53 protein-coding genes and 2 pseudogenes (1 of these 55 cut by a window edge) are annotated in these 54,856 nt (G+C 72.2%); 29 read left to right on the plus strand and 26 right to left on the minus strand.

Annotation, left to right across the window (positions count from 1 at the left end; translation table 11 throughout):
• Positions 1-600 (minus strand): hypothetical protein (locus IF17_RS01000000136685; RefSeq protein WP_032772625.1); only part of this gene is annotated, 600 nt, incomplete at its 3' end.
• Between the two features lie 107 nt (positions 601-707).
• Between IF17_RS01000000136685 and IF17_RS0125960 the strand changes: the two genes are divergently transcribed.
• Positions 708-1,217, plus strand: coding sequence for a hypothetical protein (locus IF17_RS0125960; protein ID WP_030570459.1), 510 nt, complete (start codon positions 708-710; stop codon positions 1,215-1,217).
• A 152-nt stretch (positions 1,218-1,369) separates the two neighbouring features.
• Here IF17_RS0125960 and katG read toward each other — a convergent pair whose 3' ends face one another.
• Positions 1,370-3,625, minus strand: a complete 2,256-nt coding sequence (gene katG, locus IF17_RS0125965; RefSeq protein WP_030570463.1) for a catalase/peroxidase HPI — start codon at positions 3,623-3,625, stop codon at positions 1,370-1,372.
• 384 nt (positions 3,626-4,009) lie between these two features.
• Between katG and IF17_RS0125970 the strand changes: the two genes are divergently transcribed.
• Positions 4,010-4,420, plus strand: coding sequence for a Fur family transcriptional regulator (locus IF17_RS0125970; protein ID WP_030570466.1), 411 nt, complete (start codon positions 4,010-4,012; stop codon positions 4,418-4,420).
• Between the two features lie 4 nt (positions 4,421-4,424).
• Here the strand turns inward: IF17_RS0125970 and IF17_RS0125975 are convergent, their stop codons facing one another.
• On the minus strand, positions 4,425-5,009 hold the full coding sequence (locus IF17_RS0125975; protein WP_030570469.1) for a TetR/AcrR family transcriptional regulator: 585 nt from the start codon (positions 5,007-5,009) through the stop codon (positions 4,425-4,427).
• A gap of 84 nt (positions 5,010-5,093) precedes the next feature.
• Here IF17_RS0125975 and IF17_RS0125980 point away from each other — a divergent pair, with 84 nt between their 5' ends.
• The 5 genes from IF17_RS0125980 (at position 5,094) to IF17_RS0126000 (ending at position 11,327) form a co-directional block, all read left to right on the plus strand.
• Positions 5,094-6,296: an FAD-dependent monooxygenase gene (locus IF17_RS0125980; RefSeq protein ID WP_030570472.1), complete on the plus strand. Its 1,203-nt coding sequence runs from the start codon at positions 5,094-5,096 to the stop codon at positions 6,294-6,296.
• Between the two features lie 108 nt (positions 6,297-6,404).
• The gene (locus IF17_RS0125985) at positions 6,405-7,673 is read left to right on the plus strand and encodes a pyroglutamyl-peptidase I (protein ID WP_030570477.1); all 1,269 of its coding nucleotides are present in this window, start codon (positions 6,405-6,407) and stop codon (positions 7,671-7,673) included.
• Positions 7,674-7,795: 122 nt separating this feature from the next.
• Positions 7,796-8,422 carry a class I SAM-dependent methyltransferase gene (locus IF17_RS0125990; RefSeq protein ID WP_030570480.1) on the plus strand — a complete coding sequence of 209 codons (627 nt, stop codon included), beginning with the start codon at positions 7,796-7,798 and terminating at the stop codon, positions 8,420-8,422.
• Between the two features lie 30 nt (positions 8,423-8,452).
• Positions 8,453-9,325 (plus strand): alpha/beta fold hydrolase, encoded by an 873-nt coding sequence (locus IF17_RS0125995; protein WP_030570483.1) that lies wholly within the window; start codon positions 8,453-8,455, stop codon positions 9,323-9,325.
• 40 nt (positions 9,326-9,365) lie between these two features.
• The gene (locus IF17_RS0126000; RefSeq protein ID WP_030570486.1) at positions 9,366-11,327 is read left to right on the plus strand and encodes an acyl-CoA dehydrogenase family protein; all 1,962 of its coding nucleotides are present in this window, start codon (positions 9,366-9,368) and stop codon (positions 11,325-11,327) included.
• An 86-nt stretch (positions 11,328-11,413) separates the two neighbouring features.
• Here IF17_RS0126000 and IF17_RS1000000139335 read toward each other — a convergent pair whose 3' ends face one another.
• The 3 genes from IF17_RS1000000139335 to IF17_RS0126015 all read right to left on the minus strand — a co-directional run bounded on the left by IF17_RS1000000139335 (position 11,414) and on the right by IF17_RS0126015 (position 13,595).
• Positions 11,414-11,560: an MFS transporter small subunit gene (locus IF17_RS1000000139335; protein WP_167344531.1), complete on the minus strand. Its 147-nt coding sequence runs from the start codon at positions 11,558-11,560 to the stop codon at positions 11,414-11,416.
• Positions 11,526-12,890, minus strand: coding sequence for an L-lactate MFS transporter (locus IF17_RS0126010; RefSeq protein ID WP_030570488.1), 1,365 nt, complete (start codon positions 12,888-12,890; stop codon positions 11,526-11,528). Before IF17_RS0126010 ends, IF17_RS1000000139335 begins: the two co-directional genes overlap by 35 nt.
• Positions 12,891-12,980: 90 nt before the next feature.
• Positions 12,981-13,595: a TetR/AcrR family transcriptional regulator gene (locus tag IF17_RS0126015; RefSeq protein WP_030570491.1), complete on the minus strand. Its 615-nt coding sequence runs from the start codon at positions 13,593-13,595 to the stop codon at positions 12,981-12,983.
• Between the two features lie 92 nt (positions 13,596-13,687).
• On the opposite strand from IF17_RS0126015, the gene IF17_RS0126020 reads away from it, so the two are divergent.
• The gene (locus IF17_RS0126020; protein WP_030570494.1) at positions 13,688-14,674 is read left to right on the plus strand and encodes an oxygenase MpaB family protein; all 987 of its coding nucleotides are present in this window, start codon (positions 13,688-13,690) and stop codon (positions 14,672-14,674) included.
• 43 nt (positions 14,675-14,717) lie between these two features.
• On the opposite strand, the gene IF17_RS0126025 is transcribed toward IF17_RS0126020, so the two are convergent.
• Both IF17_RS0126025 and IF17_RS0126030 read right to left on the minus strand, forming a co-directional pair.
• Positions 14,718-16,490: a siderophore-interacting protein gene (locus tag IF17_RS0126025; protein WP_030570497.1), complete on the minus strand. Its 1,773-nt coding sequence runs from the start codon at positions 16,488-16,490 to the stop codon at positions 14,718-14,720.
• Entirely contained in the window at positions 16,490-17,476 is a 987-nt protein-coding gene (locus tag IF17_RS0126030; protein WP_030570500.1) for an ABC transporter substrate-binding protein, read from the minus strand. The genes IF17_RS0126025 and IF17_RS0126030 overlap by 1 nt, the downstream gene beginning before the upstream one ends.
• A gap of 139 nt (positions 17,477-17,615) precedes the next feature.
• Between IF17_RS0126030 and IF17_RS0126035 the strand changes: the two genes are divergently transcribed.
• The 3 genes from IF17_RS0126035 to IF17_RS0126045 all read left to right on the plus strand — a co-directional run bounded on the left by IF17_RS0126035 (position 17,616) and on the right by IF17_RS0126045 (position 20,533).
• A complete protein-coding gene (locus tag IF17_RS0126035) occupies positions 17,616-18,356 on the plus strand; it encodes a helix-turn-helix domain-containing protein (protein WP_030570503.1) in 741 nt (246 codons plus the stop codon).
• Between the two features lie 84 nt (positions 18,357-18,440).
• Positions 18,441-19,502: an iron chelate uptake ABC transporter family permease subunit gene (locus IF17_RS0126040; RefSeq protein WP_030570506.1), complete on the plus strand. Its 1,062-nt coding sequence runs from the start codon at positions 18,441-18,443 to the stop codon at positions 19,500-19,502.
• A complete protein-coding gene (locus tag IF17_RS0126045) occupies positions 19,499-20,533 on the plus strand; it encodes a FecCD family ABC transporter permease (protein WP_030570509.1) in 1,035 nt (344 codons plus the stop codon). The genes IF17_RS0126040 and IF17_RS0126045 overlap by 4 nt, the downstream gene beginning before the upstream one ends.
• Positions 20,534-20,552: 19 nt before the next feature.
• Here the strand turns inward: IF17_RS0126045 and IF17_RS0126050 are convergent, their stop codons facing one another.
• Positions 20,553-20,975 carry a hypothetical protein gene (locus tag IF17_RS0126050; protein ID WP_244890550.1) on the minus strand — a complete coding sequence of 141 codons (423 nt, stop codon included), beginning with the start codon at positions 20,973-20,975 and terminating at the stop codon, positions 20,553-20,555.
• A gap of 299 nt (positions 20,976-21,274) precedes the next feature.
• Here IF17_RS0126050 and IF17_RS0126055 point away from each other — a divergent pair, with 299 nt between their 5' ends.
• Positions 21,275-23,764 (plus strand): ATP-dependent Clp protease ATP-binding subunit, encoded by a 2,490-nt coding sequence (locus tag IF17_RS0126055; protein WP_030570516.1) that lies wholly within the window; start codon positions 21,275-21,277, stop codon positions 23,762-23,764.
• A gap of 3 nt (positions 23,765-23,767) precedes the next feature.
• The gene (locus tag IF17_RS1000000139340; RefSeq protein ID WP_167344532.1) at positions 23,768-23,935 is read left to right on the plus strand and encodes a hypothetical protein; all 168 of its coding nucleotides are present in this window, start codon (positions 23,768-23,770) and stop codon (positions 23,933-23,935) included.
• A gap of 18 nt (positions 23,936-23,953) precedes the next feature.
• Here the strand turns inward: IF17_RS1000000139340 and IF17_RS0126065 are convergent, their stop codons facing one another.
• Complete coding sequence (locus tag IF17_RS0126065) at positions 23,954-25,066, minus strand: FAD-dependent oxidoreductase (RefSeq protein WP_030570519.1); 1,113 nt, start codon at positions 25,064-25,066, stop codon at positions 23,954-23,956.
• Between the two features lie 93 nt (positions 25,067-25,159).
• Positions 25,160-25,705: a hypothetical protein gene (locus tag IF17_RS0126070; protein WP_030570522.1), complete on the minus strand. Its 546-nt coding sequence runs from the start codon at positions 25,703-25,705 to the stop codon at positions 25,160-25,162.
• A 152-nt stretch (positions 25,706-25,857) separates the two neighbouring features.
• Here IF17_RS0126070 and IF17_RS1000000137225 point away from each other — a divergent pair, with 152 nt between their 5' ends.
• The gene (locus IF17_RS1000000137225) at positions 25,858-26,529 is read left to right on the plus strand and encodes a DUF6518 family protein (RefSeq protein ID WP_220276757.1); all 672 of its coding nucleotides are present in this window, start codon (positions 25,858-25,860) and stop codon (positions 26,527-26,529) included.
• A gap of 66 nt (positions 26,530-26,595) precedes the next feature.
• Here IF17_RS1000000137225 and IF17_RS0126080 read toward each other — a convergent pair whose 3' ends face one another.
• The 4 genes from IF17_RS0126080 to IF17_RS0126095 all read right to left on the minus strand — a co-directional run bounded on the left by IF17_RS0126080 (position 26,596) and on the right by IF17_RS0126095 (position 29,002).
• A complete protein-coding gene (locus tag IF17_RS0126080) occupies positions 26,596-26,862 on the minus strand; it encodes a DUF4235 domain-containing protein (RefSeq protein ID WP_030570527.1) in 267 nt (88 codons plus the stop codon).
• Entirely contained in the window at positions 26,859-27,392 is a 534-nt protein-coding gene (locus tag IF17_RS0126085) for a DUF3618 domain-containing protein (protein ID WP_030570529.1), read from the minus strand. Before IF17_RS0126085 ends, IF17_RS0126080 begins: the two co-directional genes overlap by 4 nt.
• A complete protein-coding gene (locus IF17_RS0126090; protein ID WP_030570532.1) occupies positions 27,389-27,802 on the minus strand; it encodes a phage holin family protein in 414 nt (137 codons plus the stop codon). Before IF17_RS0126090 ends, IF17_RS0126085 begins: the two co-directional genes overlap by 4 nt.
• Positions 27,803-27,952: 150 nt before the next feature.
• The gene (locus IF17_RS0126095) at positions 27,953-29,002 is read right to left on the minus strand and encodes a YihY/virulence factor BrkB family protein (protein WP_076968642.1); all 1,050 of its coding nucleotides are present in this window, start codon (positions 29,000-29,002) and stop codon (positions 27,953-27,955) included.
• 166 nt (positions 29,003-29,168) lie between these two features.
• On the opposite strand from IF17_RS0126095, the gene IF17_RS0126100 reads away from it, so the two are divergent.
• On the plus strand, positions 29,169-30,044 hold the full coding sequence (locus IF17_RS0126100) for an RNA polymerase sigma factor SigF (protein ID WP_030570538.1): 876 nt from the start codon (positions 29,169-29,171) through the stop codon (positions 30,042-30,044).
• 94 nt (positions 30,045-30,138) lie between these two features.
• Here IF17_RS0126100 and IF17_RS0126105 read toward each other — a convergent pair whose 3' ends face one another.
• A complete protein-coding gene (locus tag IF17_RS0126105; protein ID WP_106980239.1) occupies positions 30,139-30,621 on the minus strand; it encodes an ATP-binding protein in 483 nt (160 codons plus the stop codon).
• 279 nt (positions 30,622-30,900) lie between these two features.
• On the opposite strand from IF17_RS0126105, the gene IF17_RS0126110 reads away from it, so the two are divergent.
• From IF17_RS0126110 to IF17_RS0126120, 3 genes are all read left to right on the plus strand, one after another.
• Positions 30,901-31,770 carry a universal stress protein gene (locus IF17_RS0126110; RefSeq protein ID WP_030570545.1) on the plus strand — a complete coding sequence of 290 codons (870 nt, stop codon included), beginning with the start codon at positions 30,901-30,903 and terminating at the stop codon, positions 31,768-31,770.
• A gap of 200 nt (positions 31,771-31,970) precedes the next feature.
• The gene (locus IF17_RS0126115; protein WP_030570549.1) at positions 31,971-33,704 is read left to right on the plus strand and encodes a sensor histidine kinase; all 1,734 of its coding nucleotides are present in this window, start codon (positions 31,971-31,973) and stop codon (positions 33,702-33,704) included.
• A 108-nt stretch (positions 33,705-33,812) separates the two neighbouring features.
• Positions 33,813-34,493, plus strand: coding sequence for a response regulator (locus IF17_RS0126120; protein ID WP_030570551.1), 681 nt, complete (start codon positions 33,813-33,815; stop codon positions 34,491-34,493).
• A gap of 15 nt (positions 34,494-34,508) precedes the next feature.
• On the opposite strand, the gene IF17_RS0126125 is transcribed toward IF17_RS0126120, so the two are convergent.
• From IF17_RS0126125 to IF17_RS0126135, 3 genes are all read right to left on the minus strand, one after another.
• Complete coding sequence (locus IF17_RS0126125; protein WP_030570553.1) at positions 34,509-36,131, minus strand: phytoene desaturase family protein; 1,623 nt, start codon at positions 36,129-36,131, stop codon at positions 34,509-34,511.
• A gap of 48 nt (positions 36,132-36,179) precedes the next feature.
• Entirely contained in the window at positions 36,180-36,662 is a 483-nt protein-coding gene (locus tag IF17_RS0126130) for an SRPBCC family protein (protein WP_030570555.1), read from the minus strand.
• A 129-nt stretch (positions 36,663-36,791) separates the two neighbouring features.
• Complete coding sequence (locus tag IF17_RS0126135; RefSeq protein WP_030570557.1) at positions 36,792-37,013, minus strand: DUF6480 family protein; 222 nt, start codon at positions 37,011-37,013, stop codon at positions 36,792-36,794.
• Between the two features lie 159 nt (positions 37,014-37,172).
• On the opposite strand from IF17_RS0126135, the gene IF17_RS0126140 reads away from it, so the two are divergent.
• From IF17_RS0126140 to IF17_RS0126170, 7 genes and pseudogenes are all read left to right on the plus strand, one after another.
• A complete protein-coding gene (locus tag IF17_RS0126140) occupies positions 37,173-37,589 on the plus strand; it encodes a CBS domain-containing protein (RefSeq protein WP_030570559.1) in 417 nt (138 codons plus the stop codon).
• A gap of 308 nt (positions 37,590-37,897) precedes the next feature.
• A pseudogene (locus tag IF17_RS0126145) lies at positions 37,898-38,347 on the plus strand (NAD-dependent epimerase/dehydratase family protein); the annotation flags it as partial.
• Between the two features lie 75 nt (positions 38,348-38,422).
• Positions 38,423-39,319: pseudogene (locus IF17_RS01000000136695) on the plus strand (glycosyltransferase family 2 protein).
• A gap of 442 nt (positions 39,320-39,761) precedes the next feature.
• Positions 39,762-40,121: an ANTAR domain-containing protein gene (locus tag IF17_RS1000000139040; protein WP_051884123.1), complete on the plus strand. Its 360-nt coding sequence runs from the start codon at positions 39,762-39,764 to the stop codon at positions 40,119-40,121.
• Positions 40,122-40,258: 137 nt separating this feature from the next.
• A complete protein-coding gene (locus IF17_RS0126160; RefSeq protein ID WP_030570566.1) occupies positions 40,259-40,486 on the plus strand; it encodes a hypothetical protein in 228 nt (75 codons plus the stop codon).
• A 241-nt stretch (positions 40,487-40,727) separates the two neighbouring features.
• Entirely contained in the window at positions 40,728-41,510 is a 783-nt protein-coding gene (locus tag IF17_RS0126165) for a SigB/SigF/SigG family RNA polymerase sigma factor (RefSeq protein ID WP_030570569.1), read from the plus strand.
• A gap of 61 nt (positions 41,511-41,571) precedes the next feature.
• The gene (locus IF17_RS0126170) at positions 41,572-43,839 is read left to right on the plus strand and encodes a catalase (protein WP_030570573.1); all 2,268 of its coding nucleotides are present in this window, start codon (positions 41,572-41,574) and stop codon (positions 43,837-43,839) included.
• Positions 43,840-43,894: 55 nt separating this feature from the next.
• Here IF17_RS0126170 and IF17_RS0126175 read toward each other — a convergent pair whose 3' ends face one another.
• Positions 43,895-44,431, minus strand: a complete 537-nt coding sequence (locus IF17_RS0126175) for a cysteine hydrolase family protein (protein ID WP_030570576.1) — start codon at positions 44,429-44,431, stop codon at positions 43,895-43,897.
• A 151-nt stretch (positions 44,432-44,582) separates the two neighbouring features.
• Here IF17_RS0126175 and IF17_RS0126180 point away from each other — a divergent pair, with 151 nt between their 5' ends.
• Both IF17_RS0126180 and IF17_RS0126185 read left to right on the plus strand, forming a co-directional pair.
• The gene (locus IF17_RS0126180; protein ID WP_030570578.1) at positions 44,583-45,773 is read left to right on the plus strand and encodes a zinc-dependent alcohol dehydrogenase; all 1,191 of its coding nucleotides are present in this window, start codon (positions 44,583-44,585) and stop codon (positions 45,771-45,773) included.
• 36 nt (positions 45,774-45,809) lie between these two features.
• The gene (locus IF17_RS0126185) at positions 45,810-46,856 is read left to right on the plus strand and encodes an SDR family oxidoreductase (RefSeq protein ID WP_030570581.1); all 1,047 of its coding nucleotides are present in this window, start codon (positions 45,810-45,812) and stop codon (positions 46,854-46,856) included.
• Between the two features lie 28 nt (positions 46,857-46,884).
• On the opposite strand, the gene IF17_RS0126190 is transcribed toward IF17_RS0126185, so the two are convergent.
• The 5 genes from IF17_RS0126190 to IF17_RS0126210 form a co-directional block, all read right to left on the minus strand.
• A complete protein-coding gene (locus tag IF17_RS0126190) occupies positions 46,885-48,153 on the minus strand; it encodes a cytochrome P450 (protein WP_030570584.1) in 1,269 nt (422 codons plus the stop codon).
• Positions 48,154-48,206: 53 nt separating this feature from the next.
• Complete coding sequence (locus tag IF17_RS0126195) at positions 48,207-49,016, minus strand: SDR family oxidoreductase (protein WP_051884124.1); 810 nt, start codon at positions 49,014-49,016, stop codon at positions 48,207-48,209.
• Between the two features lie 116 nt (positions 49,017-49,132).
• Positions 49,133-50,053, minus strand: coding sequence for a polysaccharide pyruvyl transferase family protein (locus IF17_RS01000000136700; RefSeq protein ID WP_063830242.1), 921 nt, complete (start codon positions 50,051-50,053; stop codon positions 49,133-49,135).
• A gap of 83 nt (positions 50,054-50,136) precedes the next feature.
• On the minus strand, positions 50,137-51,246 hold the full coding sequence (locus IF17_RS0126205) for an FUSC family protein (protein WP_051884125.1): 1,110 nt from the start codon (positions 51,244-51,246) through the stop codon (positions 50,137-50,139).
• A complete protein-coding gene (locus IF17_RS0126210) occupies positions 51,243-52,037 on the minus strand; it encodes a SigB/SigF/SigG family RNA polymerase sigma factor (RefSeq protein WP_030570591.1) in 795 nt (264 codons plus the stop codon). Before IF17_RS0126210 ends, IF17_RS0126205 begins: the two co-directional genes overlap by 4 nt.
• A gap of 417 nt (positions 52,038-52,454) precedes the next feature.
• Here IF17_RS0126210 and IF17_RS0126215 point away from each other — a divergent pair, with 417 nt between their 5' ends.
• Both IF17_RS0126215 and IF17_RS0126220 read left to right on the plus strand, forming a co-directional pair.
• A complete protein-coding gene (locus tag IF17_RS0126215; protein WP_030570594.1) occupies positions 52,455-53,666 on the plus strand; it encodes a baeRF2 domain-containing protein in 1,212 nt (403 codons plus the stop codon).
• 66 nt (positions 53,667-53,732) lie between these two features.
• On the plus strand, positions 53,733-54,521 hold the full coding sequence (locus IF17_RS0126220; RefSeq protein WP_078616035.1) for a VOC family protein: 789 nt from the start codon (positions 53,733-53,735) through the stop codon (positions 54,519-54,521).
• A gap of 39 nt (positions 54,522-54,560) precedes the next feature.
• On the opposite strand, the gene IF17_RS0126225 is transcribed toward IF17_RS0126220, so the two are convergent.
• On the minus strand, positions 54,561-54,856 hold the 3' portion of the coding sequence (locus tag IF17_RS0126225) for an HAD family hydrolase (protein WP_030570599.1). The gene runs 373 nt beyond the window's last position; only the last 296 of its 669 coding nucleotides appear in the window; its start codon lies beyond the right edge, outside the window — the gene reads right to left on this strand; the stop codon is at positions 54,561-54,563.

Here is a 54,856-nt window from a genome sequence, read left to right on the forward strand (position 1 = left end):
CACCGAGGCGTAGAACTTCAGCGCCCGGCCACCGGTCGTGGTCTCCGGCGAACCGAACATCACGCCGATCTTCTCGCGGAGCTGGTTGATGAAGATCGCGGTCGTTCTCGTCTGACTGAGGGCGCTGGTGATCTTGCGGAGGGCCTGGCTCATCAGGCGGGCCTGGAGACCCATGTGGGAGTCGCCCATCTGGCCCTCGATCTCGGCGCGGGGCACCAGGGCCGCGACGGAGTCGATGACGATCAGGTCGATCGCGCCGGAGCGGATCAGGATGTCGGTGATCTCGAGCGCCTGCTCACCGTTGTCCGGCTGGGACAGGATGAGGTTGTCGGTGTCGACGCCGAGCTTCTTGGCGTACTCGGGGTCCAGCGCGTGCTCGGCGTCGATGAACGCCACCGAACCGCCGAGCTTCTGCGCGTTCGCCACGGCGTACAACGGACGCTTCGGAGATCCTGAAAACGAACATCCGATCGATTTTCGTGTCCAGTGAAAGGTACCAAACTGCGGGAAGCGGGACGGGGCGACGCGCATCGGGCGGCTCCGGACACCGTGCGAGCCCCCGCCGAACCACGGTGCTCTCCCGGTCGTGCGCTCCTCCATTCCGGCGAACAGTGGATGCGAGGGCGATCCGTTCCGTTCCGAAGGCCGGTTACGTGTGGGGCGCGAACGCGCCCGAGCACACGACGGACAAGGGCGTGAGGCAGGCGATGACGGACATGGATCGCAGGAGCATTCTGCAGCTGACCTCGGCGGCGACCATCGCCGGCGGGCTGGTCGCAGGGGCGGGCGGGGCCGCCCACGCGGTGCGCAAGGCCGTTGGTCAGGTCGTCCTGAGGGGCAAGCGCACGGGGGCGAATATCCCGGATGTGCTCACCGCCGGCGTCCCCTACTTCGTCCGGTACGACCTGTCGGACGAGCAGGGCCGCAGCGTGGGCACCGAGAACGCGCACTGCCTGCCGGTCGCCGTGGGGCTGGACGGATCGTTCGTCATCGCGACTCTGGTCCTGAGCCTGGACGACGGCGTGATCACGGCTGCCACCGCCTTCCAGCGGCCGCTTCCCGCGGTGACCGAGCCACCGGTCAACGCCCGGCCGTGGTCCCACGTTTTCGCGATCACCGGAGGCACCGGGACGTACGTCGGCGCCGCAGGCTCGATCACGATCGAGCACCCTACGAGGGACGAGGACGTACTCACCGTCGACCTGACCGCCCCGTGAGTCCGGGGCCGGGCGGGTCATCACGTCACGTGGACGTGCGCTGTCTGCTCCATGCGTCTTGACGAACGCGAGTCGTGAACGCGAAAGGGACCGTCCCCGCGGGCGCGGGGACGGTCCCAGGCGTCGGCGCCCCTGTGGACGCCGCCGAGGGGTCAGACCAGGTCGAAGCGGTCCAGGTTCGTGACCTTGGTCCAGGCGGCGACGAAGTCCGTCACGAACTTCTGCCGGGCGTCGTCGCTCGCGTAGACCTCGGCGAGGGCGCGGAGCTCGGAGTTGGAGCCGAAGACCAGGTCGGCGCGGGTGCCGGTCCACTTGACCTTGCCGGACGCGTCGCGGGCCTCGAACTCGTCCTGCGCCTCCGACGTCGACTTCCAGGTGAGCCCCAGGTCCAGCAGGTTCACGAAGAAGTCGTTGGTCAGCGTGCCCGGGCGGTCGGTGAGGACGCCGTGCTTCGAGCCGCCGCTGTTGGCGCCCAGCACGCGCAGACCGCCGACCAGGACGGTGGTCTCCGGGGCACTCAGCGTCAGCAGGTTGGCCCGGTCCAGGAGCAGGTACTCGGCGGGCAGGCGGGCGCCCTTGCCGACGTAGTTGCGGAAGCCGTCGTACGCGGGCTCCAGGGCGGCGAAGGACTCGACGTCCGTCTGGTCCTGCGTGGCGTCGACCCGGCCGCCGGTGAACGGCACCTCCACCTCGACGCCGGCGTCCTTGGCCGCCTGCTCGACGGCCGCGTTGCCCGCGAGGATGATCAGGTCGGCCAGCGAGACCTGCTTGCCGCCCTTGGCGTTGAAGGACTCCTGGATGCCCTCCAGGGCGCGCAGCACCTGGGCGAGCTCGTCCGGGTCGTTCGCCTCCCAGCCGCGCTGCGGCTCCAGGCGGACCCGGGCGCCGTTGGCGCCGCCGCGCTTGTCGCTGCCGCGGAAGGACGCGGCCGAGGCCCAGGCGGCCGAGACCAGCTGCGCCACCGTCAGGTCCGTGGCGAGCACCTGCTCCTTGAGCGCGGCGATCTCCGCGGCGTCCAGCAGCTCACCGGTGCGCGCGGGCAGCGGGTCCTGCCAGAGCAGCACCTCGGAGGGGACCTCGGGGCCCAGGTAGCGCTGGATCGGGCCCATGTCGCGGTGCGTCAGCTTGTACCAGGCGCGGGCGAAGGCGTCCGCGAACTCCTCCGGGTTCTCGTGGAAGCGGCGCGAGATCTGCTCGTACGCCGGATCGAAGCGCAGCGACAGGTCGGTGGTGAGCATCTGCGGCTTCTGCTTCTTCGACGCGTCGTGCGCATGCGGGATGGTCGCCTCCGCGTCCTTGGCGATCCACTGCTTCGCACCGGCCGGGGACTCGGTCAGCTCGTACTCGTACGCGAAGAGGTTGTGGAAGAACTCGTTGCCCCACTGCGTCGGCGTGCTGGTCCAGGTCACCTCCAGACCGCTGGTGATGGCGTCGCCGCCCTTGCCCGACTTGTACGAGCTGCGCCAGCCGAGGCCCTGCTCCTCCAGCGGGGCGCCCTCGGGGTCCGCGCCGACGCTCTCGGCCGGGCCCGCGCCGTGCGTCTTGCCGAAGGTGTGGCCACCGGCGATGAGGGCGACGGTCTCCTCGTCGTTCATCGCCATCCGGCGGAAGGTCTCGCGGATGTCGCGGGCGGCCGCGATCGGGTCCGGGTTGCCGTTGGGGCCCTCGGGGTTGACGTAGATCAGGCCCATCTGGACCGCGCCGAGCGGGCTCTCCAGCTCACGGTCGCCCGTGTAGCGCTCGTCGTCCAGCCAGGTGGTCTCCGGGCCCCAGTAGACGTCCTCCTCCGACTCCCAGACGTCCTCGCGGCCGCCGGCGAAGCCGAAGGTCTTGAAGCCCATGGTCTCCAGGGCGACGTTGCCGGTGAGGATCAGCAGGTCGGCCCAGGAGAGCGCCTGGCCGTACTTCTTCTTGACGGGCCACAGCAGACGGCGGGCCTTGTCCAGGTTGCCGTTGTCCGGCCAGCTGTTCAGCGGGGCGAAGCGCTGCTGACCGGCGCCCGCGCCACCGCGGCCGTCACTGATGCGGTACGTGCCGGCGCTGTGCCAGGCCATCCGGATCATCAGCGGCCCGTAGTTGCCGAAGTCGGCCGGCCACCAGTCCTGCGAGGTGGTGAGCACCTCGGCGATGTCCCGTTTCACCGCGGGCAGGTCGAGGGCCTGGAACGCGGCCGCGTAGTCGAAGTCCTCGCCGAGCGGGTTCGCCACCGCGGGGTTCTTGGCGAGGATCTTCAGGTTGAGGCGGTCCGGCCACCACTGGCGGTTCCCCCCGCCCTGGGTGGGGTGCGCCGCGCGGCCGTGGGCCACCGGGCAGCCGCCCGCCTGCGCCTCGGGCACCTCGGGAATGGCCGTCTCAGGCGAATCCGGGACGACGGGGTCGAAGACGTGCGACTCGTTGTTCTCGGTCATGGTGATCCTTCCGGCCCCGGCGGGTCGTGGGGGCGCTGTACGGGGAGGAGGATTCGGGCCGTGCAGAAGGGGCATCTGTGTAGCCGGGGTGTCGTCGCGGGTGGCCCGAACGTCGTACGGACCACCCGGCCGGACGGTCCCGGGCGGTGCGACGAGGACGGTGCTCGGACGGCGGGCGGCGATGCGCTCTCGACCGGCGGTGTCCCGTCACGTGTCTCTGCTGCCGTACCGGAGTCTTCCTGTCTCTTGGATGTCGCCTGGTTCGATCCTACGATGGACTTCGTCCAAGTCAAGAAGTGCGCTAAAACGATAACGGTGAAAGCGCGGCGTGTCGGATCCCTTCAGGGGCCGCACGCCCCGGCGGACCGGAACAGGTGGGACGGGATGAGCGACCTCCTTCAGCGGCTGCGGAGCCGTGGCTGGCGCTTGACCTCGCAGCGGCGTGTCGTCGCGGAGGTCCTCGACGGCGACCATGTGCACCTGACGGCTGACGAGGTGCATCTGCGGGCCGCCGCGCGACTGCCCGAGATCTCCCGCGCGACCGTGTACAACACGCTGGGTGAACTCGTCGCGATCGGCGAGGTGCTGGAGGTCTCCACCGTGGGGCGGGCCAAGCGCTACGACCCGAACGCGCGCCGCCCTCATCAGCACCTGATGTGCTCCGGCTGCGGAATGATCCGCGACGTCCACCCGGTCGGCAACGCGCTGGGGGATCTGCCCGAGTCGGAGCGGTTCGGGTTCGCCGTCGGGTCGGTGGAGATCACCTATCGGGGCCTGTGTCCGGCCTGCGCCTGACTGCTCAGGCGGCGAGCGCGGCGGCGAGCATCCGGCGGACGACCGGGGTCAGTTCGGTCACGTCGGGTGCCGGGCGGCTCGCGGCCGGTGCGCCCGCGAGCCGGTCGTAGAGCAGACCGTCGGTCCAGGCGACGAGCAGGTCCGCCGCCTGGGCCGGGCGGGAGGCGCCGAGCGCCGACAGCAGGGTGGTGGCCCTGGAGCGTGCGGCGAGGCCCGCGGTCTCCAGGTCGGCGCGGAGCTCCGGACGGCGGGTCGCCTCCAGGCTGAGCTCGAAGCGGGCGAGCTGGCGGTCCCGCCCCACGGTCAGCCAGTGGTGCAGCAGTACGGCCAACGCCTCCGCGGCGGAGTCCGGGTCCGTGCCCCCGTGCTCCGCTTGCCACCGGTCCACGTCGGCGACCGTCAGGTCGGCCAGGCGGAGGTAGCAGGCGCTGATCAGTGCGCTCCGCGTGCGGAAGTAGTACGACGTGCTGCCGGCGGGCAGCCCCGCGGCGGTGTCGACCGCTCGATGGGTCAGGCCGCGCAGGCCTGAGGAGGCCACGGTGCTGAGGGCGGCGTCGGCGATCAGGTCTCGGCGATCGGGGAGGGGCACCCCTGCACTCTACAGGTGTAGAGTGCAGGGCGTCGGCCTCTACAGATGTAGAGGTGGCGTCGGCGAGTGAGGGGCGTGGCCGGTATGGGTGTTCGTCATGCTGTCGTGGCCGGAGGCGGGATCGGGGGTCTCGCGGCGGCGGTGGCCCTGAACCGCCGCGGATGGGGCGTGACCGTGTGCGAACGGGCTCCCGTCCTCACCGGGATCGGCGCCGGTATCGTGCTCGCCCCCAACGCACTGCGCGCCCTGGACTCGATCGGCCTGGGCCCCGACGTGTGGGCGGGTGACGCCCTGCTCGGTCCGGTCGGCCTGCGTGCCCCCGACGGAACGTGGCTGAGCCGAACCGGCGCCGGTGCGACGTCCTCCCGCCACGGGCCTCCCGCGCGCGCCGTGCACCGCGGCTCCCTGATCGACGCCCTCGCCGCCGCCCTGCCGCCCGGAGTCGTACACCTCGGCGTAGCGGTGACCGGCGTGGACGACACGGGGAACACGGGGGACAGGGCGGACACGGTGGTCGTGCGGACGTCGGCGGGCGACCTGCGCGCCGATGTCGTCGTGGCGGCCGACGGCGTGCGCAGCGGGCTCCGTGGACGACTCTTCCCCCGGCACCCCGGCCTGCGTCACGCCGGTGAAGCCGGATGGCGGGCGGTGTTGCCCGGCTTCGGCCCGCCACCCCGGTCGGCGGCCGAGACCTGGGGCCGAGGGGAGCGGTTCGGCATCGTTCCCCTCGTCGACGGCCGGATCTATGTCTACGCCACCGCCGCCGGCCCCGGTACGAAGCCGGCCGACCACCATGCGGAACTGATCCGGCGCTTCGGCGCGTGGCACGACCCGATCCCCGCACTGCTGGACCGGCTCGGCCGGCGGAACCCCGATCCCGTCCGCGTACTGCACCATGATTTCTACGAACTGGCCTCGCCCCTGCCCCGATTCCACTCCGGCCGGGTGGCACTGCTCGGGGACGCCGCCCACGCGATGACGCCCAACATGGGCCAGGGCGGCTGCCAGGCCATCGAGGACGCGGTCGTCGTGGCGCACCTCCTCGCGGATGACGCCGACGTACCGGCCGCCCTCGCCGCCTACACCGAGGCCAGACACCGGCGCACCACCCGGATCAGCCGCCGCTCCCGGCGCATCGGTGAACTCGCCCGGCTCTCCCACCCCCTGGCCGTGTCCGCCAGGAACCTCGCCGTACGGGCCACGCCGTCAGCGGTCACGTCGAGGGCCCTGGACACGGTCCTCGGCTGGCAGCCCCCGTCCGGACCGGCCCCGACCGTCCGTGCATGAGCCCGACCGTCCGTGCATGCGTGGGGAGAGGCAATGCCCCATGGCGTCGCCTCCGGTGGTGCCGCGATACTGCGGCCAACCGTTCTGTCGAATGTCGAAAGGGCCCACGTGACGCACCAGTTCCCCGCAATCACCCGGCTCGGTCTGGGTGGGGTCGCGCTCCTGCTCGTCCTGGCGGGCTCCGCCCTGCCTGCCGTGGCGTCGCCCGCCGATACCGCCCGTAGTACCACGCCGCCCACCGTCGAGGAGCAGCGCCTGGACCGGGCCGTCCCGCAGGAGATCCTGCGGCGCAGCGGGTTCGACGCCCTCGCTCCGCGCTTCGCCCACGCCCTGGAGGGCGCCCGCGGCTACGCGCAGGCGGAGCGGGTGGTGAACCGCCACGGCTCGGCGCTGTGGCGGCGCGCCGTGGACCGCGCCCAGGGCCGTGGCGCCGCCACGGGCGACCTGAGCCGTGGCGACGACCGTCCGCTGTACTGGGCCCGGCTCGCACTCAGCCGTGAACTACGGGCGTGGACACCTCGGTTCGCGCTGGACGACCAGCGGCGCAAGGCTCTGCACACCGCTCTGGAGACCTCCTCGCGCGGCCAGCAGGACATCCGCCACCCGGGCCGTCAGGTCAAGCGTGTCCTCGTCACCGGCTTCGATCCGTTCACCCTGGACAGGGACGTCCGGATCGGCAACCCCTCGGGCGCGAGCGCGCTCGCCCTGGACGGCACCCTGGTGCGGACCGCCGAGGGGCCCGCCCGAATAGAGGCGGTCGTCTTCCCCGTGCGGTGGACGGACTTCGCCGAAGGGGCCGTCGAGCGGGCGCTCGCCCGGCAGCTGCCGCACCTGGACCTGTTCACCACCATCAGCCAGGGCCGCCAGGGCCGCTTCGACGTGGAGCGCACCAACGGCGCCTGGCGCGGCGGCTTCCCCGACAACGAGAACCTCGCCCGCACCGGGACCGTCCCCGTCACCGACCCCGCGTCGCAGCCGCAGTGGACCTCCACGACCCTCCCGTACCGTCAGCTCGCCGAAGCGGAGACGGGCCCCTTCCCCGTGTACGACAACACCCAGGTCACCGAGATCCCGGCGGGTGCCACCCAGCCCGTGACCAGGCCGGACGGGCCGACGCCGGGCTCCACCGCGCGGGCCGGGGGCGGCGGCGACTACCTCTCCAACGAGATCGCCTACCGGGCCACCCTGCTCCGCGACCGGATGGGCCTGTCGAAGCTGCCGGGCGGCCATCTGCACACGCCGGTCCTGCAGTTCGGCACGGGGAACGAGAACCCGGCGACGGGGGAGATCACCGACCCCGGCTTCGAGCGCAACCGCTCGGACATCGTGCGCCAGGTACGGGTGCTGGTGCAGACGGCGGTGAGTACGGCCCGGTGAGCCCCGCGGTGCCGGCGTTGCCCGCGCCTGCGACGATACGGGGGCACCGCATTCCCCTCGGAGATGTCCCCCGGTGGGGCTGACCCGCGGGCACGCCGACAGGGCAGGAAAGGCACACCGACATGACCGGGAAACGCGATCGCTGGGCGGAACTCACCGGCGGCCAGGCCGGAGAGGAGTACGCCCGGCGTTTCGCGCGGCTCGCCGAGGCGGGGCACGACGTCCACGGCGAGGCCACGTTCTGCGCCGCGCTGGTGGAGCCCGCCGCCCGGGTGCTCGACGCCGGCTGCGGCACCGGACGGATCGCCGTCCGCCTCGCCGAGCTGGGGCATCGCTGCACCGGGGTGGACGTCGACGCCTCGATGCTCGCCGTGGCCCGCCGCCAGGCCCCCGCACAGGAATGGCTCCTCGGGGATCTGGCCCGTACGGACGCCCTCGGCCTGCGACCCGATTTCGACCTGGTCCTGGCCGCCGGAAACGTCATCCCCCTCCTGGCCGCGGGCACCGAAGAGGCCGTCATCGGGCAGCTGGCCGCCGTGCTGCGGCCCGGTGGCCTGCTGGTCACCGGCATGGGGCTGGACGCCGCGCACCTGCCGCTGCCCGAAGCGCCCTTCGGCCTCGCGGACTTCGACGCGTGGTGCGACCGGGCCGGACTGACCCTGCGGCAGCGCTACGCCACCTGGAGCGGCGACCCCTATGTCCCGGGCTGCGGTTACGCCGTCAGCGTGCATGTCCGTCCCGACCGATGACTTTTCCGGGCGGGGACGGTCTGCCCAGGTATGAAGAAGACGCACACGCTCAAGACGGCCGGCGCCGATCTCGTTTACGACGTGCACGGGCCGCTGCCCACCGCTGACGGCCGCCCGCCGCTGTTCATGATCGGGCAGCCCATGGACGCCACCGGGTTCGCCGCGCTCGCGGCCCGTTCCGCCGAGCGCACGGTGGTCACCTATGACCCGCGCGGACTCGGCCGCAGCGTCCGCAGGGACGGGCGGGACGACCACACCCCCGAGACCCAGGCCGACGACGTGCACGCCCTGATCCAGGAGCTCGGCGCCGGTCCGGTCGAGATGTTCGCCAGCAGCGGCGGAGCGGTCACCGCGCTCGCCGTCGTGGCCCGGTACCCCGGCGATGTGACCGTCCTGGTCGCCCACGAGCCGCCGCTCATCACCCTCACCCCGGACGGCCCGGCGGCCCTGCGGGCCCGCGCCGCCGTCCGGGAGGCGTACGAGAAGCGGGGGTGGGGGGCCGGAATGGCCGCCTTCGTGGCCATGACCTCCTGGGAGGGCGAGTTCACCGAGGCGTACTTCGACCAGCCGGAGGCGGATCCGGCCGCGTTCGGGATGCCCGCCGAGGACGACGGATCGCGCGACGACCCGCTGCTGTCCGACCGGTCCTGGGCGATCAGCGACCACCGGCCGGACGTCGACGCGATCACCGCTGCCCCCACCCGCGTGGTGATCGCCGTGGGGGAGGAGTCCCGGGCCGTCCAGACCGGGCGCACCTCCGCCGCGACCGCCGAACTGCTGGGGCAGCCGCTCACCGTGTTCCCGAGCCATCACGGCGGATTCCTCGACGGCGAGTTCGGCTACCCGGGGAAGCCGGACGAGTTCGCCCGCCGTCTGCGTGAGGTACTCGACGGCGCCGCGTGACCTACCGCGTGATCGCTGCCGGCCGGGGTAGCGAAAGGTTATGAGCACCGACAGAACACCCACCGCTCCCGCCGGATATGTGCAGCCGGAACTCGACGTCCGGGCCCTCACCGAGGTCCTGGACGGCGAGTACGCCGAGGTTCGCGACCTGGTCCGCACCAACCTGGTGACGTACGCCTCGGTCCTCGAGGAGGCCGAGGAGCTCTCCATCGACGCGTACCGCGAGCGGGTGCGCGACATCGTGGTCGAGATGGCGGCGACGGGGCAGACCGGCATGGGCTTCCCGAAGCGGTACGGCGGGGGCGGTGACGTCGGGGCCTCGATCGCCGCGTTCGAGACGGCCGCCTTCGGTGATCTGTCGGTGCTGGTGAAGACCGGCGTGCAGTTCGGGCTCTTCGGCGGCGCGATCCTGCACCTGGGCACCGAACGCCACCACGACGCCTACCTGCCGGACCTGATCACCGGGAAGCTGATGGGCTGCTTCGCGATGACCGAGACCGGGCACGGCTCCAACGTGCAGGCGCTCGGCACCGTCGCGCGGTACGACGCCGCCGCCCAGGAATTCGTCATCACCACCGAGGGTGACCAGGCCCGCAAGGACTACATCGGCAACGCGGCCCGCCACGGCGAGCTGGCCGTCGTCTTCGCCCAGCTGGAGGTGGGCGGCGAATCCGAGGGCGTGCACGCGTTCGTCGTACCGATCCGGTCCGGCGGCGAGGCGGTGCCGGGCGTCGACATCGAGGACGACGGCCGCAAGATGGGCCTCAACGGCGTGGACAACGGGCGCATCCGGTTCGACGGCGTGCGGGTTCCCCGCGAGGCGCTGCTCAACCGGTTCGCCGACGTCACCCCCGAAGGCGTCTACAAGAGCACGATCGACAACCCCGACCGCCGCTTCTTCACCATGCTCGGCACCCTGGTCCAGGGCCGGGTCAGCGTCGGCGGCGCCGGGGTCAACGCCGCCAAGGTGGCCCTCGCCGTCGCCACGAAGTACGCCCTGCGGCGCCGGCAGTTCGCGACGGGCTCCCAGGGGGAGGAGCAGCTGCTCCTCGACTACGGCCTGCACCAGCGCCGTCTGCTGCCGCTCGTCGCGCAGACGTACGCGCTGCACTTCGCCCAGGACGTCCTGCGTGCGCAGCTGCACAACGTCTTCTCCGGCCTGGAGGACGACCCGCAGGCCCGGCGCCGGCTGGAGGCCCGGGCCGCCGGGACCAAGGCGCTCGGCACCTGGCACGCCACCCGGGTGATCCAGGAGTGCCGCGAGGCGTGCGGCGGCGCCGGCTATCTCGCCGTCAACCGGTTCGCCGCCCTCAAGGCCGACAGCGACATCTTCACCACCTTCGAGGGCGACAACCACGTCCTGCTGCAACTCGTCGCCAAGGGTCTGCTCACCGACTACGCGAGCGAGTTCGAGGACCTGGACCAGCTCGGCATGGTCCGCTACGTCACCGGCCTCGCCGTCGAGACGGTCATCGAGAAGACCTCGGCCCACAAGCTGCTCGAACGCGTACGTGACCTGCTGCCGGGCGGCGACGAGTGGGACCAGGAAGCAGGGCTGCTGGACTCCGAGTACCAGCTCGCCATGTTCCGCTACCGCGAGGAGCACATGCTCGCCGGAGTGGCCCGCAGGCTCAAGGCCGGGATCGACCGCAAGCGCGACCCGGGCGCCGTCTTCTCGGAGGTGCAGGACCACGTCATCGCGGTCGCCCACGCCCATGTCGAGAGGCTGGTGCTGGAGGCGTTCGTCGAGAAGATGCGTACGCTGCCCGAGGGCGGCAACAAGGTCGCGCTGGGCCTGCTCTGCGACCTGTACGCCCTGTCGACGATCGAGGCGGACCGGGCGTGGTTCATGGAGCACGGCCGGCTGACCGTCCAGCGCTCCAAGGCGATCACCCGTGAGGTGACCGACCTCTGCCGCAAGGTCCGGCCGCTCGCGGGCGATCTCGTGGACGCGTGGGGCGTCCCGGCCGCCATGTTGCGCGCCCCGGACCTGGTGGACTGAGCGGCCGCTGACGGGTACCCGCCGACGAGGCGCACCCCGGGCCGGGCCCGGGGTGCGCCTCGTCTCAGCCTCGTCTCTGCCTCAGTTCAGTCGGTGAACAGCTGGGTCGCCTTACGGAACAGCTCGTACAGCCCGTACGCGAGCGGGGTGCCCACCCACAGCCAGGTGAAGACGATCAGCGGCCGCCGGTCCTTCACCTCAGGCGGGCTCTGACTGCTGGCGTCGTCGGACATCGGGCGCTCCCTTCTCCGGTGTGACGGCGTCGAGATGGTGGGACGGGTGCACCGGGCGGACCAGCTCGTTGGCCGCGAAGCCGACGACGAGCAGGCCCATCATGATGAAGAGCGACGTCCCGTACAGCTCCGCCCCGTGCTTCCCGGCCTCCTCCTGCCGGTCCGCGATCCAGTTCACGATGAGCGGCCCCAGAACCCCGGCGGTGGACCAGGCGGTGAGGAGCCGGCCGTGGATCGCCCCGACCTGATAGGTGCCGAAAAGGTCCTTGAGGTAGGCGGGGATCGTCGCGAAGCCGCCTCCGTAGAAGGAGAGGATGACCAGCGCGCACAGCACGAACAGCGGCTTGGAGGAGCTGCCCACCAGCGCGATGAGCGCGTACATGAGGACGCCCGCACCGAGGTAGACGCGGTAGATGTTCTTGCGCCCGATCAGGTCCGAGGTGGAGGACCAGCCGATGCGGCCGGCCATGTTGGCCGCGGAGAGCAGGGCGACGAAACCGGCGGCGGCCGTCGCCGACACGGGGGTGGAGGTGTCCGCGAAGAAGTCCGTGATCATCGGCGCGGCCTTCTCCAGGATGCCGATGCCGGCGGTGACGTTCATGCAGAGCACCACCCACAGCAGCCAGAACTGCGGCGTCCGCAGAGCCTGACGTGCCGACACCTGGGGTCCGGCGGGTGTCGCGGGACGGCCGTCCGCCGCCTGCTCCATGGCCGTCGGGGCGCCGGTCGGGCGGGGCACCCGTACCAGCAGGACGCCGAGCAGCATGAAGACGGCGTAGGACAGGCCGTGGACGAGGAAGGCCAGCGCGATGCCGGAGCTGTCGCTGCCGAAGGACTCCAGCATCTGGGCCGACCAGGGCGAGGCGATCAGCGCGCCGCCGCCGAAGCCCATGATGGCGATGCCCGTGGCCATGCCGGGACGGTCGGGGAACCACTTGATCAGCGTCGAGACGGGCGAGATGTAGCCGATCCCGAGGCCGATGCCGCCGACGAAGCCGTACCCGAACACGATCAGCCAGAACTGCTCGGTCGCGGCGCCGAGGGCGGAGAGCAGGAAGCCGGAGGAGAAGCAGACGAGAGCGACCGTCATGGCCCAGCGCGGCCCTCGGCGCTCCACCAGGGTGCCGCCGAAGGCGGCGGAGAGGCCGAGCATGACGATGCCGAGCTGGAAGGGCAGTGCGCTCTGCGTGCCGCTGAGGCCGAGCGCGTCCTCCAGCGGTGGTTTGAACACGGACCAGGCGTAGGCCTGGCCGATGGAGAGGTGGATCGCGAGGGCGGCGGGGGGCACCAGCCAGCGACTCCAGCCCACGGGGGCGATGGGGGGACTCATGGGTCCCCAACCGTACTGAGTGGGAAAGTGGTTGAGAAGGTTGTTGAACGTTCTTTCACTCTGTTCGTTTTATGTGACGGTGAGGCGCCCTTACCGCCGGCCCTGGCCCTGGGACGACGTCGCCGCGAGCACCAGCTCCACGCAGTGCGCCTCCAGCCGCTCGCGCGGTACGTCGAGCGTGCCGTGCAGCCACCCCGCGAAGAGGCTCGCCAGACCGCCGACCAGGGCGTGCGCGGCCATCCGGCGGTCGACGGCGTCCCCCGTGGCGGCGATCTGGCCGCCAACGAGGCCGGTGAACACCGGCATGAGCCGGTGGCTGTGCGCGCCGAGCACCGGGTCCGCGAAGGGCTCCAGGAGCAGCAGGCGACCCTTGTGCGGCGCGTCCAGGACCAGGGCGACGAAGGCGGCGACAGCGGCCCGGGCCCGGACCTCGGGCTGAGGGTCGCTGAGCGCCACGGCCTGCTCCAGAGCCCTCCTGGCCTCGTCCGCGACCCGCTCGAAGGCGGCGAGGAGGAGGTCGTCGCGGCCGCCGAAACTCTCGTAGAAGTAGCGGTCGGTGAGGCGCGCCTGCCGGCAGACGGACCGGACCGTGACGGCCGCGCACCCCTCCTCGCCGGCCAGGCGCTCGGCGGTGTCCAGCAGGATCGTCCGACGGGCCGCGCGACGATCGGCGAGCTTGGTCCCGCCCCAGCTCCGCTCGGCCAACTCGCCTTCCTCTCCGCTCTGTTGCCCTGCGGCCCATTGACGAAAGCCGTCCTCACATTTTACCTTTCGATGTGATGACAGGTGTCCTCAGAATGGAGGCGCACATGGAACCATCAGCTCATGACCCGGCCCCGAGCGGCCCGTCCCCGAGCGGTCGGGGCCCGGCCGGCCCGAGAACCGTCGAACCCCTCGGCCCCGACTCCCTCACCTGGCGCTGGTTCGGCGACTGGAGGGGCCTCCTCCTCGCCCCCTGGGCCGGGTCGATGCAGAACATGCACCCCGAGCTGGGCGCGGGCGTCGCCGAGCACTCCCGCTTCTTCGAGGAGCGCTGGGAGCGCCTCTTCCGCTCGCTGTACCCGATCGGGGGAGTGGTGTACGACGGCCCGCTCGCCGCCCGTACGGCTCGCGAAGTGCGCGGCTACCACGCCTCGATCAGCGGGGTCGACGAGCGCGGCCGCCCGTACCACGCGCTCAACCCGGGCACGTTCTACTGGGCGCACGCCACGTTCTTCATGCTCACCGTGCAGGTGGCCGAGCGCTTCGGCGGCGGCCTCACCGAAGCCCAGCGGCACACCCTCTTCGACGAACACGTCCGCTGGTACGCGCTGTACGGCCTGTCCATGAAGCCCGTTCCCCGCAGCTGGGAGGAGTTCCAGAGGTACTGGGACCACATGTGCGCCGACGTCCTGGAGGACAACCGGCCGACCCGGGACGTGCTGAACATGCGGCGGATCGCCAAACCGCCTCTCCTGCGGCTGCTGCCCTCACCGCTGTGGGCCGTCGCCCGGATCCCGCTCGTCCGGCTGACCCTGTGGATGACGATCGGTCTGTATCCGCAGGCCGTACGCGAACGCCTCGGGCTGCGCTGGACGCCCCACGACGAACGGCTGCTGCGCCTGCTGGGACGGCTGGTCCACCACGCCTGGCAGTGCGTCCCCGAGCGGCACCGCTTCCACCCGCGCGCCCGTGCGGGCTGGGACCGCGAGCGGGGCCGCACGGTGACGGGCCCGGTGGAGACGCCCGCCCGGAACCTGCCGCCGGAGGAGCGGCGCGGGCTTCCGCAGCACTACGTACCGTAGAAGCCTGTTCAGGTCGGGCCCGCCCCGGCTCAGGCCGTCCCGCTCAGGCCCGGCGCAGGACCGTGGCCTCCGCGCCCCAGCCGAGCGCGATCGTCCGCTCGACCTCCCACCCCGACCGGTGCGCCAGGGCCGCGATGGCGGCCGAGTCGCGCAGAGGGCTCCCGGTGGCGGCGTACGCGTGGAGCGCCGCCTCGGCGGCATGCGGGCTCAGACCGTCGGGGCGGGAGGCCTCGACGAGGACCGCCGTCCTGGTCCATCCGGCGAGCCGGGTGAGGAGCAGTACGGCCTCCTCGTCGGTGCGGTGGGCGAGGGCCTTCGCGGCGACGGCGACATCGGCGGGGCCGGCCGTCCAGTCGATCCGGTCCGGTGCGGGAACGTGCCCGCGCAGGACCGCGACCGGTACGGCGTCCTCCGCGACCCGCAGCCGCGGCCGCTGCCGGGCGTCGTCGAGCGCGGCGGCCACCGAGGCACTGCCGGGCCCGGTCAGGAGGCAGGTCCCGATGGACTCCCAGAGGGGATCGGCCGTCAGACCGCCCAGCAGGAAGACCAACTGCTCGCACTCCTCGACCAGTTCGCTGTAGCGCTCCGCGTCCTGGGCCACCGCCTCGTGCAGGGTGCCACCGGAGGCGAGCCGCCAGGGGGACCCGCCGCCCCGGAGCGCGGGAGCGAGGTGGGTGACGGCGAGCAGCAGCTCGGCCTCGTGCCCGGTGTACTCCTCGCGCTCGTGCTCGTCCAGCAGCTCCTCGCCCGCCGGCCCGAGCCGCAGCCCGGACGCGCCGTCATCGGCGCCGACGACCACGCCGTACGAGGAGAGCAGCGGCAGCAGTACGCCGATCCCCGCCACGGGCACCCCTACGCGGGCCGCGAGCGCGACGGCCGACAGCCCCGGCGCGTCGGCCACCGCGTCCACGACACCGAGCTGCAACGCGGCCCGGGCGACCAGCCACGGCAGCGGCGACGGGATCCGGGCGGGCTCCCGTACGGCGGCGTCGGCCGTGGCCTCCGCCTCCGGTGCGGGCGCCTCCTCGCGGTGCCAGTACCCCGTGACGTTCAGGCGGTCCTTCGGAAGCTTCTGTTCCCGCTGGAGATACCGGCGTACGGGAAGCAGCGCCCGGCTCTCCGCCGCCGCCCAGACGTACCCCTCACCCGCCTCCACCGGCAGCGCGCGCACGGCGGCCTCCAAGGCCTCCGCGTCACCTGGCTCCGCGACCACCCAGGTGACCGTGTCGCCCTCCCGCAGGGCCAACTCCTGGCGGGCGGAGTCATCCGAGACGGTCACCAGGACGTGCGCCGGCGCGTCGAGCGGGCGCTCGTCCAGGAAGCGGCCGATCGCGGGCAGGGCCGTCTCGTCGCCGACGAGCTGGATCCAGTCCAGCCGCTCCGGCAGCCGGAGCGACGACTTCGGGCCGACGAACCACAGCTCGTCGCCCTCCCGGGCCGCCGCGGACCAGGCCTCCGCGGGCCCGTCGCCGTGCACCACGAAGTCGAGGTGGAGCTCTCCGGCCTCGGGGTCCACCCGCCGGGGTGTGTAGTCGCGGGTCAGCCGGTGTTCGGCCGGAGTCCACTCGATGCCGTGCGGCAACTGGGCGGGCAGCGCCGCGTGGACGTCGCCGTCCGCGGCCAGGATCAGCTTGATGTGGTCGTCGAACCCGGGTGCGGCGAAGGCGGGATGGCCGGTTCCGTCACGGGTGAACGCGGCGAGCTCCTCGCCGCCGAGAACGACCCGCCGCATCCTGGGGGTCACCTGGTGGACGCTGCGCACGGTGACCCGGCGCAGGACGAGCGGGTGCGTCGTATAGGCGCGCTGGGCCGCCATCAGGAGAACTGCTTCTCGATCACGTCGAGCAGGGCCATCGACTCGTCGTAGTCGCCGCGCAGCACCCAGTACGGCAGGTCATAGGCGTGGTTCGCCTCGAAGGCGGGCAGCGCGCCGTAGACGGGGTTCTTCTTCAGGGTGGCGACGTCGGTCGTGTCGGCGTTGAAGCCCATGACGAAGACGGACGGCTGGGTGATGGTCTGGCCCACCTTCTCGGTGGACAGCTCGAACATGTCACCGCCCTGCCCGTACACCTTGAAGCCGCCGTCCGCGAAGACCGGCGCCGGTTCGATCCCGACCTTCTTCAGCTCGGTGGGCAGGCCCACGCTCTCCACCAGGCCGTAGGCGGTGCCGTCGCCGGTGAGCGCGAGGAACGACACGGGGCCGGGCGGCGGCTTGATGGCGCCCTTCACCTCATTGATGCGCTTGTCGTACGCGGCCACGTGCTGCTTGTACACGCCGGGCTTGCCGAACACGTCGTCGGCCAGGAAGGAGAACTGACTCCGCCAGTCACCGAGCTTCTTGCCGACCAGCACGGTGGGAGCGATGCCGGAGAGCTCGTCGTACACCTTCTCCGCCTGGAACAGCGGGAAGCCGATGCCGCCGCCGACGATGAGATCGGGGTCGAGGGCGAGGATCGCCTCCAGGTCGAAGCCGTCGACACTCCACGGCAGGAACGTCGTGCCGTCCTCCGCGGCCTCCTTCTCCCAGTACGGGGAGAACTCGCCCTTGCCGTCGGCGTCCTCGGGGATCGTGGCGTGCACCGGTACGTCGAGGTCGTAGAGGTACCCGGCGAGGGCGTGGTTCAGCACGACGACGCGCTTGGGCTCGGCCGGCACCTCGACCTTGCCGTAGTCGGTCGTGACGGTACGGGTCTTCGCGGCGGACGCCTTGTCCCCGTCGTCCGACGAGGTGGCGGCCGAGCAGCCGGTGAGGGCCAGCGCGGCGACGAGCGCGCAGGCGAGCAGGCGGGCAGGAGCAGACATGGGACCTCATGTGACTGGGCAGGCTCGAACGTTCGAGCCGTTGGTAAGGTGAGGCTAACCTCGCTGGTTCCGCTGCGCCGATCCGCGTACGACATCGCTGGTGACGGACACGACGCATCGCACACAACGGGAGGCACGCTTGCCGGTGACATCCCTCGGCACCGTGGTCGCCGAGAACGCCATCCGTTTCCTCGGCCACGACACGCACGAGCACGACGAACCGCACCTCGTCTACGTGGTCAGCGGCAACGCCCGCCTGTCCGCCGACGGCGAGGAGTGGCGGCTCGGCCGGAACGAGGCACTCTGGCTCGCCTCCCGGGTACCGCACGCGCTCCGCATCGAGCCGGGAGGCATGGCGCTCGGCCCCTTCCTCAACCCCTCCGACCAGCCACGATGCCGCGTCCAGCCGCTCGGGGTCGTCCCCGCGATCGTCGAGGTCATGACCACCACACTCGGCGCGGCACCGACCACCGCGGAGCAGGTCCAGCCGTTCCGACAGGCGCTCGGGCGCGTGCTGAGCGGCATCTCCCGGCAGTACTTCCCGGTCGTGCTGCCCGCCCATCCGGCGGTGCGCGCACTCGCCCGCGAGGCCCTGCGCACCCCCGCCAGGACGCTGGAACAGCTCGCCGAACAGCACCACATGAGCGCCCGCCAGGTGCAGCGCGTCTTCCTCGACGAGACCGGACTGCCCTTCACACGGTGGCGCAACCGGGCCAGGATGAACGCCGCCGTCGAACACCTCCGCGGCGGGGGTGAGCTGACGGCGGCGGCCAGGGCGGCCGGCTACGCAACCCGGGCCGGACTGCTGCGCGCGCTGAGCCGTGAGTCCGGGGTGCCGGTGAGCGCGCTCACGACGGACGCGGTGGGGGCCCTCGGGTAGTCCAAGCAGCTCAAGCAGTACACGTACGTCGGTCATGCACGGCACTTCGGGCTCCCCGGGTAGCTGGTCGCTCAGGGAGGTTCGATGCCACAGGTGCTCGCGAAGACGACCGCGCCACCACCACCGGCCGCGCCGTCGAGGTCGTCGCGCCGCAGGACACGCCGGCTCCTCGGCCTGGCCGCCGCCGTCTCCACGCTGCTGGTGGCGGTGCTGCTCAGCGTCGCGATCGGCTCGGCGATGCTCCCCCTCGACGTGGTGTGGCAGGCGCTGACCGCTCCCAACGGCTCCGCCTCGCACGCCACGGTCAGCGGCGCCCGCATGGACCGTACGCTGCTCGGCATCGTCGTCGGTATGTCCCTGGGCGTGGCGGGGGCGCTCATGCAGGCCCTCACCCGCAATCCGCTCGCCGATCCGGGGGTCCTCGGCGTCAATGCCGGCGCGGGTTTCGCCGTCACTCTCGGCGTGGCCGTCTTCGGCGTCACGCGCATCGAGCAGTACCTGCCCTTCACCTTCGTCGGTGCCGTCGCCGGAGCCGCGGTGGTCTACCTCGCCGCGAGCGGTGGCCGGGCCGGGCCCTCGCCGCTGCGGCTCACCCTCGTCGGGGTCGCCTTCACGGCGGTGCTGAACGGCATCTCCCAGACCCTTGCGCTGATCGACACGGAGACCTTCGACCGCATGAGGTTCTGGGGAGCGGGCACCGTCACCGACCGCCCGACGGGAACCGCCGGTGACATCGTGCCGTTCGTCCTGGCCGGTCTGCTGGTCGCCGTCTGCTGTGCGCGCCCGCTCAACGCGATCGCCCTCGGCGACGACGCGGGACGGGCGGTCGGTCTGCGGGTCGGCGCGACCCGGGGCGGTGTGGTGGTCTCGGTGGCCCTGCTGTGCGGTGCGGCGACGGCCGCGGCGGGCCCGCTGATGTTCGTCGGCCTCATGGTGCCGCACGCCGTGCGGTGGCTCACCGGGCCCGACTGGCGCTGGATCCTCGCCTACTCCGCCGTCCTCGCCCCGGCGATCGTGCTGGTCGCCGACGTCCTGGGCCGGCTGATCGTGATCCCGGCCGAGCTGCCGGTCGGCGTCACGATGCCGGTCATCGGAGCGCCCGTACTGATCCTGCTCGTCCGCGGAAGCCGGGTGAGGGAGCTGTGAACGGGGTGTTCGTCCTCAGGGCGGGGTCCCTGAGCCTGAGAGCGGCGCGCCGCTCGGTCGTCGTGTGCGCGCTGCTGGGGGCGGCGCTGGTCGCGCTGGCCCTGTGGGCCTTCACCCTCGGCAGCTATCCGCTGAGCCTCGGCGACCTGGCCGCGGTCATGTCGGGCACGGCGGGGAACGGGGTCCGCACCGTGGTCCTGGAGTGGCGGGCGCCGCGCATCGTCGCCGCCGTCCTGTTCGGGGCCGCGCTCGCCGTGGGCGGCGCGATCTTCCAGTCCCTCACCCGCAACCCGCTCGGCAGCCCCGACGTCATCGGCTTCACCACCGGCTCCTACACCGGCGTCGTCCTCACCCTGCTGGCGGGCGCGAGCAGTTACTCGGCCCTCGCGGCGGGAGCGCTCGGCGGCGGGCTCATCACCGCCTTCGCCGTGTACCTGCTGGCGTTCCGGCGGGGCGTGCGGGGCTTCCGGCTCATCATCGTGGGCATCGCGGTCGGCGCGCTGCTGTCCTCGGTCAACACGTGGTTCCTGGTGAAGGCCGATGTGGACACCGCGCTGCGGGCGGCGGTGTGGGGCGCCGGTTCGCTGAGCGCCATCGGCTGGCCCGCCGTCACGATGGCCGCCGTCCTGACGGCGGTGGTCGCGACGGCGGCCCCGGTGGCGCAGCGCCGGATGCGGTGGCTCGAACTGGGCGACGACACGGCGGCGATGCTGGGGGTGCCCGTCGAGCGTACGAAGCTGCTGCTGGTCGTCCTCGGCGTGGCCGCGACCGCCGCGGTGACCGCAGCGGCGGGCCCCATCGCCTTCGTCGCGCTGGCGGCGCCGCAGATCGCCCGCCGTCTCACCGGACGCGGAACGGTCGACCTCACCGGTGCCGCGCTCGTCGGCGCGCTCCTGCTGCTCGGCGCCGACCTCGTCGCGCAGCACGCGATACCGGGCGTGTCACTGCCGACGGGCGCGGTCACCGTGTGCGTGGGCGGGGCGTATCTGCTGGTGCTGCTGGTGCGGGAGTCGCGGCGGGGGGCGAGATGAACGTTTCTTCCGGCGGTGGTCACTCGGCGGGGGCGCCCCAGGCGTGAGGGGAGGAGCGTCTCTGCGGGCTGCTGGGGCTGCTCGGGCGGCCGGGATTGCTGGGGCGGTCGTCCGACGGCGTGCGGGACGCGGTCCAGATCGCCTCGATGCCGAGCGGACGGTAGCCGTCCTCCGGTGTCCAAGGCGAGGAGGTGGAACGTTCCTGCGGGTGAACATGCGTCAAGGGCGTCGGCAGCGCCTTGCGTTCGATGCCTCCCAGGCGTCGTTCGAAGTCGGCCTGGAGCCGGTTCATGGTGTCGAGGAAGTCCTCGAGCGGAATGCTTCCTTCGTACATCTGCTCCTCTTTTCCCGCGTCGTCTGTTCCTGCGTCGTCCCGCGCAGTACGGCCTCGAAAGTCGTCAAAATCGAAACGAAATAGGCTTTCCGTCGTTGCACCCCGCACAACGATCTCTTCCGGCGGGGGGAATGCTGCATTCGGGTGAACCGCGGGCGTGACGGGGCGCGGTCGCTCGGTCGCGCCGCCAGGACCGGGAGGGCCACGGTGTCCGTGCGGCCGCCGTGCCGTCCGGCCGGTGCGGTACTCCGCCACGACGCCCTTGCGGAGCGCGTACGCGGCCTCGAGCACTTCGCCGGGCGGGTGGCCAGGGTGCTGCCCGGGCCCGTCCCGCCGTACCGTTTGCGAACCCCGGGACATCGGGTTTGAGTGGATGGGACCCCCCCATCCGCTCATCTGGAGCTGGCATGTCGATGGCATTCGGTTCTCCCTCCGGTTCGCCGGACCCCTTCAGTGACCTGCTGAATCGTTTCTTCGGAATGTCGCCGGCATCGTCGCCCCCGGCTGTGCAGCGCGTCCCCATCGGCCGGCTCCTCACGGAGTCCTCGCGCGAACTCCTGGACGCCGCGGCCCGCAGAGCGGTCCAGGACGGCACGTCCGACCTCGATACGGAGCACCTGCTGTGGGCCGCCACCCAGGTCGAGCCCACCCGGAGGCTGCTCGCCCAGGCCGGGGTCGACCCCGGGCACCTCGGCGACCGGATCGCCGAGGTGCTGCCCCGGGAGTCCCAGGAACCGTCCTCCGAGCCCGGCCTCACCCCGGCCGCCAAGCGGACCCTCGCCCTCGCGCACGCCCGGTCGCAGGCGGCGGAGGTCTCGTACATCGGGCCCGAGCACATCCTCGGCGCGCTCCTCGCCGACGCCGACTCCGGCGCCTCCCGGTTCCTGCGCGCCGAGGATCTGGACGTCGGGGAGCTGCGCGGAGCGACGGGCCGGGCGTCCGGCGCGAACGGGGCTCCGGCCGGTGGCGGGCAGCCGTCCGAGACGCTGGACGAGTTCGGCAGGGACCTGACGGAGGACGCCAAGGCGGGCAGGCTCGACCCGGTGGTGGGCAGGGCCGAGGAGATCGAGCAGACCATCGAGATCCTGTCGCGGCGCTCCAAGAACAACCCCGTGCTCATCGGTGAGCCGGGCGTCGGCAAGACCGCCATCGTGGAGGGGCTCGCCCAGCGCATCGTCGCGGGCGAGGTCCCCGACACCCTCAAGGACAAGCGGGTCGTCTCGCTGGACCTGTCCGGCATGGTGGCCGGAGCCCAGTACCGCGGCCAGTTCGAGGAGCGGCTGAAGAAGGTCATCGAGGACGTGCAGAAGGCCGAAGGGGAGATCATCCTCTTCATCGACGAACTCCACACCGTCGTCGGAGCGGGCGCGACGGGCGAGGGCTCGATGGACGCGGGCAACATGCTCAAGCCCGCCCTCGCCCGCGGCGAGCTCCACGTGGTCGGCGCGACGACGATCGACGAGTACCGCAAGCACATCGAGAAGGACGCCGCCCTGGAGCGCCGCTTCCAGCCCGTCCTGATCCCGGAGCCCACCGTCGAGGAGACCGTACAGATCCTCGAAGGGCTGCGGGACGCCTACGAGGCCCACCACCAGGTCCGCTTCGCCGACGGGGCCCTGACAGCGGCCGCGGAGCTGTCGGACCGCTACATCAGCGACCGCTTCCTCCCCGACAAGGCCATCGACCTGATGGACCAGGCCGGTGCCCGCGTACGGCTGCGCAGCGCGAACCGCTCCACCGAGGTCGTCAGCCGGGAGGACCGCCTCGCCAAGCTGCGCCGGGAGAAGGACCAGGCCGTGGCGGCGGAGGAGTTCGAGCGGGCCAAGGAGCTGAAGGAGCAGATCGCCGAGGTGGAGGGTGAACTCGCGGGCATCGAGGAGCGGAGGGAGGGCGTCGTCTCCGTGACGGCGTCCGACATCGCCGACATCGTCTCCCGCCGTACCGGAATTCCGGTCTCCCAGCTCACCGCGGGCGAGAAGGAGAAGCTCCTCAGGCTGGAGGAGGAGATGCACGCCCGGATCGTCGGCCAGGACGAGGCGGTCACCGCGGTCTCCCAGGCCGTACGCCGTAACCGGGCGGGCATGGGCGACCCCAACCGGCCCGTCGGCTCGTTCCTCTTCCTCGGTCCCACCGGCGTCGGCAAGACCGAGCTGGCCAAGACGCTGGCCGAGCTGCTGTTCGGCGCCGACGACCGGATGATCCGGTTCGACATGAGCGAGTTCCAGGAGAAGCACACGGTCGCCCGGCTCGTCGGAGCGCCTCCCGGATACGTCGGCTACGACGAGGCCGGCCAGCTCACCGAGAAGGTGCGGCGCAATCCGTACAGCGTGGTGCTGTTCGACGAGGTCGAGAAGGCGCACCCCGATGTCTTCAACACGCTGCTCCAGATCCTCGACGACGGCCGGCTGACGGACGGCCAGGGCCGCACGGTCGACTTCCGCCACTGCGTCGTCATCATGACGTCCAACATCGGCGCGCACCGCATCCTCGCCCATCAGGGCGATGCCGCCGAGCTCAAGGACGAGCTGATGGAGGATCTGCGCGGGCGGTTCCTGCCCGAGTTCCTCAACCGCATCGACGACATCATCGTCTTCCACAGCCTGACGGAGGACGACCTGTCCGAGATCGTCGAGCACCTGCTGGACCGCAGCAAACGCCGTGTCCACGCGCAGGGCCTGACGCTGGACGTCACCGAGGCGGCGAAGAAGCTCCTGGTGGCCCACGGCTACCAGCCGGAGTTCGGCGCCCGCCCGCTGCGCCGCACGATCCAGACCGAACTCGACAACCGCGTCGCCTCCTTGCTCCTCGGCGGTGAGGCAGAACCGGGCGACACGATCGTCGCCGATGTGCAGGACGACTCCCTCCACTGCACGATCCGTAACGACGACAAGGAGTGACCGATGGCTCACCACCACCACAAGTCGAACGAAGAGGTCGAGGGCGACCCCGACACCGGCCACAGCCGTGGCATGCCCCGCCGCCCGGACGAGAAGAAACTCGACGAGCGCCTGGAGAAGGACCGCGAGGAGGTACGCCGTCCTCCGGAGGAGGACGGCCGGGCCGGCTAGCCGGCACCGGGAGCGGCTTCAGCGCCCCCGTGCCGTGCGGCCGAGGGCAAACCGGGCGATGCCCGGCCGCCCTTCGACCAGGTCGGCGGCGAGTTCGCCGATGGCGGGCCCGAACTTGAAGCCGTGCCCGGAGAAGCCGGCCAGCACGGTGACCGGGCCCTGCCGGTCGATGACGAAGTCCTCGTCGGGCGTCGTGGTGTAGAGGCAGGTGAGGGGGGCCGGCTCGGTGCCGGCCACGCCGGGCAGCCATTCCTCGGCGTAGGCGCGGAGGCGTCCGACGGCCGCAGGGTCCGGCGTACGGTCGCGGTGGTCGGGGTCCACCACCGGTCCGACGCCGTGCAGCCCGATCTTGACGCCGTCCACGCTGCCCAGCCCGTACAGTCCGCCCGGCACGTGCCACCCGGCCCCCGGGTGGTGGATGAACGACGGCCAGTCCAGCGCGTCGGGGACCGGGAAGTGCACCGGCTGCTCCTGGGTGACCCGCATCGGCGGCAGCCCGCTCACGAGGTCCGGCAGGAAACCCGGCGCCCAGCCGCCCACGGCGACCACGACCGCGTCCGCCGTCAGCGCCTCGTCGGCGTCCGTGACGACGGTGACCCCGCCCCCGGTACGCCCGGTGTCCCGGATCTCCGTCACGCGCACCCCGTGCCGCACCTCGGCGCCACGCTGCCCGGCCGTCTTGAGCAGGGCGGCTACGGCATCGTCGGCGTGCACCCGCCCGGCGTCCGGGTGGTACAGCGCGGTGGTGTCGGCCCGCAGCCCCGGCCACCGCTCGGCCACCTCACCGGGGGACAGGCGCCGCGCGGACCGCCCCGCCCCGGCGAGCACGCCGGCCAGCCGCTCCACCGCCTCGGGCAGACCGTGGTCGACGGCCCCGGTGAGCGTCAGCACCGACTGCCCGCTCTCCTCCTCCAGCCGCCGCCACAGGGGCAGCGCCCGCAGTGCCAGCTCCGTGTACGAGGGCTCCGCGTACGCCAGCCGGAAGATCCGGGAGCTGCCGTACGAACTGCCGCGGTCATGGCCCGGGCCGAAACGTTCCAGCACGGTGACCTCGTGGCCGCGTACCGAAAGGCGCCAGGCGGCGGCCGCCCCCATCAGCCCGCCACCGATGACGAGAACCCGTAGAGCCATGGCCCTGTGTCCTTTCCTGTGCCGGACCGTGCCGGTCACCGTCCACGTACCGCGATCCGGACGACCCCGACAAAGGATACGGACGGCAGGTCCTCAGCCCGGAGCCATCACCAGGTCGCCGATCACCGCCAGCCCGACCTGTGCGGCCAGCCACGGCGCGCGTTCGGCCTCGATCTGCTTCACATGGACGAAGACGGTGTGGTCGGTTGCGGGCTCCTCCAGTTCGAGGTCGCGGGCGTTGACGCACAGCGTCACGAACGCGCCCCTGGCTCCACCGACACCCAAGCCGATTTCGGGGGCCTCGGGCCAGCCCATGAAGTCCCACCGTACGGTGGCCGGGCTGCCGTCCAGCGCGTCGAGAAAGGGCCCGACGGGATCCGGGGAAGCGGCCCAGCCCCTCAGTCGGAGGGGCAGGTGCGTCAACGGGTCGTCGCCCTCGGCCGATGAGCCGCTCTCGCCCCACTCCGCGTCCGGGAACAACGTCAGCAGAGATGTCAGGACGTGCGCCGAGGAGACGAGCACCTCGAAATCGACTTGCAGGTCCCGGAGATCGGCGATCCCGAGCAACCGCCCGACCGATCGCAGGCCCTCTGAGAGATCAGCCGTCCTCAGCACGGGCTGCGCATAGGAGTTGGACATGGCGGCCACAATGCCATCGGAGCACCGGCACTATGCACTGCATGTATACGTGAGGTGTATAGTCGCGAACTCCTGAGAACCTCCGAGAGCCCCGCAGCCCCGCAGCCCCGGAAGAGCTCCCCGAAGCCGAGACCGTGACCATGGAGATGGCGATGACCACCAGCACCATCCCGGACGCCCCGGGCGTCCCGGCCGCCCCCGCCGCGCCGAGAGGCGACGTGCGCACCCGGGTCGGCCGCGCCGCGGTGGCGGCCGGGGGCGGTCTGCTTCTCGGTGTGCTGACCAACCTGGCCCAGGGATGGCTGCCCGACACGTGGCAGCAGCTCGCCAACTCGGGTGCGGTCTGGTCCGCCGTCGCCTTCGCCGTCGGCGCGGTGCTGTACCGGCAGGAGCGGGTCGTCCACGCCGCGTCGGGCGGCGCGGTCGCGGAGGTCGGGCTGGTGGTCGGGTACTACGGCTACGCCGAGTTCGGGCGGGACGGGGCGGGCAGTCTCTTCTTCCCGCTGGTGTGGCTCGGGCTGGGGCTCGTCGCCGGGCCCTTGTTCGGTGCGGCGGGCTGGTGGTGGCGGCGAGGCCTGGACGTGCGGCGCCGCGTTCTGAGCCTGGGTGCGTTCGCGGGGCTCTGGGGGATGGAGGGGCTGATGTACGCCGTGGACCTCGGCTACATGCCGGAGGCGTACGCCTGTCTGGCGCTGTTCGTCCTGATCCCGCTGCTGATGGCCCGGGACCACAAGGAGCGCGCTCTGACGCTGGGGGCCGCCGCGGTCTGCGGGCTCGTCGCGTACGGCGCCGTCGAGGTCCCTCTCCAGATGCTCAGCGCCTGACCCGTACTCCGGGCCGCCGTCCGGGCGGTGCCGGCCCGCTCGTGCGTGGGCCGGCACCGCGGCGGGTCAGGCCGGCCAGGTGCCCGTGACGCGGCGGGTCGCCTGGGCGCCCGAGCGTTCGACCGCGGCCTTGACCACGGCGAAGATCGCGCCCTGTACGGCGGCGGCGAGGAGGATCTGCCCCCACGGGCGGTCCTCGTCCAGGGCGTCGGGGGCGTCGCCCTCGCCCTCTATGAGCTTCCACGTCTGCTTGAACGCGGCGCCCGCGATCATGCCGCTGAGCGCACCCAGGGCGAAACCGACCGGCTTGTAGGCGATCTTGGACGGCTTCATCGGTTACGTCCCCGGCTGCGACGGATCAGCAGGAAGGCGACCAGCACCGCACCACCCACGACGAGCGGGGTGCGGTTGGCGCGGGCGGCCGTTGCGGCCCGGTCCGCCTTCTCCAGCAGCGGGTCGGGGGTCTTCTCCGCCGCGTACCGCCGGGCCTGGGCCGCGCTCTCACGCACCTGTGCGGTGGCCTGTGCCGTCTTCTCCAGCACGGCGTCCGGCGTCCGGTCCTTCACCAACTGCGCGGCCTGCCCGGCCTTCTCCCGGATCTGGCCGGAAGCCGCGGCCGCCTTCTCCGCGGCCTGCTCCCTGACCACGGCGGTCTTCTCGGCGGCCTGTTCCCTGGCCACCGCTGCCTTCTCCGCGGCCTGCTCCTTCACGGCCGCCGTCTTCTCCTTCGCCTGCGCCTTGATGTCGGCCTTGGCCGCCAGCGCCTCGACGGTCTGCCCGAGTTCGTCGCGCGTCCGCTCGACCTGCTCGCGCAGCTCCTCGGGGGTGGGCGTGCCCATCTTGTTCTGCGATTCGTCGTTCATCGGTGAGCCTTCTCCTTGACCTCGGCCAGATCGGCCTTGACGCTGTCGATGGTCTGTTCGGGTGCGGGGGTGCCTGCCCGGGCGATCTGCTTCTTCCCGGCCAGGGCGGCCACGCCGGCCACCGCCGCCAGCACCGCCGTGACGATGAGCGCCGCCGCCCACACCGGCAGTGCCAGTGCGAGTGCGGCGATGCAGGTCACCACCAGCGCCTGGGCCGCCAGGATGCCGACGAGACCCGCGGCGCCGAAGAGACCGCCGCCCTTCCCGAACCGCTTGCCCTTCTGCGTCATCTCCGAACGTGCCAGCTGCATTTCCTCGCGGACCAGCTCCGCGATCTGCCGCGAGGCACGCGAAACGAGCACACCCACCTGGTCGCCGGTGGGGTCGGTCTGCCGCTCTGCTGTGCTCATGATGAGGTCACCTTGCTCTCCTCGATCGGTCGGAATCGTCACGGGGACGGGGGCTGTTGGGCGGAATGCCCTCGTCCGGATGTGTACGCCGTCGTCGTCCGGCTACCCGCCAACGGCGGCCGCACCCGTCCCGCAGCGCGCGGACACCGCTCACTGCTCCATCCGCCGGCGGTCCCCGTCGCTCCAGGCCCGGGTGTCCCGGGGCTCCACGTACGGCTCCTCGTCCTTCGGGTGGCCGCCGGCGATCGCACGCTGGCGGACCATCTCCGCGTCGAACTCCAGCCCCAGGAGGATGGCCAGGTTGGTGATCCACAGCCACACCAGGAAGACGACCACGCCGGCTAGGGCGCCGTAGGTCTTGTTGTACGAGGCGAAGTTCGCGACGTAGAACGCGAAGCCGGCCGACGCGGCCAGCCAGATCACCAGGGCCAGGAAGCTGCCCGGCGTCACCCACGTGAATCCGCGGCCCTTGGCGTTCGGCGCGGCCCAGTAGAGGACCGCGATCATGACGGTGACGAGCAGGACCAGGACCGGCCACTTCGCGATCGACCAGATGGCCAGGGGAGTGTCCCCGATCCCCAGGGCGGCACCGGCCTGCCGTGCCAGACCGCCGGAGAAGACCACGATGAGCGCGCTGGCACACGCCAGGATCATCAACGTCACCGTCAGGGCGAGGCGCAGCGGCAGGACCTTCCACACCGGCCGGCCCTCGGGCATGTCATAGATGGCGTTCGAGGTGCGGATGAACCCGGCGACGTAACCGGAGGCCGACCACACCGCGACGGCCAGACCCGCGATCGCCATGAACGAACCGACACCGGCGTTGCCCTGGAGCTGCTCCACGGCATCACTGATCACGTCCCGGGCGGAACCGGGTGCCAGCTTCCGCAGGTTCTTGAGGACCTGTTGCGTGGCGGACTCGCCCGCGAGGCCCAGCAGGGACACCAGCACGAGCAGGGCGGGGAACAGCGCCAGCACCCCGTAGTACGTCAGAGCAGCGGCCCGGTCCGCGAGTTCGTCGTCCTTGAACTCCTTCAGGGTGCCGCGCAGCACCGCCGTCCAGGAGCGCCGGGGCAGCTCGGTGGGACGGTCCGGTGCCCGCTCCTCCACCTGGTCATCAGGTCCCGCTCGGCCGTCACGGCGTACGTTCCCGCCCGCGTGTTCATCGCCGGGTCCCGGCTGCTTCGGTGCGTCTGTCATACCCGGCGGGTGTCCACAACGGCGGCACTCATGTGTCCGTGAGGCGCCGGTCCGGGCCGACTTCTGATTGCCGCCGTTCCGCACGCGTGTTCCACGCCGACGCGGGTAGACGCAGCCACATGCAGGCGGGATTCCGCGGCAGCGTCCGGCACAGGGAAGGTCCGTAATGTCGATACCCATGGAGGCCACGACCGGGGTCGCCGCGTCGGCGGTACTCGCGCCCGCGGTACTCCCGCAGATCGACGATCCGCAGAAGATCGCCCCGAAGGACGCCCGGGCGCTGGGAACGCTCTTCTTCCAGCAGTTGCAGGTCCTCGAAGAAGGCACGCACGAGTACCAGTACGCGCGCAACACCCTCATCGAGATGAACCTGTCGCTGGTGCAGTTCGCCGCGAAGAGATACCGCAACCGCGGCGACGGCCAGATGGAAGACATCATCCAGGTCGGCACCATCGGCCTGATCAAGGCGATCGACCGCTTCGAGCTGTCGCGTGAGGTCGAGTTCACCTCCTTCGCGATTCCGTACATCGTCGGTGAGATCAAGCGCTTCTTCCGCGACTCCACGTGGTCCGTCCACGTCCCCCGGCGCTTGCAGGAGCTGCGGGTCACCCTGGCCAAGGCCAAGGAGGAGCTCACCTCCACCCTGGGCCACGACCCCGGCGTCGCGGAGCTCGCCGCACATCTGGACATCTCCGAGGAAGAGGTCATCGACGGCCTCGTCGCCTCCAACGGCTACACCGCGGGCTCCATCGACCTCCCGCTCGGCGGGACCGAGCAGGGTGTCTCCGACAGCGGCACCAGCTACGCCGACATCACCGGCGACTGCGACCCGGGCATGGAGCTGGTCGAGAACCTCCACGCACTGGCCCCGCTGCTGGAGACCCTGGAGCCCCGCGACCGCGAGATCGTGCGGATGCGCTTCGGCCAGGAGATGACCCAGGCTCAGATCGGCGAACACCTGGGCATCTCCCAGATGCATGTCTCCCGGCTGCTCTCGCGGCTCCTCGCCACGTTGCGGGAAGGCATGCTCACCCAGAACTGAGCCACCGGAACCCGGTCGAAGGTCGAAGAAGTATCCCCCGCAGCGGCCCGCTGTGGGGGATACTTCTTTGTACGGGGACCAGGCTGCGGGAGCCCTACCAGGCGGCCGCGGGGCCCGCCGGATCACCCTGCGGGCCGTCGAGCAGTGAGATCTCCACGCGTACACGCTTCCCCACGGGTTCGCGGCGCACTTCGAAGCTCTCGCAGACCGCGAGAACGATCTCCAGCCCGTGCTGCCCCATGCGCGTCGGGTCGGCCTGCCGGCTGGTGGGCAGCACCGAACCCGTGTCCCACATCGTGATGCTCAGCATGCCGTCGCCCGCTTCGAGGTCGAGGAGACACGGGCCCGGCGCGTACTTGCAGACGTTGGTGGCCAGCTCGCTCACCACCAGCTGCGTGACATCCATCGCCCGCTCCGACACGGGCAGACCGTGCTGCGCCTGCGCATCCGTCAGGAAGTCCCGGACGAAGGCCCGGGCCCGGGCGATCTCTCCCGAACCCATGTCGTACGCGGCACTGCCCAGCACGGTGCCCGTACCCGCCGTCCGCCGGTCCTGTCCGGTCTCTCGGTCCGTCATCAGCAGTTCCACGTCGTGTCCCCCGTCGGCCAGCTGCACCACACAGCTCTCAAGCTCTCAAACGCAACCCGCCTACCCGCCGCCACACGTTTCAGTCCCGGGTCAGTCCCAGGAAATTGTCAGCTTCGGGCCACCGGTACGCCGCCTGCAGCATTCCGGTGCCCAACGGGCCCAGGGGGGAGGGCCGATCGGCCCTCCCCCCGGACCGGCCCCGCCCGTGATGCTGGTTCCAGCGGCCGGCCGAGGGGTCGGTTCGCACGGACGTACGGAGGCAGACTCGTGAAGAAGGCCGTGGTCGTAGGGGTGGACGGTTCGCCGGAGAGTCTGGCGGCGGCCGACTGGGCGGCGCGCGAGGCGTCCCTGCGGGGCCTGCCGCTGCGCATCGTGCACGCCTGGCTCTGGCAGCCGCTGGACATCCCCCTCGTACAGAACCGGGAGGCGGAGGCCCAGGCCGCCCGTGCCGTGCTGCGGGAGGCCGAGGACCAGGTGGCCGGGCGGTACCCCGAACTGTCCGTCTCCAGCCGGGTGCTGCCCGAGACGGCGGTCGTGGCGCTGCTGGCCGAGGCCGAGCGGTCCGCGCTGCTCTGCCTGGGGACCCGGGGGCACGGGGCCCTGCTCGGCTTCCTCCTCGGCTCCTACGGGCAGCAGGTGATCGCCGGGGCGAACGGTCCGGTCGTCTCCGTCCGGGCGTACGACGGTGAGTACCCGGTCCGCGAGAACGGCGAGGTCGTCGTCGGCCAGCAGGGCACCCCCGACGACAGCGCGGACGTGCTCGGCTTCGCCTTCGAGGCCGCTTCCGTACGGGGAGTCCCGCTGCGCGCGGTCCGCGCCTGGAGCCTGCCGCCCGTCTACACCTGGAGCGCCTCCCTGGCCCTCGCCGACGCCTCGGGAGGGCTGGAGCCCTTCGAGCGCAAGGCGCTCCAGGAGGCCCTGGCCCCGTGGCGCGAGAAGTACCCCGAGGTCCGGGTCACGGAGCACGTCGAGATGGGCAGCGCCGGACAGGTTCTGGTGGAGGAGTCCGCCGAGGCGCAGCTGATGGTGGTCGGGCGGCGCGCCCGCCGGGCCCCGATCGGCACCCGGATCGGCTCGGCCGCCCACGCGGTCCTGCACCACGCCCGCTGCCCCGTCGCCGTGGTCCCGCACGCCTGACGCCTCCCCCCCCCCGGGCCCGCACGCCTGACGCCCGCCGTCCGCAGGCCCGACCGCTCCCGTCCCCGCACGCCCGACCACCCCGTCCCCGCGCGACGAGCCCGCCCTGCCTCCCCGCAGGGCGGGCTCCGGCGCATGACGGCCGGGGCGGCCCTCTAGAGTGGCGCGGTAGATGACGGGGCGGAGGGGAAGAGGGCGCTGTGGGGGATGAGCAGCCGCTGTCGCGGATGCCTCAGATGCGGCTGGACGAGCTGCTGGAGGAGTTGCAGGCGAGGATCAACGCCGCCCGGGGGACCCGCGACCGGGTGCACAGCCTGCTGGAGGCCGTCGTCTCCGTGGGCCGCGAACTGGACCTCTCCCAGGTGCTCCGCCGCATCGTCGAGGCCGGCGCGCACCTCGTGGACGCGCAGTACGGGGCGCTCGGCGTGATCGGACCCGACGGACGGAGCCTGTCCCAGTTCCTCACCTCCGGGATGACGGCGGAGCAGCGGCAGCTGATCGGACCGCTCCCGGCCGGGCACGGCCTCCTCGGTGAGCTGATCCGGCATCCCGAGCCCCTGCGGCTGAGCGAACTGGGCACGCACGAGGCCTCGTTCGGCTTTCCCGAACACCATCCGCCGATGCGTACGTTCCTCGGCGTGCCGATCCGCGTACGCGACGAGGTCTTCGGGAACCTCTACCTCACCGACAAGCGCGACGGCCTTGACTTCGACGCGGAGGACGAGTCCGTGATCACCACCCTTGCGGTGGCGGCCGGAGTGGCGATCGACAACGCCCGCCTGTACGAGAGCGCGCAGCGCCGGCACCGCTGGCTGCGGGCCGGCGCCGAGGTCACCAACCACCTGCTGTCGGGCGACGCCCGCCAGGACGTGCTGGAACTGATCGCGCGACGGGCCGGCGAGATCACCGGCGCCCGCCTGGCGGAGGTGTCCTCGCCCGTCCCCGGCACCGGCGACCTGATCGTGGAGCTCTCCGTCGCGCTGTCGGAGGGCGAGGACGGGGGCGACGGCGAGGGCGACGACGGCCTCCAGGGCCGCGTCGTACCGGTCGACGGCACGCTGGCCGGTACCGCCTCGGCGGCGGGCACCCAGGTGGTCTCCGCCTGCCTGGGAAAGGACCCCCGCTTCCTCGCCGACCCCCACCTGGCCGCAGGCCCGGGCCCCGCGGTCGCCGTTCCGCTGGGGGCGGCCGGAGCGGACGTCCTGCTGCTGGTCCGCGCGGTCGGCGAACCCGTCTTCACCGAGGCGGACCTGGAGCCGCTGCTCGCCTTCGCGGGGCAGGCGGCGCTCGCCCTGGAACTGGCCGTACGCAGGCGGGACGCCGAGCACGTCGCGCTCCTGGAGGACCGGGACCGCATCGCCCGCGACCTCCACGACCTGGCGATCCAGCGCCTCTTCGCGACCGGGATGACGCTCCAGAGCACCGCCCGGCTGATCGAGCACACCGGAGCGGCCGAGCGGGTGGCCCGGGCCGTCGACGACCTGGACGAGACCATCAAGATCATCAGGTCCACCATCTTCGGCCTGCGGGCCCGCGACGACGGCCCCGCCTCCAGCCTGCGCGCCCGGGCCTCCCGCACGGTGGGAGACGCGGTCACCTCGCTCGGCTTCCCGCCCCGGCTCAGCATGGAGGGCCTCCTCGACACCGACGTACCCCTCGATGTGGCCGAGCACGTGGTGGCGGCGCTCGGCGAACTCCTCAGCAACGCGGCCCGCCACGCGCACGCCGGCCGGGTCGAGGTCAGCCTGAAGGCGACGGCGGACGAGGTGCGCCTGACGGTCTCCGACAACGGCACGGGCATCCCGGAACAGAGCCGCCGCAGCGGCCTGGACAACCTCGCCGAGCGCGCCCGCCAGGCGGGCGGGACCCTGGAGCTGTCGACGCCCGACGGCGGCGGCAGCCGGCTGGTCTGGCGCGCCCCGCTGAGCCCGTAGGCCGGCGGCCGATGAGGGCCGACCGGCCCTGTTCGCAGGCCTCGGCGGTAGGGCACGATCGTCACAGCCCGCCGCGGTGGGCACGGACGAGAGATGACGGAGCGTGTGATGACGGACAGCGGTACGGGCGCCGACGGGAAGGCCCCGGTGACGGTCTTCCTCCTCGACGACCACGAAGTGGTGCGCCGGGGCGTGCACGACCTGCTGGACGCCGAACCCGACCTGACCGTCGTCGGTGAGGCGGGCACCGTGGCCCAGGCCCTCGCCCGGGTCCCGGCCCTGCGCCCCCAGGTCGCGGTCCTGGACATCCGCCTGCCCGACGGGGACGGCGTGAGCGTCTGCCGTGAACTGCGCTCCCGGATGCCCGGCCTTGCCTGCCTGATGCTGACGTCCTTCGACGACGAGGAGGCGCTGCTCGACGCGATCGTGGCGGGCGCCTCCGGCTACGTACTGAAGCAGATCACCGGCACCGACCTCGTCCAGGCCGTACGGACGGTCGCCTCCGGCCGGTCGATGCTCGACCCCGGTGCGACCGCCCGCGTGATGGCCCGCCTCCGCGACGACGCCACCCAGGACGACCGGCCCTCGGGGGTGGCGGCGCTGACCGCCCGGGAGCAGGACATCCTCGCGCTCATCGGCGAAGGGCTCACCAACCGCGAGATCGGCCTGCGGCTCCACCTCGCCGAGAAGACGGTGAAGAACAACATCTCCCGCATCCTGGCCAAGCTCGGCGTCGAACGCCGTGTCCAGGCCGCGGTCCTCGCCACGGAGGCCCGACGGCCCGGCTGACCTTCTGACCCGCCCTCACCTCAGGCCTCCCCGCCCGCGCCGGCTCATCATCCGCTGTGCGGTGCTCAGTACGGTGGCGGTCGCGCGGGTCGAACGCAGGGCGGCCCGGGCCGCGTTGGCGCCCGGGGCGCCGTGGACGCCGCCGCCCGGGTGGGCGGAGGCCGAGGCCAGGTACAGCCCCTTCACCGGGGTCTCGGGGCGGCCCGTGCCCGGCACCGGGCGGAACACCAGCTGCTGGTGCATCGCCGCCGTGCCCCCGTTGATCGCGCCGTGGTGGAGGTTGCGGTCGGCTGCCTGAAGTGTGGGTGGTGCCAGGATCCGCCGGGCCAGGACGCGGCCGCGGAAGCCGGGAGCGTACCGCTCCACCTGCTCCTCCACCCGGTCCGCCATCCTCTCCTGCTCGTCCCGGCCCCACGCGCCGGACAGGCCGTCCGCCCCGGCGTCCGCCTTCACGCTGTTGGGGACATGGGTGTAGGCCCAGGCCGACTCGGTGCCCCGGGGCGAACGGGTCGCGTCCGCCGTGGTCATCTGCCCGAAGAGGAGGAAGGGGCGGTCCGGGACCAGTCCGCGTGCGATCTGGGAGGCCCACCGGCTGAGCTCGTCGACGCCCTCCGCCAGGTGCACGGTCCCCGCCGTGGCCGCTGCCGGGCTGTCCCACGGGACGGGGGCGTTCAGCGCCCAGTCCACCTTGAACGTGGCGAAGTCCCACTGGAACCGCCGCATGTCGTCGAGGAGCCGGTCCGGCAGATGCTCCGCGGCGACCAGCGACCCGTACAGGCTGGGGGCGGACACATCGGCGAGGACCGCCCGGCGGGCCTGGAGCGTGTCCCCGGACGCGGTACGGATCCCCACGGCCCGGCCCTGCCGGACGACGACCTCGCTCACCCGCTGTCCGCACCTCACCTTTCCCCCGCGTGCCTCCAACCGCCTGACCAGGGCCGCGGTGAGGGCGCCGGCGCCCCCGACCGGGACCGGAAAGCCGTGGGCCTGCCCCAGCATGGACATCAGCCAGCCGAAGCCGCCGCTGCCCGCCGCCTCGGGAGCCAGATCCGCGTGCAGCGCGTTGCCGGCGAGCAGGAGCCGGCCGCCCTCGCCGGTGAACTCCTCCTCGCCGAGCCTGCGTACGGGAAGGAGAAGGCTGCGGGCCAGCCGCAGCCCGCCCGCCGCCCGCAGCCGGGCGAGCAGCTTCCCGCCGGCGAGGACCGGCGGGAACGGGGAGAAGAGCGAGGCGACGATGTCGTCGCCCAGCCGGTCCCAGACACCGCACAGGTCCAGCCAGCCCTGCCCGTCGCCGGGGGCGAAGCCGTCGAGGGCCTCGGCGGTGGCCGCCCGGTCGCGGTCCAGCACGGCACACCTGCCGTCCAGGAGAGGGTGGGCGAGCACCCGGGGAGCACGGCTCCAGCGGAGCCCCTCCCGTTCGAGGTGCAGCGCCGCCAGCACGGGGGAGACCGCCGCCAGTGGGTAGAACGAGCTGAACAGGTCGTTGACGTAGGCCGGATGGACCTGCCGGTCACTGCGGACCGCGCCACCCGGCTCGTCCTGTTCTTCCAGGACCTCCACCGACCAGCCGGCGTCCGCCAGCACATTGGCGGCCACCAGGCCGTTGGGACCGCTTCCGATCACTACCGCGTCGACCATGGCACCGCCCTTCGGCCGGGAGCACGCGCACGAGGCGGAAGCCCCGGATCAGTCGGCGGCCGGTGCGGTGGCACGCCTGCCCCCGTGCGGCTCCGGGGCCGTCACCCGTTCCACCAGCCGGGCGAGGCGCGCCAGCATGGTGCGGTGGCGGAGCTGGAGCACGGTGTCGAGCAGGGGATTGTGCAGCGTGCCGCCGAGGCCGCGCAGCGGGTGCTCGTCGACGATCACGAGGGTCCGCTCGCCCCACGGCCGGATGTCGAAGGCGATACGGGCCGTCCCCCAGGGGCCGCCCTCCGCCTCCAGCTCCAGCGTGCCCGGCCGGTCGATGTACCGGACGACGGTGCGCCCGGCGAACCGCTTGGGCCCCACATGGACGTGGTAGGTGATGGAGGCGCCGCTCTCGGGCCAACGGCCGCTCTCAGGGCGGGAATCGGAGGTCCCGACCACCCATTCCCCGTACAGGGTCTCGTCCTCCAGGACCGACCAGACCGCGGTCGGCGGCCGGTCGATGAGGTGGTGCCGTACGGCCATGATCTTCCTCGCTTCGCACAGCGGACGATCCGTTCCCGCCTGCAATTGTGCCCTGCGCCGGGCGGTCCCGCCGCTCGGTGGGAGGCATCGCCGCCGGGGTTCAAACGTGAGGCCGGGACCGGGCTCCCGTCACAGAAGCAGGGCGTAGAAGCGGAAGAAGGCGGCCACCAGTACGGCGACCGTGACGATGGCGATCAGCGGCGCCGTGGCCCACCCCCGGGGTGGCGCGTGGCGCGGCCCCGCTTCCGAGGTGCTGCCCTCGGCGGGGGGAGTCTCACCGGGAGGGACGGAGCCACCCGGTTCCAGGCCGGGGGTGTCGCGGGGATCGGGGTCGGGGTTTCCGGTGCTCATGTCCTGCGGGTACCCCTCAGGGCCGCGGCGCACCACAAATGGTCCGAACGGGTGCACCGGACACGCCGCTCGCCCCGCCGGGGCAAGCGGCGTTAGGAATGCCCTGAGGAGGGAACCCGCCGCGCCACGGAGCGATCCACACGTACGGAGGGAAAGACCATGGCAACCGCACGCGAGATCATGACCAGCGGTACCGAGTGCGTCGGCGAGAAGGAGAGCGTCCTGGACGCCGCGAAGAAGATGACGGAGCTCGGCGTCGGCGCCCTCCCGATCTGCGGTACGGACAACAAGCTCAAGGGCATGCTGACCGACCGCGACATCGTGACCAAGGTGCTCGGTGCCGGCAAGGACCCCGCCGGGTGTACGGCCGGCGAGCTGGCCCAGGGTGAGGCGGTCACCATCGGCACCGACGACCGTGCGGAGGAGATCCTCCGCACGATGACGGAGCACAAGGTCCGCCGGCTGCCGGTCATCGACGGGCACACCCTCGTCGGCATGGTCGCCACCGCCGATGTGGCCCGCTCCCTGCCCGAGCCCGACGTGGGCTACCTCATCGAGGTCCTCTCCACCGACTGAGCCGCCCCGGGGTCCTTCTCCCTCATGCCCTGGCCGGGCAGAGACCCGGCCGGGGCATCGGCCTGCCCCGGCCCGGCCACCCCTCGATGACCAGGGAACCGAAGGTTCGCCCATGCGAACTGAATTCGATGTGTGAACCGTACTCGCCGGTGAACCCGGCCAGCCGTGACCGTCGGGAACACGGCGGTCGATCGCGCTCCCGCGCCGCCCGCCGCACCCTGCGGAACAGCCCGCGAGGCGACATCTCCCCTCGGCGTCATGCCTGTTGTCCGGTGTGCGCGGGGCGTCGAGACCCCTCTCCACCGCGGATGAAAGGCCGTCCTATGTCATTGATGACGACACCAGCCCCTTGGTGCCGCGCCGTTGTCACCGGGGGCGCCGGTTTCCTTGGCTCCCACCTGTGCGAACGGCTGCTGGATTCAGGAGTCGAAGTCGACTGCGTGGACAATCTGCTCTCCGGCTCCGAGGGCAACATCGCCCATTTGGAGGGGCGGCCCGGCTTCCGGTTCGTCCGGTGCGACGTCTCCTCCGACGCGGTGATCGGCCACCTGCCCGGCCCCTACGACCTCGTCCTGCACTTCGCCTGGCCGCGCTCGCCGGCCGACTGTCTGCGCCATCCGCTGGAGACCATGGACGTCGGGAGCCTCGACACCCGTAACGCGCTGGCCCTCGCCCACCGCGACGGCGCCCGATTCCTGCTCGCCTCCACCTCCGAGGTGTACGGCGATCCGCTCGTCCACCCGCAGCGCGAGGACTACTAGGGCAACGTCAACCCGGTCGGCCCGCGAGAGGGGCCCGGGCGTGGCTCACAGGGATGAGCAGGGGGCGAGCACATGAACGACCCCCGCACCACGGTCGTGGTCATCACCCACAACCGCCGCCCCGAACTCCTGCGCACGCTGGCTTCCCTGCGAGCCCTGCCCGAGGCCCCCGGGGTGATCGTCACCGACAACGGCTCCCAGGACGGCACCGCCGAGGAGGTGGCCCGCCTGTACCCCGAGGTGACCCTGCTGACCCCCGGCCGCAACCTGGGAGCCGTTGGCCGCAACCTCGCCGTCGAACACGTGCACAGCCCGTACGTGGCCTTCTGCGACGACGACACCTGGTGGGAGCCGGGCTCCCTGCGGCACGCCGCCGACGTCCTCGACCCGCGGCCGCGCCTGGCCGCCGTGACGGCCCGCATCGTCGTCGAACCGTCGGGGGAGGAGGACCCCGTCGTCGCCGAGCTGCGCGATTCCCCGCTGCCCGGCCCCGACTGGCTGCCGGGGCCCGCCCTCGGTTCGTTCCTGGCCGCCGCGACCGTGATGCGGACCGACGCCTTCCGGTCGGTGGGCGGATTCCACCCCGGCCTGTGGCTGGGCGGCGAGGAGGAGCTCCTGGCCACCGACCTGCTGCGACGGGGGTGGTGGCTGAGCTACGTACCCGAGCTGCTGATCCACCACGCGGCCCTCGGCCGCCCGGGACAGCACCGGGCGGCGGACCCTGGGCCTGCGGAACACCCTCTGGTTCACCTGGCTGCGCCGCCCCTGGATCCCCGCCGTACGCCGGACCGTCGAACTGGCGCGCACGGTCCCCCGCGACCGGGCCTCACTGCGGGCTTCGCCCAGGCGGCGGCAGGGCTGCCCTGGGTCCTCAGGCAGCGTGCCCCCGTGCCGCGACCTCTCGAAGCACGTATCCGTACCCTGGAGCTGGCCCGCCGGACGTCGGCCGCACGCCGCTACGTGGGGTGAGCGGCGGGCGGTCCCACGGGCGGAGGAACGGACGGATTCCGGTGCGAGAGGCCGTCGAGCGGTGGGGGAACGTCACTCCGGATCGCGCCGCCGCAAGGCCGCGTGTCGGGTTGGCCGTGCCTTCGGCGCCATGCCTATGCTCCGTGCGGTGGAAGGGCGTTCCGGGCACACCGCACATGTCCTTCCGCCACAAGTCGGCCGGGCGAAGAAGTCAGCCAGCCGCGGGTGGTACCCCTCGACGGCCCCGGCCGTGCCCGGGGTATGCCGGCGGGTGTGCTCGCCCCACGGGCCGCGCCTGCCGTGGGGCCCCTGCGCCGCCCCTCGCAGGGGGCCCGACCATCGTCTCCGGCCTCCCCGCGGACGGCTGCGTCATGCGGGACGGCAAGCGCCGACGTTCGGCACGACATGGACGCGGGGGAGCGGGGAAGGAGAGAGCCGGAGTATGCGAGAACAACTCGATCAGGACCACGACATGCATGTCGCACCGTCCGGCCCCGAGGCCCCGGCGCAGCCTGAACCCGGGCTGAACGCCGAGGTGGCCGCGCTCCGCAGCGAGATCGAAGGACTGCGTACCGCGCTCAGCAGCCGCCCCGTGATCGACATCGCCCGCGGCATCCTCATCGCCTCCACGCCCTGCACCAGCAGTCAGGCCTGGCAGACCCTGGTCAGCGCCTCGCAGGAGAGCAACATCAAACTGCGGGACATCGCCCACCAACTCGTCGAGAGCTTCCACGGTATCCCGCTCCCGCCCGCCACCCGCCGGGCCCTCCAGACCGCCATCCGGCACACCCGCGCGCGCTGAACGGCCCCGGCAGGGGGCGACGGCCCGTGCGCGTGTTTACGCGCGTGGTTCGGGGTCACCCCACATATACGGCACCCAGTCGCCCCGGGAGGGGCAGCGCCGTGCGGGCGCTCCCCTCGGGCGCCCTGCGAGGAGCCATGGACCGATCCACCGTCGAACTGCTGCTGACCGCCCAGGAGGACACCATGCGTGACATGCGCAGGCTGCTGCGGGCCAAGGTTCTCAAGGCCCGCGGGCTGATCAAGGAATCGGACGGAAAGGCCCTCGACGACCCGGAGCGCACCGACGAGGGCCGCCGTCGTCAGGCCGAGGCACGCGAGGAGGAGCGGAAGCGGAACAGGCCCGGCGGGCCTTCCGGCCACTAAGCCCCGGGTGGCTCCAGCGGCTCTCGGGCAGTGGCCCGCCCGCGGCCTCCGGTCAGGTGAACATACCGCTCCCCGGTTTTCGCGCTCGCCCGTACGTGGGAAGGCCACGAGGTGCTTCGGAGATGAGGCGCGCCCCGGCGACGGAGGCCGTGCGGGTCGTGCTCACGGACGTACGGCACATCCCCGCCCGCCATCTTCCCGGCGACAGCGATCCCCGTACGGCGAGGAGTTGAGCCGCCCCATGGCCGATGAAAGCCGGTACGCCGACGACCCCGACACGGAAGCGGACTTCCGCCGTCTCGTGGAACTGCGCGACGGCCCCGGGAAGGCGCGGCTGCGCGGACAGATCATCTGCGCGTGGCTGCCCATGGCCCACCGTCTCGCCGCCCGGTACCGCAATCGCGGTGAGACGCTGGAGGACCTGCGCCAGGTCGCGGCGATCGGTCTCGTCAACGCCGTCGACCGCTACGATCCCGCGATCGGACGGGCCTTCGCACCCTTCGCCGTGCCCACCATCACGGGGGAGATCAAACGGCACTTCCGGGACCGTATGTGGTCGGTACACGTCCCCCGCCGGGTCCAGAACCTCCGCAACGTCGTCCGTTCAGCCGACTCCGAACTGGCCGCGATGGGCATCACCCCCTCTCCGGCCCGGATCGCCGAGCACACCGGGCTGACCGAGGACGAGGTACGGCAGGGGAGCGAGGCGCTGCACGGTTTCAGCGCCCTGTCCATCGACGCCGAAACCGCTGCCGGGGAGCCGCTCCTGGGCGACCGGCTGGGCGCCCTGGACGACGCGTTCGACCTGGTACTCGACCGCGAGGCGGCGAAGCCCGGCATCCGCCGGCTGGCCGAGCGCGAAAGACGGGTGCTCTACCTCCGGTTCTTCGCCGGTATGACCCAGAGCGCCATCGCGACCGAACTGGGCCTCTCCCAGATGCATGTCTCCCGCCTCATCACCGAGTCCTGCCGCCGGATCAGGGAGAGCGCCACACGTGAACCCACCTGGGCACAAGGCTCGTGAGGCCGAGCACGCGCGGGGGCCGCGCCCAACTGCCCCCCTCCCACCGATCCATGGAGTTGTCATGAGCGACAAGAACCCCCTGAAGGCCGTAGCCGAGAAGGCCGCCGACGCCTTGGGCGTGGCCCCCACCCCGGAAGAAGGAGTCCCCGGCAAGCCTGCTTTCCGGTCTCCCCCGGTCGAGGAGCCCACCCGGCCGCAGGCCCCGCTGCCGCCCAAGCCGGACCAGAGCAGTCCGGCCACCATGAGCCCCACGGGCCAGGACCTCGGCGTCGACCCGGCGGACCTCGCCCAGTCGGGCCCCTACCTGACCACCGCCCAGGGCGCCCGTCTGTACGACACCGACCACTCCCTCAAGGCGGGGCAGCGGGGCCCGGTGCTCCTCCAGGACCACCACCTGCGGGAGAAGATCACCCACTTCGACCACGAGCGGATCCCCGAGCGCGTCGTCCACGCCCGGGGCGCCGCCGCCCACGGGGTGTTCAAGGGCTACGGCACCGCCTCGGGCGTCTCCAGGGCGGCCTTCCTGGCCAAGGGCGTGGAGACCCCCGTGTTCACCCGCTTCTCCACGGTGCTCGGTTCGCGCGGCTCGGCCGACACCGTCCGCGACACCCGCGGCTTCGCCACGAAGTTCTATACCGAGGAGGGCGTGTTCGACCTCGTCGGGAACAACATCCCGGTCTTCTTCATCCAGGACGCGATCAAGTTCCCCGACGTGATTCACGCCGGGAAGCCGCACCCCGATCGGGAGATCCCCCAGGCACAGAGCGCCCACGACACCTTCTGGGACTTCGTCACCCTGCACACGGAAGCCACGCACCACACCCTGTGGAACATGTCCGACCGGGGCATCCCGCGCTCGTACCGGACGATGGAGGGCTTCGGCGTCCACACCTTCCGCCTGGTGAACGCGGAAGGCGCGACCACTCTGGCGAAGTTCCACTGGAAGCCCAAGCTCGGCGTGCACTCCCTGCTCTGGGAGGAGGCGCAGATCATCAACGGTGTCGACCCCGACTTCCACCGCCGGGACCTCGCCGACGCCATCGAGGCGGGCGCCTTTCCCCAGTGGGAGCTGGGCATCCAGACGTTCCCCGACACCGCCGACCAGACGTTCGAGGGCATCGACCTGCTGGACCCGACGAAGATCGTGCCGGAGGAGCTGGCCCCGGTGCAGCCGATCGGCCTGCTGACGCTGAACGCCAACCCGTCGAACTACTTCGCCGAGACCGAGCAGGTCGCCTTCCACGTGGGCCACCTCGTGCCCGGCATCGACGTGACCGACGACCCGCTGCTCGCCGGACGGCTCTTCTCGTACCTGGACACGCAGATCACCCGGCTCGGCGGACCGAACTTCGGTCAGCTGCCGATCAACCGCACGCATGCCCCGGTCAACGACATGCTCCGGGACGGGATGCACCAGACGGCCGTCCACCGGGGTGTCGCCCCCTACCGGCCCAACTCCCTCGACGGTGGCTGCCCGTTCCTCGCGGGAGCGGAGACGGGGGCGTTCGTGGAGAGCCCGGTGACGGTGCCCGAGGCGAGCAAGGTGCGCGCGGCCCCGGCCTCGTTCGCGGACCACTTCACCCAGCCCCGGCTGTTCTGGCTGAGCATGACCCCGGTGGAGCAGGAGCACATCATCGCCGCGTACACCTTCGAGCTCTCCAAGTGCTACGAGCAGGCCATCAAGGAACGGGCCCTGATGGTGCTGGCCAACATCGACACCACGCTCTGCGAGCAGGTGGCGGCCGGCCTCGGCCTGCCGGCCCCGCGCGCCACGGAGGAGCTCGCCACGCCGGAGCCCAGCCCGGCCCTCTCCCAGGTGGGCTCCACCTGGCCGCCGGACGGCCGGATCGTGGGCATCGTGGCCGATGCCGACAGCGACCTGGCCGGGGTCCGCACCGTGCGGGAAACGGTGCTGGGGGCCGGCATGGTCCCGCTGGTCATCGCCCCGACCGGCGGAGTCCTCGACCCGGACGGCGACCCGGTCACCGTGCAGCGCACGTTCGCCAACGCGCGCTCGGTGGAGTTCGACGCCATCCTGCTGGCCGGTGCGCCCGGCCCCGGGGACGACGCGTACGGAGCGCGGGACGCGAAGGCCGGGGGGCCGGCGACGGCGACCGACCCCCGGGTCCTGCTGCTCCTGTCGGAGGCGTTCCGCCACGGCAAGGCCGTCGGCGGCTGGGGCGAGGTCGCCGGGGCGCTGGAGGCGGCCGGTGCGCACGCCACCCTGCCCGGAGTGGTGACCGGCGACGACCCCGCCACCGTCCTGGAGCAGATCTCCCGGCTGCTCGGCGAGCACCGGGTCTGGGACCGGTTCCCCGCGGGCATCTGACCGGATCCGATGGGCCGGGGCTCCGCCGCGGCGGCCCCGGCCCGTCGCCCGGCCCTCAGAACGCGACCGTCTCCGCCTTGAGGATCGAGGCACTCATATTGCGCTCCATCATGCGCAGGGCGGCCTCGGCGAGATCCTCGTGGATATGGGCCACGGCGTCCTCGGGCACGGTGACACGTAGCTGCCGGATATGGGCGTCGAGGGCCGAATACAGAATGCACTGCTCCGTCACCTGGCCGCAGAGCACGACATGATCCACCCCGAGTTGGGAGAGCAGATAGCTGAGCGGGGTCTCGTAGAAGATGGAGTGCCGCGCTTTCACGACGAAGAGGGAATCGTCGTCCGGCAGGATGGGCTCGACCAGTTCGGCGTTCTTCCCGGCGAGAGTCGTCTCGATGATCTCCCCGTGGTGCGATCGCCATTCGCCGAAATTGTCGTTCGCGTAGATGACCGGGACACCTTCCGCGCGAGCACGGTTGATGAGGCCGGTGAGTGGTGGAAGGGCCCTACGGACGGCGGGCACGAGGAGTTCGGCATCAGGGTGGTCGTACGCGTTGATCATGTCGATGACGATGAGAGCACTATTTCCCATGACGTCATCCTCTCACCGCGTCCGCAGAGCGACATACCGGTCCTTCATCAGGCTTCTCGTGTGTTTCACCAGGCATCTCGTGGGAACTCGGCACTCGTTCATCACTCGGGGGAACGGCCGTGAAATCCGACGAGGAACAGGGAGTGGCACCGTGCGCGCATTGACCTACCAAGGAAAGCGGGACGTCCGGGTGGAGACCGTTCCGGATCCGAAGATCCAGGATCCGACGGACATCATCGTCAAGATCACCTCCACCGGGATCTGCGGCTCCGACCTGCACCTCTACGAGGTGCTGGGCCCCTACCTCGACCCGGGCGACATCCTCGGCCACGAACCGATGGGCATCGTGGAGGAGGTGGGCCCCGAGGTGCACTCCGTCGCGCCGGGGGACCGGGTGGTCATCCCCTTCAACGTCTCCTGCGGCCACTGCTACATGTGCGGCCAGGGGTTGCACTCGCAGTGCGAGACCACCCAGGTCCGCGAGCGCGGCTCGGGCGCCTCCCTCTTCGGGTACACCAAGCTCTACGGGCAGGTGCCCGGCGGCCAGGCGGAGTACCTGCGGGTGCCCTTCGGCAACGACCTGCCGATCAAGGTCCCGCACGGCCCCTCGGACGACCGGTTCGTCTACCTGTCGGACGTCCTGCCGACCGCCTGGCAGGCCGTGGAGTACGCGGACATCCCGCCCGGTGGCAGCGTCACCGTCCTCGGCCTCGGCCCCATCGGCGCGATGGCCGCACGGATCGCGATCCACCGGGGCGCCGGCCTCGTCATCGGCGTGGACCTCGTCCCCGAACGCCTCGACCGGGTCAGCGCCTACGGTGCCACCTGTCTCGACCTGCGCCGGTACGACAAGGGCAAGGACCTCGGCGACGCCGTCCGGGACCTCACCGACGGGCGTGGCACCGACGCGGTGATCGACGCGGTCGGCATGGAGGCCCACGGCGCGCCCGTCGCCAAGGCCGCCCACGCGGCGGTCGGCCTGCTCCCCGACAAGGTGGGCCAGCGCCTGATGGAAACGGCGGGAATCGACCGGCTCACCGCTCTGCACACCGCGATCGACCTGGTGCGCAGGGGCGGCACGATCTCCATCTCCGGCGTCTACGGCGGCTCCGCCGACCCGATGCCGCTGCTGACCATGTTCGACAAGCAGATCCAGCTCCGCATGGGCCAGGCCAACGTCAAGCGCTGGGTCGACGACCTGCTGCCGCTGCTGGTCGACGGCGACCCGCTGGGCGTGGACTCCTTCGCCACCCACCACCTGTCGCTGGAGGAGGGGCCCCAGGCGTACGAGACGTTCCAGAAGAAGGCCGACGGGATGATCAAGACCCTGCTCGTCCCCTGACCTCCTGACCTCGATTCCCGACGGAAGGAAGCGTTCATGGACACCACCGGACGGCCCGGCGGCAAGCGGATCGTGGTCACCGGGGCCACCGGCAACGTGGGGACGAGCGTCGTCCGCGCCCTGGCCGCCGACCCCGAGGTCGGCTCGGTCCTCGCCCTGGCGCGCAGGCGGCCCGCACTGAAGATCGCGGGGGTGGAGTGGGACACCGTCGACCTCTCGCGCGACGACAGCGAGGAGCGGCTCACCGGCCTGCTGCGCGGGGCGTACGCCGTCGTCCACCTGGCGTGGCGCTTCCAGCCCACCCACGACCCGGTCACCACCTGGCAGAGCAACGTGCTCGGCTCCCAGCGGGTCTTCCGCGCGGTGGAGCGGAGCGGGGTCCCCGCCCTGGTGCACGCCTCGTCCGTCGGCGCCTACTCGCCCGGCCCCAAGGACGAGCCCGGCGTGGACGAGGAGTGGCCGACCCACGGCTGGCCGGACGCCGCCTACTGCCGGGAGAAGGCCTACCTGGAGCGCGTCCTCGACACCTTCGAGCTGCGGCATCCGCAGATCCGGGTGGTCCGGATGCGCCCCGGCTTCCTCTTCAAGGAGACGGCCGCGCCCGAACAGCGCCGCATCTTCGCCGGCCGCCATGTCCCCGGCAACCTCCTCCGCCCCGACCTGCTGCCCTTCGTGCCGGACCTTAAGGGGCTGCGGTTCCAGGTGCTCCACACCGACGACGCAGCCGAGGCGTACCGGCTGGCCGTGCTCAAGGACGTGCGCGGCCCCTTCAACCTGGCGGCGGACCCGGTGGTCGACGCCCGCGTCCTGGCGGAGCTGCTCGACGCCCGGATCGTACGGGTGCCCAGGGCGCTGGTGCGTACGGCGCTCGCGGGCGCCTGGCGGGCCCACGCCGTACCGGCCTCGCCGCACCTCTTCGACGCGGTGCTGCGGCTGCCCGTACTGGACTCCACCAGGGCGCACGAGGTGCTTGGGTGGCAGCCCGCCCGTACAGCGGAGGAGGCGCTGAACTCCTTTTTGCACGGGGTGCGGGAGGGCAAGGGCGAGGAGACCGCCCCGCTGGCCGGCCGGAAGGTCGGCTGAGGCCCGGCGGGGCGGCGTCCCGCAAGGTTCAGCTACGGCTCGAGGCCCCGGCGCGTGCACCGGCCGGGGCCGCCGCCACGTCACCGATGACGAACCCGCTCCTGGGCGCCGTCGGGATCCGGCGCAGCGGGATGCGCAGGTCCTGTTCCCCGACGTCGTACGAGGTCCGGGCGAGGAACCTCGCGACCTCCGCCAGGACCGCGACCGTCACGTCCTCCCCGGGGCACCGGTGGCCGTCCACCGGACCGCCGCCCTGCGGGACCAGCGCGTCGACGGGCGGGGCGCTGCCCAGGAAGCGGGTCGGGTCGAAGCGGTACGGCTCCGGCCACAGATCCGGGTCGTGGTCCAGACCGTACAGGTCCAGCAGCACCATCGTGCCCGGCTCGATCGTCTGCCCGGCCCACTCCAGCCGCTGAGCCGCCAGGCCCCCCACGAAGGGCGCGAACGGATAGAACCGGCGGACCTCCTGGGCGAACGACCATGCGTACTCGGGGCCGTCGCCGCCCGCCAGGACCTCACGGTGTTCGGGGTTGCGGTGCAGGGCGTGCGCGGCGAAGACGGCGAACCAGGTGATGGCCACCGTCGGCCGCACCACGTTGAGCACCTCGACCGCCGCGGTGTGCGGCGTCAGCAGCGCACCGTCCGCGTCCCGGTGCTCCGTGATCGTCCGGAACACCGTGCGACCGGAACCGTCACCCTCCGGGGCCGCCCCCTCCCGCGCGGCCTCCACCAGCGGGGCCAGTCGCTCCTCCTGGTGGCGGCGCGCCCGCCGGGCGGCGAAGTGGCGGGGGCCGACGGCGGCGAAACCGTCGACCATGGCGATCAGGTCCCGCGCCGCGGGTGCCACCGCGTCCTCGGCCAGGGGCACTCCCGCCCAGGCGTGCACGGCGCGGGTGAGCACCTGCGCCATCTCGTCGAAGAGGACCACCCGCCCGCGCGTGGCCCAGTCGTCCCGGGCCGCTTCCAGCTCCCCGGCGACTAGCTCGGAGAGGTCCCGCACCCGGGACGGGTCCTTGAGCAGACCGGTGAAGAGCGCCTTGCGCACCCCGTGGCGTTCGCCGTCCAGGGTGTGCACCGCGCCCCGGCCGAAGAGTGTGTCGATCACCGGTTGCGGCAGGGCGTCGGTGCGGCGGATGTGCTTCTCGTCGTAGAAGAACCGCACCGCCGCCGGACCGTGCAGCGCGATCGCCCGCTTGCCCAGCAGCCGGGTGCGCACGGGCGCTCCGCCGCTGCGGCGCCTGCGGTCGGGCAGCCAGGCGTAACCGCGCAGCAGGAGCGGCAGGGTGACATCGGCCATGAGGGTCCTCCGTGGTGGGTGGGGTTCACGTCGTACGAGGTTCCGGTGCGGGCTCAGGGGCGGCGCCAGTCGTCGGAGCGCAGATGGGAGCCGGCCTGCGGCCCCATGCGCAGCATCCCGCCGTCCACGGCCCAGGAGGCCCCGGTCGTGTACGACGACTCCGGGCCCGCCAGGAAGGCGACGACGGCGGCGACCTCCCGGGCGTCGCCCGGCCGCCCGAGCGGAATGCCGGGCCGGTCCACGCCCTCGACCTCGGTGTCCTCCTGCCCCGTCATCGGGGTGGCGATCTCACCGGGGGCCACCGCGTTCACCGTGATGCCGTACTCGGCCAGTTCCAGGGCCATCACCTGCGTCAGCAGGCCCAGGCCCCCTTTGGCAGCGCAGTAGGGAGCCGCGCCGACCCTCGGCTGGTGCTCGTGCACCGAGGTGATGTTCACGATGCGGCCGCCGTCCCCCTGGGCGATCATCCGGCGGGCCGCACGCTGCGAGCAGAGGAACGGCCCGATGAGGTCCACGTCGATCACCTGCTTGACCGTCGCGTGGTCCAGGTCGAGGAACCGGGTGGAGGTCCCGGTGCCCGCGCAGTTGACCAGGACGTCGACGCGGCCCAGCTCGTCGGCCAGGGCGTCCACCACATCGGCGGCCTCCGGGAGTTGGGTGAGATCCAGCCGGGCCAGGGCGGCGCGCCGCCCGGACGCCCGCACCTCCTCGGCCGTGCTCTCGCCGCCCTCGCGGTCGCGGTGGTAGGTGATGCCCACATCCATGCCCTGGTGCGCGAGCTTGACGGCGACGGCTCGGCCGATGCCCGAATCCGCGCCGGTCACCAGCGCGACCGGGGCGACGGGCCGGGTCTCTTCGGTCATCTCTCCTCCTGGATCCGGGTGGCGGCGGGGGACCGGACGGCCGGCGTCCGCCGCGCGGGCGGGTACCACCGTCACCCGGTGCCAAACATCCGGCGGTCCGTCGCCGGGCTGCGTACTCAGGAGCGGCCGCCGCGCTCGGCCTCGACGTCCGTGACAGCCGTGCGCGGCGCCGCCGGGCGGTGGCCGCGCCGACGGGGGAGAGGCACCAGTCCCACCAGTGGTCCAGGAGGCTCGGTGGTCAGATCCTCACCGGGCAGCAGGGCGGGCCAGCGCGCCACCTCCGCCTGCGCGGAGACCTTGGCCCCGCCCCTGACCGGGTCCACGGCCGACACGGGAACCCCGGCCCGCAGGGCGAGGACCAGGCCGTGCAGCCGGTCGGTGACCAGGGCGTCGAGTCGGCCGACCAGCGAGAGGTACTGGTCCGGTGTCCGGCAGTGGCTCCACTCGTCGTACGCCAGCCGGGTGTCCGCCTCGACCCGCGCACAGTCCTTCCCGGCCAGCCAGGGGAGCAGGACACCGGCCACGCTGTCGTGGTGCCGCCGCTCACCTTGCCCGTACGTCAGAGCCACCCCCACCGCCGGCGTGGCGGACATCGTCGGCGCGGCGGTGGCGAGGTCCGGCGACGGGGCGCTGCCCGGTCCGTCGCGCGCCTCGATGCGGTGGAACCCGCCGGCGGCCGGCCGGTCCGGCTCCACCACCCTCACCCCGACGGCGACGCGCCGACAGGAGGCGTAGCGGCGGTGCAGGGCCGTGAGCTGCTCCCCGTGGACGGGCCCGCAGACGAAGAGGAGCTGCTCGTAGGCGGAGGGGAGCGCGGCTTCGAGCGTCAGCCCGCCCGGGGCGAAGGCCGGGCTCCAGGCCGTGTCGTGGGCGATGCCCAGCCGGTGGAGCGCGGCCGACACGGCCCGCTGGGCCAGGGCGTCGCCCGCCGTCACCTCGCCGTCCAGGAAGCTGAACCAGCCGGTGACCAGGACCCGGCCCGTGGGGCCGCGGGGCCGCAGCAGGTCGTCCAGTCGTGAAGCGAGGGATGGTCGCATGTCGTCCGTCGGCTCCTTCTTCCCGATGACGGGGCTGAGTCCGGTGAGTCTGCTCCCGGCCCTCCGGTTCCGCGAGCGATCGGTCAGCCGCCGACGGGCCCCTTCCCGTCCTCATCGGGCGCGAGGTCGTCCAGCAGGGCCTGGCAGGCGGCGACCAGGCTGCCGAGCGAGGCACCCGCATCGGGCTCCGGTCCGTGCAGGTGGCGCTTGGCCGAGGCGAGGGCCCGGTGGGCCTCGGCCAGGCGGGCGTTGCGGCGGCCGCGCCGCTCGTCGTCCGGGCCGTGCTCCATGACCATCTGGTCGACGGCGCACACCTCTGCGGCGGCGGCGAGGAGATCACTGAGGTCGTCCAGGGCCGGGCGCGGCGGCCGGGGGAGCCCCCGCCGCTCGGCGGCTGTCTCCCACAGCGTCAGCGTCAGCGTGAGGAGGCGGTCCCCCACTCGCGCCCACAGGACATCCCACGTGTCGGACGGCTCGGGGATCCTGCGGCGGAGGCGGTGGCCGGGGTTGAGCCGGAAGCTCTCCGAGGCCCATCCCCGTGCGACCCGCAGTTCCGAGAGGGCGCCGAGCGTCTCCCCCGCGGCGCGGTACCACTGCTCCGCCTGCTCCTCGTCGTAGTCGTCGCGGACGCCGTCGCTCAGTCGCCGCAGCAGGTGCGCGCAGTCGCGCGGCAACGCGCACGCCAGTCGGTTGACGTGCTGGGAGTGCACCGGCGGCAGGATGAAGGCGTTCACCGCGACGCCCACTGCGGCCCCCACGGCGGTCTCCAGCAGCCGGTGTCCGACGGCGGCCAGCGAATAGGAGCCGTAGGCGAGCACGAACAGCGCTGTGGTGGGCGCGTACAGGCCCTGTCCGCCGACCGGGGCCCAGTTGCCGAGCAGCACCGCGATCGGAAGCGCGATGATCATGGCGGTCATGGTGTCGTCCGTGAGGAGGGCGGCACCGGCTGCGAGCAGCGTCCCGGCCGTGATCATCAGGAACAGCTGGAGCGCGGTGCGCATCGACCGGTAGACCGTCCCCTGGACCAGGGCGACGGCCGCCCAGGGGGCCATCAGAGCCATCGGGGCGGCCAGCCACCACCCTGTCACCGCCCAGGCGATGGAAGCCGCGGCCGCGGCTTTGAGGGACTGCACGACCTGGTACCGGTCGGGGCGCCCCACGCGCGGAGCCAGGCGGGCGAGGCGTCCCTTCACACGGCGTCCTTGAGGGCCCCGGCGCGCACGCGCTCGCAGGACCGGCTGATCAGGCGGGAGACGTGCATCTGGGATATGCCGAGGCGTTCCGCGATGCTGACCTGCGTCATGTCACGGAAGTACCGCAGGTACAGGATGGTCCGCTCGCGCTCGGGCAGCTTGCGCAGCCCCGGCTTGACGGCCTCGCGGTCGACGGCGACATCCAGGGCGTGGTCCCAGGAGCCCAGCCGGTCGGCCAGGGTGGTACCGCCGTCCGTGCCCGCCTGCTCGGCGTCGAGGGACAGGGCGCTGTAGCTGTCCAGGGCCTCCAGACCGAGCAGGACGTCCTCCTCGGCAAGTCCCGCCTCCGACGCGATCTCGGCGCAGGTGGGGGCGCGTCCGCCGAGCCGCTGGGTGAGGTCGCGCCGCGCCGTCCGGACCCGGTTGCGCAGGTCCTGGACCCGGCGGGGAACGTGGACGTCCCAGGTGTGGTCACGGAAGTGCCGCTTGAGCTCGCCCGTCACCGTCGGTACGGCGAACGTCTCGAAGGCCTTGCCCCGGGCGGGGTCGTAGCGGTCCACCGCCTTCACCAGCCCCATCGCGGCCACCTGGCGCAGATCGTCCAGCGACTCGCCCCGGTAGCGGAAGCGGGCCGCCAGCCGGTGCGCCATCGGCAGCCAGGCGCAGATCGTCTCCTCGCGCAGAGTCTCCCGCTCCGGTCCCGGAGGGAGCGCGCTCAACCTCTGGAACGCCATGTCGGACGACGGGACGTCCGCCTCCGGCAGCGGCTCGGGGGTAGGTGCAGCGTGCATGGTGGTCACTCCTCGACAACGATGCTCGGTCGCCGTAGGAGTGCTCGCAAGCCGGACAGTCGTCGCCCGGGACTCCCACGGGCGCCTCATGTCCGAAGCACTTTTTGCCTCTTACCCGGCCTAACCCGGGCCAAACGTATGAAATTCTCCCACTGAGGAGTGGCGCCGCCCGGGCGTCGGCGCGGGACTGCGGACAACCCCTGACTCCCGTGATCTGCGGTCCCGCCCCCTCGGCCGATCGCCCGGCCATCGGGCCGGGTTCCCCTCCGCGTGAGCGCCAAACAGCCTGGGATGTGATCCGGCAGGGGGCGGAGGCGTCGGGCAGGGCCGGCATTCGCGGTGCTTCGCAGCGTATGGGCCGGTGCGGAATGGGTACCCGCATCGGCTGAGCCCACCCCGACAGACCGGGAGGAAACCATGGATCTCGCACCCCTGACGCCACTGTACGAACGTCCTGGCCCCTGGGCGTCGGCCTACCTCGACACCTCGTTCGCCGACGAAGCCACGCTCAGCCGCCGTGAGCTCAAGGGGCGGCAGATCAGCGAGGAACTGGCAGCGCAAGGGGCGGATCAGGAGACCTGCCGGGCAGTGCGCCGGGCGATCGACTCCTACGCGTACGGACAGACGCCCGGCAGGGCCGTCTTCGCCGCCCACGGCCAGGTCGTGTTCGAACCGGTTCTGGGTATCCCGCCACCGGACGAGTCCTCCGCCGTATGGGCTCCGCTGCCGCACGTGGCACCGCTGTTGGAGCTGACTCCGGACGAGCCGGACACGCTCGTCGTGCACATCGACCGGGTCGGCGCCGACTTCGAGCTGCGCACAGCGGCAGGCAACCGGCCCGAGGGCACCGTCGAGGGCCGTGACTGGCCCGTGCACCGCACAGCCACCTCCGACTGGTCCGAGCGCCACTTCCAGCTGAGCGTGGAGAACACCTGGGAGGAGAACGCCCGCACCGTCGCCTCCGCCGTCGAGGAAGCCGTCACCAGGACGGGAGCGGCACTCGTCGTCCTGGTGGGCGACGAGCGGGAGCGGCGGACCGTGCACGAGGCGCTGCCCGCGCAGTTCCGGGTCGCCGTCGTCGAGACCGGCCACGGCGGGCGCGCCGCCGGGTCGGACAGCACCCGGCTGGACGAGTGGATCGCGGCCGAGCGCCGGCGGCAGGCGTACGCGCGCGCCGACGAGACGCTGGAGCGGTTCGCCGCGGCCAAGGGCCGCGACGGCAGCACCGGGGCGGCCGACGGCGTCGAGGCGCTGGTCGACGCCGCGCGCGAGCACCGGATCGCCACGCTGCTGCTCCGCCCGGACGGGCCCGACACCCACCGCGAGGTCTGGGCGGGCCCGAAGGCCGAACAGATCGCACTGCGCCGCACCGACGCCCGCGCGCTCGGCGAACCGGAACCCTTCCCCGTCCGCGCCGACGACGCGCTGCTGCGGTCGGCGACGCTGACGGGCGCGGACGTGGTCGTCGTCGGCGTGGACGCCGCCCGGGACCGGAGCCCTGCCGAGGACCTGGCGGCCGACAACCGCCCGGAGACCGGACGGAGCGGATCCGAGCCGGTGGGTGGCCTCGGAGCCGTCCTGCGCTGGCCGACCGACGGGAATCACCCGCTGGTGGAGACCGGCACCTGAGGCCAGGTGGAGGGCCGCGGTGGCCCGCGATGCGTCGGCGTCGAAGGGCGCCCGGCCGAGGAGACGATGACCATGCCGATCATGACCGAGGCCCTGCCCGTGCGGGGCGCGCCGTGCTGGGTCAACCTGCTGGTGCGCGACCTGCCCGGCGCGCAGGCCTTCTACGCCGCTGTGCTCGGCTGGAAGTTCGACGACTCCGGGATCCTGGGGGAGGGCTTCTCGGTCGCGCTCGACGACGGGCGTCCGGTCGCCGGTATCGGGGCCCGCTCCCCGTTCCAGGCGGCCCCTACGGTGTGGACGCCGTACTTCGCCTCCGCCGACGTGAACGGCACCGCCGACCGGATCCGCGAACGGGGCGCGACCGTCGCGGTCGGCCCGCTCGCCGTGGGGGAGGGGCGAGCTGCGATCGCCTCCGACCGGGACGGTGCGGTCTTCGGGGTCTGGGAAGGCGCCGCTCCCGTCTGGTCGGCGAGTGCGGCGGGCGCTCTGCCGTGGCTGGAGCTGTGGACCCGGGACGCCTTCGAGGCCGCCCTGTTCTACGGCGAGGTGTTCTCCTGGCCGCGTCCCGGCCCCGACGCCGTCGACGTCGCGTACGAGGAGGAGCAGGTCGTGGCCCGTGTGTCCGGCCGGCCCGTGGCCGTACTCTCCGGCGGTGCTGTCGGCAGCGCCCCCGACCCGAGGATCCGGCCGCGGTGGATCGTCCACTTCGAGGTGGACGACGCCTCCCGGGCGGCGGCGCAGGCGGACCGGGCGGGCGGGGAGACGTTCCCGCCGCCAGATGTACGAAGCTCCGAGTACGTCGTCCGGGACCCGGAAGGAGCGCTGTTCACGGTGGCCGAGGGCGCCGGTGTGTGAGCGCGCCGGTGTGTCCGGTATGTGAGCGCGTCGGCGAACTCACCCCGGCGGGGAGCCGAAGGGGCTCTCGTCCAGGCGGGCCAGCAGGTCGGCGGCGTCCCGGAAGACCGCGTCCGCCCCCGCCGCCTCCAGATCCGCCCGCGGAATGCCGCCCGACAGGAGCGCCACCGCGCGCACCCCGGCCCTCGCCGCAGCCTCCATGTCCCACACCGTGTCCCCCACGAACACCCCCTGACCGGCCCCGACGCCGGCCAGCTCCAGGGCCAGACGTACGGGTTCCGGGGCGGGCTTGCCCTCGTCGACGTCGTCCGAGCTCGCCGTATCCCGGATCGCCT

It is taken from the genome of Streptomyces cyaneofuscatus, from assembly GCF_000718135.1.
In the GTDB taxonomy this organism is placed as follows: Bacteria; Actinomycetota; Actinomycetes; order Streptomycetales; family Streptomycetaceae; genus Streptomyces; species Streptomyces cyaneofuscatus.

What these genes read in the sequence shown, in the direction of transcription:
- IF17_RS0125960 (WP_030570459.1), top strand. Translation starts at nt 708, where the DNA reads ATGACGGACATGGATCGCAGGAGCATTCTGCAGCTGACCTCGGCGGCG.
- katG (WP_030570463.1), bottom strand. Translation starts at nt 3,625, where the DNA reads ATGACCGAGAACAACGAGTCGCACGTCTTCGACCCCGTCGTCCCGGAT.
- IF17_RS0125970 (WP_030570466.1), top strand. Translation starts at nt 4,010, where the DNA reads ATGAGCGACCTCCTTCAGCGGCTGCGGAGCCGTGGCTGGCGCTTGACC.
- IF17_RS0125980 (WP_030570472.1), top strand. Translation starts at nt 5,094, where the DNA reads ATGGGTGTTCGTCATGCTGTCGTGGCCGGAGGCGGGATCGGGGGTCTC.
- IF17_RS0125990 (WP_030570480.1), top strand. Translation starts at nt 7,796, where the DNA reads ATGACCGGGAAACGCGATCGCTGGGCGGAACTCACCGGCGGCCAGGCC.
- IF17_RS0125995 (WP_030570483.1), top strand. Translation starts at nt 8,453, where the DNA reads ATGAAGAAGACGCACACGCTCAAGACGGCCGGCGCCGATCTCGTTTAC.
- IF17_RS0126000 (WP_030570486.1), top strand. Translation starts at nt 9,366, where the DNA reads ATGAGCACCGACAGAACACCCACCGCTCCCGCCGGATATGTGCAGCCG.
- IF17_RS1000000139335 (WP_167344531.1), bottom strand. Translation starts at nt 11,560, where the DNA reads ATGTCCGACGACGCCAGCAGTCAGAGCCCGCCTGAGGTGAAGGACCGG.
- IF17_RS0126010 (WP_030570488.1), bottom strand. Translation starts at nt 12,890, where the DNA reads ATGAGTCCCCCCATCGCCCCCGTGGGCTGGAGTCGCTGGCTGGTGCCC.
- IF17_RS0126020 (WP_030570494.1), top strand. Translation starts at nt 13,688, where the DNA reads ATGGAGGCGCACATGGAACCATCAGCTCATGACCCGGCCCCGAGCGGC.
- IF17_RS0126025 (WP_030570497.1), bottom strand. Translation starts at nt 16,490, where the DNA reads ATGGCGGCCCAGCGCGCCTATACGACGCACCCGCTCGTCCTGCGCCGG.
- IF17_RS0126030 (WP_030570500.1), bottom strand. Translation starts at nt 17,476, where the DNA reads ATGTCTGCTCCTGCCCGCCTGCTCGCCTGCGCGCTCGTCGCCGCGCTG.
- IF17_RS0126040 (WP_030570506.1), top strand. Translation starts at nt 18,441, where the DNA reads ATGCCACAGGTGCTCGCGAAGACGACCGCGCCACCACCACCGGCCGCG.
- IF17_RS0126055 (WP_030570516.1), top strand. Translation starts at nt 21,275, where the DNA reads ATGTCGATGGCATTCGGTTCTCCCTCCGGTTCGCCGGACCCCTTCAGT.
- IF17_RS1000000139340 (WP_167344532.1), top strand. Translation starts at nt 23,768, where the DNA reads ATGGCTCACCACCACCACAAGTCGAACGAAGAGGTCGAGGGCGACCCC.
- IF17_RS0126065 (WP_030570519.1), bottom strand. Translation starts at nt 25,066, where the DNA reads ATGGCTCTACGGGTTCTCGTCATCGGTGGCGGGCTGATGGGGGCGGCC.
- IF17_RS0126070 (WP_030570522.1), bottom strand. Translation starts at nt 25,705, where the DNA reads ATGTCCAACTCCTATGCGCAGCCCGTGCTGAGGACGGCTGATCTCTCA.
- IF17_RS1000000137225 (WP_220276757.1), top strand. Translation starts at nt 25,858, where the DNA reads ATGACCACCAGCACCATCCCGGACGCCCCGGGCGTCCCGGCCGCCCCC.
- IF17_RS0126080 (WP_030570527.1), bottom strand. Translation starts at nt 26,862, where the DNA reads ATGAAGCCGTCCAAGATCGCCTACAAGCCGGTCGGTTTCGCCCTGGGT.
- IF17_RS0126085 (WP_030570529.1), bottom strand. Translation starts at nt 27,392, where the DNA reads ATGAACGACGAATCGCAGAACAAGATGGGCACGCCCACCCCCGAGGAG.
- IF17_RS0126090 (WP_030570532.1), bottom strand. Translation starts at nt 27,802, where the DNA reads ATGAGCACAGCAGAGCGGCAGACCGACCCCACCGGCGACCAGGTGGGT.
- IF17_RS0126095 (WP_076968642.1), bottom strand. Translation starts at nt 29,002, where the DNA reads ATGACAGACGCACCGAAGCAGCCGGGACCCGGCGATGAACACGCGGGC.
- IF17_RS0126100 (WP_030570538.1), top strand. Translation starts at nt 29,169, where the DNA reads ATGTCGATACCCATGGAGGCCACGACCGGGGTCGCCGCGTCGGCGGTA.
- IF17_RS0126105 (WP_106980239.1), bottom strand. Translation starts at nt 30,621, where the DNA reads ATGACGGACCGAGAGACCGGACAGGACCGGCGGACGGCGGGTACGGGC.
- IF17_RS0126120 (WP_030570551.1), top strand. Translation starts at nt 33,813, where the DNA reads ATGACGGACAGCGGTACGGGCGCCGACGGGAAGGCCCCGGTGACGGTC.
- IF17_RS0126125 (WP_030570553.1), bottom strand. Translation starts at nt 36,131, where the DNA reads ATGGTCGACGCGGTAGTGATCGGAAGCGGTCCCAACGGCCTGGTGGCC.
- IF17_RS0126130 (WP_030570555.1), bottom strand. Translation starts at nt 36,662, where the DNA reads ATGGCCGTACGGCACCACCTCATCGACCGGCCGCCGACCGCGGTCTGG.
- IF17_RS0126135 (WP_030570557.1), bottom strand. Translation starts at nt 37,013, where the DNA reads ATGAGCACCGGAAACCCCGACCCCGATCCCCGCGACACCCCCGGCCTG.
- IF17_RS0126140 (WP_030570559.1), top strand. Translation starts at nt 37,173, where the DNA reads ATGGCAACCGCACGCGAGATCATGACCAGCGGTACCGAGTGCGTCGGC.
- IF17_RS1000000139040 (WP_051884123.1), top strand. Translation starts at nt 39,762, where the DNA reads ATGCGAGAACAACTCGATCAGGACCACGACATGCATGTCGCACCGTCC.
- IF17_RS0126160 (WP_030570566.1), top strand. Translation starts at nt 40,259, where the DNA reads ATGGACCGATCCACCGTCGAACTGCTGCTGACCGCCCAGGAGGACACC.
- IF17_RS0126165 (WP_030570569.1), top strand. Translation starts at nt 40,728, where the DNA reads ATGGCCGATGAAAGCCGGTACGCCGACGACCCCGACACGGAAGCGGAC.
- IF17_RS0126170 (WP_030570573.1), top strand. Translation starts at nt 41,572, where the DNA reads ATGAGCGACAAGAACCCCCTGAAGGCCGTAGCCGAGAAGGCCGCCGAC.
- IF17_RS0126175 (WP_030570576.1), bottom strand. Translation starts at nt 44,431, where the DNA reads ATGGGAAATAGTGCTCTCATCGTCATCGACATGATCAACGCGTACGAC.
- IF17_RS0126185 (WP_030570581.1), top strand. Translation starts at nt 45,810, where the DNA reads ATGGACACCACCGGACGGCCCGGCGGCAAGCGGATCGTGGTCACCGGG.
- IF17_RS0126190 (WP_030570584.1), bottom strand. Translation starts at nt 48,153, where the DNA reads ATGGCCGATGTCACCCTGCCGCTCCTGCTGCGCGGTTACGCCTGGCTG.
- IF17_RS0126195 (WP_051884124.1), bottom strand. Translation starts at nt 49,016, where the DNA reads ATGACCGAAGAGACCCGGCCCGTCGCCCCGGTCGCGCTGGTGACCGGC.
- IF17_RS01000000136700 (WP_063830242.1), bottom strand. Translation starts at nt 50,053, where the DNA reads ATGCGACCATCCCTCGCTTCACGACTGGACGACCTGCTGCGGCCCCGC.
- IF17_RS0126210 (WP_030570591.1), bottom strand. Translation starts at nt 52,037, where the DNA reads ATGCACGCTGCACCTACCCCCGAGCCGCTGCCGGAGGCGGACGTCCCG.
- IF17_RS0126215 (WP_030570594.1), top strand. Translation starts at nt 52,455, where the DNA reads ATGGATCTCGCACCCCTGACGCCACTGTACGAACGTCCTGGCCCCTGG.
- IF17_RS0126220 (WP_078616035.1), top strand. Translation starts at nt 53,733, where the DNA reads ATGACCATGCCGATCATGACCGAGGCCCTGCCCGTGCGGGGCGCGCCG.